The sequence below is a fragment of the Streptomyces sp. NPDC101393 genome, assembly GCF_044767385.1.
Classification (GTDB): domain Bacteria; phylum Actinomycetota; class Actinomycetes; order Streptomycetales; family Streptomycetaceae; genus Streptomyces.
In genome coordinates this window covers 1,092,405-1,148,470 of sequence record NZ_JBIWNU010000001.1, presented here as the reverse complement: position 1 = coordinate 1,148,470, position 56,066 = coordinate 1,092,405, and the positions used below count along the sequence as shown (strand labels likewise).

Sequence of the window (56,066 nt, the reverse complement as noted above, 5' to 3'; positions counted from 1 at the left end):
GCGGACGGGGAGGGGAGCGGGGGCGAGCGTCACTCCCGTCGCGACGGCTGCCGGGACGGAGAGCTGCGGGAGGCCCCGGGCTGCCAGGGGCGGCCCGGCACGACCAGCGGCGAGCCCGTCACCGGATCCGGGACGACCACCGCCTCCAGGCCGAACACCTCGCGGACGAGGTCTGCGGTGACGACCTCGTCCGGGCGCCCCTGGGCGACGATCCGGCCGGCCTCCATCGCCACCAGGTGGTCGGCGTAGCGGGCGGCCTGATTGAGGTCGTGGAGCACGGCGACGACGGTGCGGCCCCGGTCGTGGTTCAACTCCCGTACCAGATCGAGGACTTCGACCTGATGGGCGATGTCCAGATACGTCGTCGGCTCGTCCAGGAGCAGCAGCTCCGTCTCCTGGGCCAGCGCCATCGCGATCCACACCCGCTGCCGCTGGCCGCCGGAGAGTTCGTCGACCGCCCGCTCCGCCAACTGCTCGACATCGGTGCGCCGCATCGCCTCGGTGACCGCGCGCTCGTCGTCCGGCGACCACTGCTGCCACCAGCGCTGATGCGGCTGCCGGCCACGGGCGACCAGGTCGCCGACAGTGATCGCCTCGGGGGCGACGGGCGTCTGCGGCAGCAGGCCCACAGACCGGGCGATCTTCCTGGTGGGGATGCGTGCCAGGTCCGCGCCGTCGAGGAGCACGGCACCGCGGCGTGGTCTCAGCAGCCGGCCCAGGGCGCGCAGCAGCGTCGACTTGCCGCAGGCGTTGGGGCCCACGACGACGGTGACCGCGCCGTGCGGCACGTCCAGGTCGAGGCCCTCGACGACCGCACGGTCCTCGTAGGCGAGCGTCAGATCGCGCGCCGTGAGCCGGCTCGTGACGCCGTCACCGGCCTGTGTGATCACGCCCGCCTCGCCGCTTACGTGGCGCTCCACGCTCTCCCCCGTATCGGTCACGCCTGTCCTCCTGCGGCACGGCCACGGCCTGGCCGGCCCCTGACGATGAGCCAGATCAGATACGGGGCGCCGATGGCGGCGGTCAGCACGCCCACCGGCAGCTCGGTCGGCGCGAGGATCGTGCGCGCCAGCAGGTCACCCAGCACGACCAGGCACGCGCCCAGCAACGCCGAGCACAGCAGCGGGATCTGCGCCGTACGCGTCAGCCGGCGGGCGATCTGCGGGGCGAGCAGCGCCACGAAGTCCACCGGGCCCGCGGCGCCGGTCGCCATCGACGCCAGGATCACGCCGACCGCGACCAGCCCGAGGCGGGTGCGGCCCAGCCGGACGCCGAGCGCGGTGGCGGTGTCGTCGTCCAGCGAGACGGTCCGCTGGGCCCGCGCCGCCCACAGCACGAACGGCGCCAGCACCAGCAGCGCCCGGCCCAGCACCACTGCCTCCGCCCAGCCGCGCCCGTTGAGCGAGCCGGTCATCCACACCTGCGCCTGCTGGGCGACCAGTTGGTCTCCCTCGGTCAGGAAGAGATGGGTGACGGACCGCAGGGCGATGGCGAAGCCGATGCCGATGAGGACGAAGCGGGTGGCGTGCAGACCGCCGCGCCAGGCGAAGAGGTGGACGAGACCGGCGGCGAGCATCCCGCCGGCCACCGACAGATACGGCAGGACGGCGTACGAGGTCACGCCGAAGGCCATCGAGCCGACGGTGAGGGCGCCCGCCCCCTGCGTGACGCCGATGATGTCCGGGCTGGCCAGCGGATTGCGGGCGACGGTCTGGATCAGCGCGCCGGACACCCCGAACGCGGCGCCGACGAGCAGTCCGACGGTCATCCGCGGCAGCCGCAGCGTCCCGACGACCAGCTCGTCGGACGCCGAGGACGGCCTGCCGAGGACCACCCGGACGACCTCGGACGGCGCGACGAAGCTCTCGCCGACACAGAGGTGGGCCACGCAGACGGCGGCCAGCGCGACGGCCAGTACGGCGGCGGTGCCGGCCGCACGGCGGTGCAGCAGGAACGAGCCGCGGCCGGCCCGGACCAGCGCGTAACCGGCGGGGCGGACCCCCGGGCGGGCGAGCGTGCCGGGGGAGGTCATGCCGCCACCGCCTTCCGGCGCACCAGGGTGACCAGGAACGGGACGCCGATCAGCGCGGTCAGCACGCCCGCCGGCACCTCCGACGGCGGGAAGAGGATCCGCCCGAGAGTGTCCGAGACCAGCACGGTGACGGGCCCGAGCAGCGCCGCCATCGGCAGCACCCAGCGGTGGTCGCCGCCCACGATCGCGCGGGCGAGGTGCGGGACGGCGAGGCCGACGAACGCGATCGGCCCGGCAGCGGCGACGCCCGCGCCGGTCAGCACCGTCGCGCCGAGTCCGCCCACGATCCGTACCGTCGCGACCTTCTGGCCCAGCCCCTTGGCGACGTCCTCGCCGAGGGCCAGCGCGTCCAGACCGCGGGCGACGGACAGCACGAGCACCGTGCCGGCCAGCAGGAACGGCCAGATCTGCGCGGCGACCGCACTGTCCCGGCCGGTGAGCGAGCCGACCTGCCAGAACCGGAACTCGTCCAGTGCCGCCGCCTTGGTGGTGAGCACCGCCATCGTCACCGACACCAGCAGCGCGTTGATGGCGGCTCCGGCGAGCGCGAGCTTGACGGGGGTGGCGCCGCCGCGGCCGCTCGACGCGATGGCATGGACGACGACGGAGGCGATCCCGGCTCCGGCGAACGCGCACCACACATAGCCGGTCAGGGTGTGGATCCCGGCGTACGCGATGACGAGGACCACGGCGACCGAGGCGCCCTGGCTGATACCGAGGATGCCGGGGTCGGCGATCGGATTGCGGGTGATGCCCTGCATGACCGTGCCGGCCATCGCGAGCGCGGCGCCGACCATCAGGCCGATCAGGGTGCGCGGCAGCCGCAGGAACCGCACGACCTGGGCGGCGTCGCTGCTGCCGCCGTGGAACAGCGCGTCCAGCACCTGAGCGGGCGCTAACTGGCGGCTGCCGACGGCGAGCGAGAAGACCACCGCGAGCAGCAGCGCGAGCACCGCCACCGCCATCAGGCCGAGTCGCCGGCCCCGCCGCGCGGGCGTCATGAGGCGCGGCGGCAGGGTATGCCGGGGTGCGCGGCGACGGCTGAGGGGCGTCCGGACGGGGCGACTGGCATCGGGTCCATTTCGCGGGATACCTGGCGGATACCTGGAGGGAGGAGCGGGCAGCGATGCAGTTCAGTAAGGCGGGGCTAAGTGTATGTCCCGGCCACGGGTCTCCGAGGGCACAATGGCCCCCATGGCTGCGTACCCCCTGACGGTCGGCTTCGACCTCGACATGACCCTGATCGACTCCCGGCCCGGCATCAAGGCGGCCTACCAGGCGCTGACCGCCCGGACCGGCACCTATGTCGACGCCGACGCCGCCGTGACCCGGCTCGGGCCGCCGCTGGAGCAGGAGATCCGCCGGTGGTTCCCCGAGGAGCGGGTCGCCGAGATCAGCGAGGTCTACCGCGAGCTGTATCCCGAGCACGCCATCGCCGGGACCCTGGCGATGCCCGGTGCCCGGGAGGCCATCGCCGCGGTGCACGCCGCCGGCGGCCGGGCCATCGTGGTCACCGCCAAGTACGAGCCGAACGCCAAGCTGCACCTCACGCACCTGGGCATCGAGGCGGACGCCGTCATCGGCTCACTGTGGGCGGAGGCCAAGGCCGACGCGCTGCGCGAACACGGGGCCCGGATCTACGTCGGGGACCACACCGGCGACGTCCGGGGGGCGCACACCGCGGGCGCGCTGTCCGTCGCCGTCGCCACCGGCCCGTGCGCGGCCGGGGAGCTTCGCGAGGCCGGCGCCGAGGTGCTGCTCGACGACCTGACGCACTTCCCGGCCTGGCTGGACGGTCATGTCGCTCAGGGCGCGGAAGCCGCCTCCGCCTGACGCCGCTGCGCCAGCGCGGAGCGGATCACACCGGCCGCGGCGACGAGGAAACCGGCGCCCATCAGCATGCACACCCAGTAGAAAACGGACGGCAGCGGCTCGGTCCCGAGGAACAGCGGCGTCACTGTGGCGAGAGTGGCCACTGCGCCAACCAGGAACAAGATCGCGCCGATTCGGACCAGGAGATCCCCTGCCAGGGGAGTTTCGTCAGACACCTGACCAGGGTAAGTCCGGGCCAGAAGCGCAAAGGATCCACCCAGGGACGTCTTGTCACCGGGCATCGGACCATTAGCCTTGGTGGTGGCGGGTCCTGTGGCCCGCTGCCGTGCTATCCAGACCGTTTTCCGCAGGTCCCGCAGTCGATCCAGCCAGCTTTCATCTTCACCCGCATCCCAGCCTGCATCCCAGGTTTCATCCCACGAGTACGAGGACGAGGACAGACGTGCCTACCGGCAAGGTCAAGTGGTTCAACAGCGAGAAGGGCTTCGGCTTTCTCTCCCGCGATGACGGCGGCGACGTCTTCGTGCACTCGTCGGTGCTGCCCGACGGCGTGGACGCACTCAAGCCGGGCCAGCGCGTCGACTTCGGCGTCGTCGCAGGCCAGCGCGGTGACCAAGCGCTCACGGTGACGCTCCTCGACCCCGCGCCCTCGGTGGCGGCGGCCCAGCGGCGCAAGCCCGACGAACTCGCGTCGATCGTGCAGGACCTCACCACGCTCCTGGAGAACGTCACCCAGCAGCTGGAGCGCGGTCGCTATCCGGACAAGGCCCACGGCTCGAAGATCGCCGGCATGCTCCGGGCGGTCGCCGACCAGCTGGACGTCTGAGCCGCGGCCGCCTCCACGAGGCGGCCGCCGACGCAACCGGTCTCCCACCGAATCGGGACCCACCCGCTATTCAGGGCATCTGCACAGCGTTCAGCGCATCGCGGCCGAGGGGCGGTACGAGCCCCTCGGCCGCGGCGCGCGTGAGCAGCCCGCGCACCGCCGCATAGCCGTGCTCGCCGAGGTCGGCGGTGAACTCGTTGACGTACAGCCCGATGTGCTGGTCGGCGACGGCCGGGTCCATCTCCTGGGAGTGCTCCAGGACGTACGGGCGGGACACCTCGGGCTCGTCCCAGGCCATCCTCACCGAGGTGCGGATGGCCGCGGTGAGCGCGCGCAGCGTCTCCTCGCCCAGCGAGCGCTTGGCGATGATCGCGCCCAGCGGGATCGGCAGGCCGGTGGTGGCCTCCCAGTGCTCGCCCATGTCGGCCAGGCAGGCCAGACCGTAATTCTGGTACGTGAAGCGGGCCTCGTGGATGACCAGTCCCGCGTCGACCTTGCCGTCGCGGACCGCCGGCATGATCTCGTGGAACGGCAGCACCACGATCTCGCCGACGCCGCCCGGCACCTCGGCCGCCGCCCACAGCCGGAACAGCAGATACGCGGTGGACCGCTCGCTGGGCACCGCCACGGTCTTCCCCGCCAGACCGGCGGCGGGGCCGCCCTCCCGGGTCAGCACCAGCGGGCCGCAGCCGCGCCCCAGCGCCCCGCCGCAGGGCAGCAGCGCGTACTCGTCGAGCACCCACGGCAGCACCGCGTACGACACCTTCAGCACATCGAACTCACCGCGCTCGGCCATGCCGTTGGTGATGTCGATGTCGGCGAAGGTGACCGCCATCTCCGGTGCGTCCGGGACCCGGCCGTGCGCCAGGGCCTCGAAGACGAAGGTGTCGTTCGGGCAGGGCGAGTACGCGATGTTCAGCGGCCGGTTCACCAGGTCCTCCTCGGACTCACTCATTCATGCCTCCAGGGCGCCGGGCAGCGCGCCGAAGGCCGCGGTCAGGGCGGCGAGCGCGTCGCCGATCCGCCAGGCGGCGCGGTCGCGGGGCCCGACGGCGTTGGAGACGGTACGGATTTCGAGGACCGGCACACCGTGCGCGGCGGCGGCCTCGGCGACCCCGAAACCCTCCATCGCCTCGGCCAGCACGCCCGGGTGACGGGCCGCCAGCTCGGAGGTGCGCGCGGCGCTGCCGGTGACCGTCGAGACGGTCAGCACGGTGCCGGCGGCGGCGCCGGACGCGGCCGCGACGGCGCGGACGAGGGTGGGGTCGGGGTGGTGCGCGACGGTCCCGAAGCCGAGTTCGGTCACCGGCAGGAAGCCGTCCGGGGTCTCGGCGCCCAGATCGGCGGCGACGATCGCGTCCGCGACGACGACGGACCCCAGGGGCGCGGCCGGGGCGAAACCGCCGCCGATACCGGCCGAGACGACCAGGTCGTACGGATCCGCCGCGAGCGCGGCGGCGGTCAGCGCGGTCGCGGTGCCGGCTGCCGCGGCGGCCGGGCCGACGCCCCCGGCGAGCACATCGAGCGCGGGGTGTGCGGCAGCGGCCGCCCGGTGCAGGACGTACCCGCCGGGCAGGGCCACGGTGTCGTGCGGCCCGCCGGCGGCGCACACGGCGTCGCGCTCGGCGGCCACCGCCGTGATGACCAGTACCCGCATCAGGGGGTCACCACGGCCCGCGGACGCTGCGCGGTCAGAGGACTCAGTCCTTCTGCTTCAGCGTGAAGTGGAAGATGGTGGCGGGGATCTGGCCACCGTCCTTCGGGAACTCCGCGACCTGGAGGGTGACCTGCTTGAGCGTCGAGGTCTGCCCGGTCTGCGGGTCCTGCTTCAGGAACAGCTGGCTGCTGTCGATGGTGCGGTAGGTCTGGTGGGTCTTCGACACGCCCTGGCCGCCCTCGCCGGCGAACGCCAGCCAGCCGCGCTCGGCGATGTCCGGCTCCACGCCGACCCGCACCTTCTCGCCGGGGCTCACGGTGATCGTCTTGCCGCCCTGGTTGGAGAGGCAGGACCTGAACTTGGCCTGATCGAGGGCCTCTCCGTCGCCGTCACAGCCCTTCGTCGCCTCGGACGTCACCGTCGTCGAACCGACGGTCACGGTCGCGAGCGCCGTCGGCTTCTCGCAGGCGGAGAGGGTGATGAGGCCCAGGGACACGGCACCGATGGCGGCAGCGGCACGGCGGCCCTTGCCCCAGGAGATCAACGCAGCGGTCATACGCGCAGGCTATCGGGCGCCCTCGCGCACGCCACGCGCGGGTACGGCGTGCCGGGCGTGGCGTGTGCCGGGTGCCGGGCGCGACGTCCCCGAAGGGCCGCCTCACGCCACCCGCGCGCCCGCGCCGCCGCCCCGCCGCGCCGCTCCCAGCAGTCCCTTCACGGCAAGGAGCATGCCGAACGCGACCAGCCCCGCGGCGACCGACATCCCCACCATGCCGATCAGCGGCAGTGAGATGCCGAGGGCGCCGCCCACCACCCACGACATCTGCAACGCCGTCTCGGACCGGGCGAACGCCGACGTACGGACCTCCTCGGGCACATCGCGCTGGATCATCGCGTCCAGCGACAGCTTGGACAGCGCCTGGCAGAGCCCCGCGGTGGCCGCGGCGATCGTGACGACCACGATCGCCAGCACGTCGTAGAAGACCGCGGCGAGCACCGTCGCGCACAGGGCGACCGCCAGCATCGTGGCGATCAGCCGCTCCGGCCCGCGCGCCTTCAGCCAGGCGCCGACCGCCGTACCCAGCGCGTTCCCGGTGCCCGCCGCCACCGCGACCAGACCCAGGGACGTCGCGGGCCCCAGCCCGCCCAAGGGGTGCTCGCGCAGCATGAAGGCCAGGAAGAACGTCAGAAAGCCGGAGAGCGAGCGCAGTGCGGCGTTGGCCTGCAGACCGTGCAGCACCGACGGGCCGACGGTGCGCAGCCCCGGCTTGCGCTTGGCGAGCACCGACCCGTCCGCCTCGTCCGCCGACGCCAGCCGGGCCCGCCGCTCGCCCTTCGACGAGTCGACCTTGTGCGGCAGCGAGAACGACAGGAACGTACCGGTCACAAACACCACGAAAGCGCCGTACAGCGGCCAGCTCGGCCCGATCTGGTGCAGCCCGGCACCGGCCGGCGCCGCCACCCCCGTCGCCAGCAGCCCGCCGAGCGTCACCCGCGAATTCGCCTTCACCAACGAGATCCGCGGTGGCAGCAGACGCGGCACCACGGCGCTTCTGACGACCCCGTACGCCTTCGACGAGACCAGTACGCCCAGCGCCGCCGGATACAGCTCCAGCCCGCCGTCCGCGACCGCGCCCGACATCATCAGTGCCAGCAGCGCACGGGCCAGCATCGAGCCCGCCATCGCCGCCCGGCGCCCGTGCGGTACCCGGTCCAGCAGCGGCCCGATCACCGGCGCGAGCAGCGCGAACGGCGCCATCGTGATCGCCAGATACAGGGCGACCCGGCCCCGCGCCTGATCCGTCGGCACCGAGAAGAACACCGTCGAGGCCAGTGCGATCGTGATCATCATGTCGCCGGCGGAATTCACCGCGTGCAGCTCGATCAGCTTGCCCAGGCCCGACTCGCCGGCGCCGTGCGCATGAGTGGCGCGCCGTACGCCGCGCGCGGCGCCCGTGAACGGGGTGTGCAGCGCACGGCCGAGTGCCCGGCCCGCCCGGCGAGCCCGGTTGCCCTGCTCCCCGTCTCTGGTCGATGCCCGCGACACCCGTGATGTCTTCGACACCCTCGGCCCCGACATCTTCGGCTTCGACACTTTCGGCTTCGACGACTTCGATGACCTCGCGGCAGCCACATCGCCATACTGCCCCAACTCGCCCAGGAGGCGGCACTTTCTCCCGCTTCCCGCGCGGGGCGCAACGGCCTCTGACGGCCGTCGGAGACTTTTGGCGCTCCCACCGAGGGGTCGTACACCTTTGAAGGGGTAGCGTGTGTAGCGCGCCACCGGCGGTCGTTTTTGGCCGCGCGCCTTACCGCGATCCCGCAGAATGGTTCGTAATAGGTGCGCTCGACCGAAACGACCGGGCGCGGACGTCGACGCGGTCCCCAGGTCCGCTCCGCCCGCCCCGGCCCCGCCGGTCGTCCGGACAGGACAGGACAGCTCCGGCTGGCGCACTCGTGAGACGGCGTGGAAGAGAGAATCGATTCTTGTGAGTGCTGCGATGCGAAGCCGTACCCCTGACCGCCTGTGCGCCGAGGCGGTCGACCTTGCCCGTGAGGCGGCGGAAGAAGCCGCCTTGCCGGGGATGGTCGGCGAGCACATCGATGCCGTTGCCGATGGCGACCGCGTCGTCACGCACCTTTTCGCCTGCAAGGAGCCCGGATACCGGGGCTGGCGCTGGGCCGTGACGGTCGCCAGGGCCTCCCGCGCCAAGCTCGTCACCCTCGACGAGTCCGTGCTGCTTCCCGGCCCCGACTCGCTCCTCGCCCCCGAATGGGTGCCCTGGAGCGAGCGGCTGCGCCCCGGCGACATGGGCCCCGGCGACCTGCTGCCCTCCGAGGCCGAAGACCTCCGCCTGGAGCCCGGCTATACGGGTGAGGACACCCCGCCGCCGAACTCCATCGTCGCGGACGGCGTCCCCGAAGGGGTCGCCGAGGTCGCCGACATCGAGGACGCCGACGTCGTCCCCGGCTCACCCGCCGTCCAGCCGGTGCCCGTACGCGGCAATATCGCCGCGGTCGCCGAAGAGCTGGGCATGCGCCGCGCCCGCGTCCTGTCCCGCTACGGCCTGCACATCGCCGCCGACCGTTGGGAAGAGGCCTACGGGGCCAAGACCCCGATGGCCCAGGCAGCCCCCGCCACCTGCATGACCTGCGGCTTCCTCACCCCGCTCACCGGCTCGCTGCGCCAGGCGTTCGGCGTCTGCGCCAACGAGTTCGCCCCGGCGGACGGCCGCGTCGTCTCGCTGGCCTACGGCTGCGGCGCGCACTCCGAAGCGGCCGTCATGCCGAAGCCGCCCCGTCCGGCCGAGCCGGTCGTCGACGAGACGATCGTCGACGCGCTGTCGCTCCGGCCGGAGCGGAACGGGGGGTCCGTGGAGGACGCGGGGCCGCCGGAGGAGCTGGGCCACAGCTGAGCGCTGGGGGCTCTGCCCCACGTTGTCGGCTCTCCCGCCGTGGTGCTTGCTGTTTCCGCCTTCGGCGGGGGTGGGTTCCGGCGGCGGCGGCCGACGTTTGTGCCCGGTGGTGGGTGCGGTGGGTCTCCTCCGGGACGGGTGGGTTCCGGCGGCGGGGGCCGATCACTGCGCCCGTCTCTGGGTACGGCGGGTCTCCTCCGGGACTGCGTCCCTGCGGAGCCCCGCCTCCCGCCCGGAGCGGGACGTCCTCCGCCCGGTGGGGGAAGAGGTGAAGGAAAGAAGCAAGAGCCGGCCGACGGTACTGGGTCACCCCCACCCCCACCCCCACCTCTCCCCACCCCCACCAGGGGCAGGCGTACGGCTTACGGGAGGAGGCGGGCCGCAGGGACGCAGTCGCGGAGGCCCGGCACCGCACCCACCCAGACACCCAGGACGCCCGGCCCACAACCCACCCCGCTCCCGCCGCAGGCGGGCACGGAACAACCCCGGCCCCGCACGGCGGTGCAGACGGCAACGTGGGGCGATAACGTCACCGCACGCGGACGCAGGCCCGAAGAGGAGATCCACAGTGACCGGTACGTCGTTGGTGCGAGGCGCAGCCGAGGACCCGTTCGGGACGGCTCGGCTGCGCCGAGGGGTGCTGGACGCGTGGGCCGCGTCGCCGGCCCGGTTCCGGGAGGACGCCAATGCCGAGGAGGACCTCGCGCTCGGCGGCTATCGGGACCGGCTCGCCGTGGAGCTGGCGCAGAACGCCTCGGACGCGGCGGCCCGCGCCGGCGTCCCCGGCCGCCTGCGCCTGACCCTGCATCCGGCGAACGACACCGCGCCCGCCGTGCTCGTCGCCTCCAACACCGGCTCGCCGCTGGACGCCACCGGCGTGGAGTCGCTGTCGACACTGCGCGCCTCCGCGAAGCGGGAGAGCGGCGCGGCGGCCGGCGACACGGGTGCGGTCGGCCGGTTCGGTGTGGGCTTCGCCGCCGTGCTGTCCGTCAGTGACGAACCCGCGCTGGTGGGTCGTACGGGCGGCGTCCGCTGGTCGCTCGCGGAGGCGCGCGAGCTGGCGCGGGACGTGGCCGCGCACAGTCCGGGGCTGGGCGGCGAGCTGCGCCGCCGCGACGGACACGTACCGCTGCTGCGGCTGCCGCTGCCCGCCGAGGGCGGGGCACCCGAGGGATACGACACAGCGGTGGTGCTGCCGCTGCGCGACGGCGCGGCACAGGATCTGGCGGAGCGGCTGCTGGCCGGGATCGATGCGGCGCTGCTGCTGACACTGCCGGGTCTCGCCGAGGTCGTCATCGAGACGCCGGACGGCGTACGGGAGTTGAGGCGCCGTCAGGACGCGGATCATGTCCTGATCGAGGACAGCGTGCGGGGGGACACCCGCTGGCGGGTGGCGAGTGACGGCGGGCCGCTGGAGCCCGCGCTGCTCGCCGACCGGCCGGTCGAGGAGCGGCTGCGGCCGGTGTGGTCGGTGACCTGGGCGGTGCCGGTGGACGCCGAGGGCGCGCCGGTACGGCCGGGCACGGCGCCGGTGGTGCACGCGCCGACGCCGACGGACGAGCCGTTGGGTCTGCCCGCGCTGCTGATCGCGTCCTTCCCGCTGGAGCCGACGCGCCGCCATGTCGCGCCCGGTCCGCTGGCGGACTTTCTGGTGGCGCGGGCGGCGGAGGTCTACGCCGCGCTGCTGGGCGACTGGCAGCCGGTCTCGGTCGGCACGCTCGACCTGGTGCCGGGCCCGCTGGGCAAGGGCGGTCTGGACGGCGAGCTGCGCCGGCTGGTGCTGGAGCTGCTGCCGCGGGTGCGTTTCCTGCCGAGCGCGGGCAGGCCCGAGGGTGACGAGCCCGAGCCCGAGCCGGCGGAGCGCGAATGGGACGAGGAGGCGGGGGCCGCCGCGGACCGCTTCGTGCTGCGGCCGGTGGACGCGGAGCTGGTGGAGGGCGCGGGCGCGGCGACGGTCGGGGTGCTGGCCGAGCTGTTCCCGAGCCTGCTGCCGGCCGGTCTGGAGCGGCGGCCGGAGCTGCGGGCGCTGGGCGTGGCGCGGGTGCCGCTGGGCGAGATGGTCGACCGGCTGGCGGGCGTCGAGCGGACACCCGGCTGGTGGTGGCGGCTCTACGACGCGTTGGCCGGCACCGACCCGGACCGGCTCAGCGGACTCCCGGTGCCGCTGGCGGGGCCGTCCGGGCAGGGGCCCGGCGGCACGGCCGGGACGGTACGGACGACGATCGGCCCGCGCCAGGTGCTGCTGCCGCTGCCCGGCAGCGGCAGTGACGGCGACGGTGAGGCCGCGGCCCGGAACCGTACGCTCGCCCGGCTGGGCCTGAAGGTGGCTCACCCGGAGGCGGCGCACCCGCTGCTGGAGAAGCTGGGCGCCACCCCCGCCTCACCGCGCGCCGTACTGACAACTCCCCAGGTCCGTGCGGCCGTTGCGAACTCGATGGACGCCGACGAGGACGCCTACGACGTCTTCGCCGACGACCTGGAAGGCGATGTACCCGGCGCCCCGCTCGACGCCGAGACGCTGGCGGAGACCGTTCTCGGGCTCGTCCGCGAGGCGAATCTCGCACCGGGTGACGAGCCGTGGCTGGGCGCTCTCGCGCTGCCCGACGACGAGGGTGAGCTGGCCCCGGCGGGTGAACTGGTCTTCCCGGGCAGCCCCTTCGAACGGGTCATCCGTGAGGGCGAACTGGCCGCCTGTGACGGTGAATTGGCAGAACGCTGGGGCGAGCAGCCGCTGACGGCCGTCGGCGTGCTGGCGGCCTTCGCGCTCGTCCGCGCCACCGACGTGGTCCTCGATCCCGACGAACTGGAGCCGCGCGACAGCGACTTCGCCGAACCGGACGACGCCGGACTGCTGGACGCGGTCGACGTCTGGTGCGAGGACATCCTCGACGCGCTGCCCGAGACCCCCGTACCGCCCGTGGTGACCGAACTGGTCGCCGTCCGCGACCTGGACCTCGTCGATGACGACTGCTGGCCGCAGGCGCTCGCCATGCTCGCCCGGCCGCCGCTGCGCGATGCGCTGACCGCGCCGGTGCGCGTACTGCTGCCGGACGGCACCACCGAGTCCGTGCGGCCCTACGCCGCGTGGTGGCTGCGCGGACACCCGGTGCTGGACGGCCGGCGCCCCGCCGGGCTGCGGTCGGCGGGCGGCGACCCGCTGCTGGCCGGTCTGTACGAGTCGGCGGACGCCGGTGAGGTCGACGCGCAGGTGCTGCGCGCCCTCGGGGTCCGTACGTCGGCCGCCGCGCTTCTGGAGGAACCGGGCGGCGCGGCGGAACTGCTGGCCCGCCTGGCCGACGGGGAGCTCCCGGTCGATGCCGCACAACTCCACGCCCTCTACGGGCTGTTGGCGGACCTCGACCCGGACCAGGTCACCCTGCCCGACGAACTGCGGGCCGTCGTCGACGGCGAGGTCCGGGTCGTCGACGCGGCGGACGCCGTCGTCGCCGACGCGCCCGACCTGATGCCGCTGGCGACCGGCCTGGCCCTGGTGCCCGTACGGCCGGCACGGGCCGCCGACCTCGCCGAGCTGCTTCAGGTGCGGCGGCTGAGCGAGGCGGTCGACGCGGAGGTGCGCTCCGAGGGCGTACGGCACGAAGTGCCGGAGGCGGTAAGGGTGTTGCTCGGCGCGGGCACACCCGACGCGTACACCGAGCACGAGGAACTCATCGTCGGTGACGGTTCCGATGCGACCGAACTGGACTGGCGCTGGGCCCCGGACGCCACTTTGCACGCCGCGACCCTGGAGGGCGTCGCCGCGGGCCTGGCCTGGGCCGCCGGCCAGTGGCCGCGCCGTTTCGAGGTCGCGGCGCTCCTGGAAGATCCCGACCGGGGGGACGAACTGGCACGGGCGCGGTGGTTCGACTGACGCCGGTCAGGCGGGGCGTCCGCGGTCCTTGACGGCCGCGACGCCCCCTTGGGCGAGAAGCCGGGCCGAGCAGCCGGACCTGCCCGTCGGGCCGAGCAGCCGGGCCGAGCCGTCAGGGGGCGAACCGGGCTTCCTCGCGAGGGGGTCGGCCTGCGCGCCGCCGGGCGGGAGGTGGCTCGCGGCCGACCGGGGCCCGGCGGCCGCGAGACGTGATGCGCGATGCGGTCAGGTCAGCGGGAGCTGAACTTCCTGAGAAGCGTCATGATCACGAAGAGCAGGCCGAGGCCGACGGCCACGTTGACGAACCAGTTCCCGCCGCTGCCGCTGCCCCCGAAGGAGCTGCTGTGGTGGGAGTAGTGGTGATGTGAGCGCGCCAGGATCTCGTAGGCGGCGTCCCCCGAGGTGAATGTCATGGACATGGAGCCTAGGTCGGGCGGGGCCGTCGGCGCCAGTTGGCCCGGATCAGCGGGAGCGGAGCCGCTTGAAGGCGACCCAGGCGATCGCGATGACGATGCCGAGCGGGATCATCCAGTAGGCACCCGCGAACGAGGTGCCGGAGTTCCCGGTGTGGTGGCTGTAGCGGTGGTGCGAACGTGCCAGCAGCTCGAACGCCGGGGAGATGTGGGCCTGCGCGAGAAGAGTCATGGGCATGGACTCTAGGGCTGTCGTCCGGCCCGTGTCAGCGAGCGGGGGCGACCCGCACGAGACCCGGGGCCCGGACGAGGGAGCCTAGGACGGGAAGCGGTGGCCCACCCACCTCCAGGCGAATTCCAGCAGCAGGGCCGCCACCGCGGCTATCGCCACGGCCGTCCAGGGCATGGTCGTACCGACCAGCTTCAGGTCGAAGAAGCGCTGGAGCCAGGGGGTGACCAGCACGATCAGGAAGCCCAGGCCCATGGTCAGGACGAGCGCGATCCGCCACCAGGTGTACGGGCGGGCGATGATCGCCAGCACCCACATCGCGGCGAGGAAGAGCGTCAGGGTGGCCGCGCTGGTCTCGGCGGGCAGGGCGTGCGGGCCGGTGTAGTAGGCGCGGGCCAGCAGGTAGGTCACGAAGGCGGCCGTGCCGGTGATGAGACCGGAGGGGACGGCGTAGCGCATCACCCGGCGGACGAAGTGCGGGCGGGCGCGCTCCTTGTTGGGGGCGAGGGCCAGGAAGAACGCGGGGACGCCGATGGTGAGGGTGGAGAGCAGGGTGAGGTGCCGGGGGAGGTAGGGGTAGGGGATCTGCCAGCAGGCGACGAGGATCGCCAGCAGGACGGAGTAGACGGTCTTGGTGAGGAAGAGGGTGGCGACGCGGGTGATGTTGCCGATCACCCGGCGGCCCTCGGCGACGACCGACGGCAGCGTCGCGAAGCTGTTGTTGAGCAGGACGATCTGGGCCACGGCGCGGGTCGCCTCGGAGCCGGCGCCCATGGCGACGCCGATGTCGGCGTCCTTGAGGGCGAGCACGTCGTTGACGCCGTCGCCGGTCATCGCGACGTTGTGGCCGCGGGCCTGGAGGGCGGCGACCATGTCCCGCTTCTGTTGCGGGGTGACCCGGCCGAAGACCGTGCCCTCGTCGAGCGCGGTGGCCATCGCGTCCGCATCGCCGGGCAGGCGGCGGGCGTCCACCGGGTCGTCCGCGCCCGGCAGGCCGAGCTTGCCGGCCACCGCGCCGACCGACACGGCGTTGTCGCCGGAGATCACCTTGGCCGCGACGTCCTGCTCCTCGAAGTAGCGCAGGGTCTGGGTGGCGTCCGGGCGCAGCCGCTGCTCCAGGACGACCAGGGCGGTGGGGCGGACGTCCGAGGTGAGGTCGGGGTCGTCGAGTTCCCTCGCGGAGCCGGCCAGCAGCAGCACCCGCAGGCCCTGGGCGTTGAGGTCGTCGGTCTCGGCGAGGACCGGGTCGCGGGGCGGCAGCAGGACGTCCGGGGCGCCGAGCAGCCAGGTCGAGCCCTCCTGGTCCGGGCCGTTGAAGGAGGCTCCGCTGTACTTGCGGGCGGAGGAGAAGGGGAGCGACCGGGTGCAACGCCAGGCCGCGTCGGCGGGGTAGGTGTCGATGATCGCCTGGAGGGAGGCATTGGGGCGCGGATCGGACGCGCCGAGGGCGCCCAGCACCTGCTGGACGTATGCGGGGTCGGCGCCGCCCAGCGGCCGCAGGGCGTTGACGTCCATGCCGCCTTCGGTGAGGGTGCCGGTCTTGTCCAGGCAGACCACGTCGACGCGGGCCAGGCCCTCGATGGCGGGTAGTTCCTGGACCAGGCACTGCTTGCGGCCGAGGCGGATGACGCCGATCGCGAAGGCGACGGAGGTGAGCAGCACCAGGCCCTCGGGGATCATCGGCACGATGCCGGCGACCATCCTGCGGACGGCCTCGTCGCCCGGCAGGCCGAGGGTGAGCAGATGGCTGAGGATCAGGCCGATCGCGGTCGGGATCATCATCCAGGTGACGTACTTGAGGATCTGGCTGATGCCCGTGCGCAGCTCGGAGTGGACGAGGGTGAACCGGCTGGCCTCCTCGGCGAGCTGGGCGGCGTAGGCCTCGCGGCCGACCTTGGTGGCGGCGAAGGCGCCGCCGCCGGCCACCACGAAGCTGCCGGACATCATCCGCTCGCCGGGCTTCTTGAGGACCGGGTCGGCCTCGCCGGTGAGCAGGGACTCATCGACCTCCAGGCCGTCGGTCTCCAGCACCTCGCCGTCGACGATCACTTTGTCGCCCGGTCCCAGCTCGATGACGTCGCCGAGCACGACCTCCGAGGTGGGGATCTCGGCGGCCGTCCCGTCGCGCCGCACGGTCGGCCGGGCCTCGCCGATCACCGCGAGATTGTCCAGGGTCCGCTTGGCGCGGAGCTCCTGGACGATGCCGATGCCGGTGTTGGCGACGATGACGAAGCCGAACAGGCCGTCCTGGAGGGGGCCGACGATCAGGATGATCACGAAGAGGACGCCGATGATGGCGTTGAACCGGGTGAAGACGTTGGAGCGGACGATCTCGGCGGCCGAGCGCGAGGAGCGGACGGGGACGTCGTTGACCTCGCCTCTGGCGACGCGCTCGGCGACCTCGGCGGCGGTCAGGCCGCGGGGGGAGGTCGCGGGATGGCTCCGGGCGGCGGGTGGTCCGCCGTCCGGCCCCGGTTCCTCGACTTCGGTCCTCGCCCGCTCGGTCATGCCCTCGACGTTACGGGCGGAATGCCCGCTTCACCTGCTGGATTCCCCCGGATTTGTGTCGGGGTTTGTATCAGGGTGCGGGTCGGGGTCCGATCAGGGTCGCGACGGGGGTGAGGGCAACGGCCGGTCGGTCAGGCCGGGTTCCCGGGCGCGCCCTCTGACGGGCCGCCCGCTGCCGGTGAGCCGTCCTCCGCCGAGGGGCCGTCCGCCGCCGCGCGCTTGATCGCCGCGTCGCGCTTGCGGACGTACCAGATGCCGAGCAGGCCGAGGCCGCCGCCGGCCAGGCAGGTCCACACCCACCACGTCAGATCGCGGTCGGCGTACCAGCTGTAGAAGGGGACCTGGCCGATGAAGAGCGCGAACCAGAGGATGGTGCCGCCGACGATCGTGCCGACGACGGGACCTTCGAGGGGCGCCGGGGCGTCGCGCAGTTCGGACTTCTTCCACATGGCGCTCAGCTTACGGGGAGCCCGGGGGAGGGGATGCGGGGGCTGCGGGCAGGGGTCGCGCGGGTGGCTTGCGGCGGGCGGAGCCCCTCCGTTGCGGCCCCGCGGCAGGGTCTACGCGCGGAGATAGCGATCAACGGATTGTTTATTCATACTGAACCTTTCTGGATCTGACCGGATCGGATCGTTGCTTCATCCAAGCTGATCCGGTTATCCATGTTCCACGTTCGTGTTCCGGGCCCTCGGGCCCCCGCGCCTCCCAGGCCCGTACGACTGAGGTCCCGCATGTCCTCCTCGACCACCCCTTCGGTCGATCCGCTCAAGAGCCCAGGTGACCAGCCCCCGAAGAACGGCTTCGACCGTTTCTTCAAGATCTCCGAGCGCGGGTCGACGGTCGGCCGCGAACTGCGCGGCGGTCTGGCGACGTTCTTCGCGATGGCCTACATCATCGTGCTGAACCCGATCATCCTCGGCGCCGGCACCGACAAGTTCGGCCACCAGCTCGACAACGCCCAGCTGGTCACCGCCACCGCGCTGATGGCCGGTCTGAGCACCGTCCTGATGGGCGTCATCGGCAACGTCCCGATCGCCATCGCCGCCGGCCTCGGCATCAATGCCGTCGTCTCCCTCCAGCTCGCCCCCAAGATGAGCTGGCCGGACGCGATGGGCATGGTCGTGCTCGCCGGTCTGGTGCTGATGATCCTGGTCGCCTCGGGTCTGCGGCAGCGGGTGATGGACGCGATCCCGAACGGGCTGCGGCGGGCCATCGCGATCGGCATCGGCATGTTCATCTCGCTGATCGGCCTGGTCGACGCGGGCTTCGTGACCCGTAATCCGGACGCGGCGCACACCACCGTGCCGATGAGCCTGGGTCAGGGCGGTCAGCTCCAGGGCTGGCCGGTGCTGGTCTTCGTCATCGGCCTGGTGCTGATGTTCATGCTGATCGTGCGCCGGACCAAGGGCGCGATCCTGATCGGCATGGTCGTCATGGCCGTCGTCGCGATCATCCTCAACGCGATCGCCACCATCCCGGACGCCGCCTGGGGCCTCGCCGTCCCGAACGTCCCGGACCAGATCGTGGGCGCCCCGGACTTCGGCCTGATCGGCCAGATCAGCCTCTTCGGAGGGTTCAAGGAAGTCGGCGTCCTGACCGGCTGCCTGTTCGTCTTCACGGTCCTGCTCTCCGGGTTCTTCGACGCGATGGGCACCATCATCGGCGTCGGCGAGGAGGCCGGGCTGACCGACAAGAACGGCAACCTGCCGGGCATGGGCCGGATCCTGATGGTGGACGGCATCGCGGTCGCGGCCGGCGGCGTCGGCTCCGCCTCCGCCAACACCTGCTTCGTGGAGTCCACGGCGGGCGTCGGCGAGGGGGCGCGTACCGGGCTGGCGAACATCGTGACCGGCGGTCTCTTCCTGCTCGCGCTGGTCTTCACGCCGCTGGCGACCGTCGTGCCCTCGCAGGCGGCGACGCCCGCGCTGCTCGTCGTCGGCTTCCTGATCATGGCCGCGAACGTCAAGGACATCGACTGGGCCGACCCCACCGTCGGCATTCCGGCCTTCCTGACGATGATCTCGATGCCGTTCACCTACAGCATCACCAACGGCATCGGCATCGGCGTGCTCGCCTTCATCCTGCTGCGCACGGCGACCGGCCGCTTCAAGCAGATCCCGTGGCTGCTGGACGTCGTCGGGCTCTGCTTCCTCGTCTACTTCCTGCTCAACCCGATCGAGCAGCTGCTCGGGACGAAGTAGCCCGGGTCACCCCCAGACCCCCAGCCGTTCGGTCTCGTCGACCGACGTCTTGAAGCGTTCATCGAAGTCATCGCGGATGAGCGTCCGGACCACATAGTCCTGGACGCTCATTCCGCGTTTTTCGGCGTGCTGCCGAATGCGCTCCAGCAGCTCCCCGTCGACGCGCAGGCTGAGCACTCTCGATCCCATACGGACACGGTCCCCGTACGACCCGGTCAGGCGCGTCACTTTTCGCTGCGTCCTCACTCGTATGGGTGATCCGAGGAGGGTCCCTTCCCATGGCTTTCCTTAGAAAAGGTAATGAGTTATGCTAACGAACATGCCGGAACTGTCCCGCGGCGACAACGCTGCCGCCGTGAACGCTCTGCGATCCGCCGTGATGCGCCTGTCCCGCCGACTCAAGCACCAGCGGGTCGACGAGTCGCTGAGCCCCACCGAGATGTCGGTGCTCGGCACCCTCGCCCGGTGCGGCCACGCCACCCCGGGCGAGCTGGCCCGCAAGGAGCACGTGCAGCCGCCGTCGATGACGCGCATCGTGGCCATGTTGGAAGCAAAGGGACTGGTCCGGCTGGAGCCGCACCCCGACGACCGCCGCCAGAAGGTCGTCACGCAGACGGAACAGGCCGAAGCGATGCTCGAAGAGAGCCGTCGCAAGCGCAACGCCTGGCTCGCCGAGCTGGCCTCCGGGCTGGACGAGGACGAGTGGGCCAAGGTCCGGGCCGCCGCGCCCGTGCTGGAGAAACTCGCACAGCTGTAAAAACCCCCAGGCCAAGGAGGCGAACCCACTTTGAGTACGGGATCCGGAGCAGACTCCGCCCCCGCACCGAACTCCCGAGAAGACACGGTCTCCGACGACGCGACCGCGACCACCACGGGCTCCGCCCCGGGTGTCGCCGCCGGCCCCGCCGCCACACCGCGCCAGGGCATGTTCAGTTCGCTGAGAATCCGTAACTACCGACTCTTCGCCACCGGCCAGATGGTGTCCAACACGGGCACCTGGATGCAGCGCATCGCCCAGGACTGGCTGGTGCTCAGCCTGACCGGTGGCTCCTCCGCCGCCGTCGGCGTCACCACCGCGCTGCAATTCCTGCCGATGCTGCTCTTCGGGCTCTACGGCGGTGTCATCGCCGACCGGTTCCCCAAGCGCACGCTGCTGCTCATCACCCAGTCCGCCATGGGGCTCACCGGCCTGGCCCTCGCCGTGCTCACCCTCAGCGGCCATGTGCAGGTCTGGCACGTCTACTTGGTGGCCTTCGCCCTCGGCCTGGTCACCGTCCTCGACAACCCGTCCCGGCAGGCGTTCGTCTCCGAGATGGTCGGCCAGGACGATCTGCGCAACGCCGTCAGCCTCAACTCCGCCAACTTCCAGTCCGCGCGCCTGATCGGCCCCGCCGTCGCCGGTGTGCTGATCACCGCCTTCGGCAGCGGCTGGGCGTTCCTGCTCAACGGCCTCTCGTTCATCGCGCCCCTCGCCGGACTGCTGATGATGCGCACCTCCGAGCTGCACAAGGTCGACCGGGTCCCGCGCAGCAAGGGCCAGTTGCGGGAGGGCCTGCGGTACGTCTCGGGGCGCCCCGACCTGATCTGGACGATCGTGCTGGTCGGATTCATCGGCACCTTCGGCTTCAACTTCCCCATCTGGCTGACCGCGTTCGTCTACAAGGTCTTCCACGAGGGCGCCGGCACCTACGCCTTCTTCAACGGCCTCATGGCGGCCGGCTCGCTGATCGGCGCGCTGCTCGCCGCACGCCGGGCGACCTCCCGGCTGCGGCTGCTGGTCGGTGCGGCGATGCTGTTCGGCGCGCTGGAGATCACGGCCGCGCTGGCTCCGTCGTTCTGGATCTTCGCGGTGCTGCTCGTCCCGATCGGCGTGGTCGGCCTCACGGTCAATGTCACCGCGAACTCCAGCGTGCAGCTGGCCACCGATCCGCTGATGCGCGGCCGGGTCATGAGCCTGTTCATGATGGTCTTCATGGGCGGTACGCCGCTCGGCGCCCCGCTCGTCGGCTGGATCACCGACGCCTGGGGAGCCCGGATCGGCTTCCTGGCGGGCGGTGTGATCTCGGCGGCGGCCGCGGTGATCATCGGGCTGATCCTCGCCCGCGCCGGCGGTCTGCGGCTGAAGATAGATCTGCGCCGCGGACACCGCCACGTGGCGTTCGTCCCGCGGGTCGGCGCGACGGCGGAGGGCGGGAAGCATCTGGCGGCCGCGGCCTGAGACGGCCCCCTGCGTCGGTGCGCCGCACGCGCCCCGGTGTCCCCGCGAAGGGCGCCGGGGCGCTGCCGTTCCCGGCCGCCGGGTGAGACTGTGCCCATGAGACTCTTCGCCGCGGTCCTGCCGCCCGCCCCCGCTGCCGATGAACTGGCCGATGAGGTAGTGCAGTTGAAGGACATCCCGGGCGCGGACCGGCTGCGCTGGACCGGCCGCGAAGGATGGCACTTCACGCTCGCCTTCTACGGCGAGGTGCCCGACGCGGTCCTTCCCGACCTGCACGAGCGGCTGGCGCGGGCGGCGCACCGGCGCTCCCCGTACGAGCTGCGGATCGTGCGCGGCGGGCGGTTCGCGGACCGGGTGGTGTGGGCGGGTGCCGAGGGCGGTCTGGCGGACATGCGCAAGCTGGCGGACTCGGCGGCGGCCGCGGGCCGCCGGGCCGGGGTGCCGATGGACGAGCATCGCGCGTACACCCCGCACCTCACCCTGGCCCGGAACCGCACCGGCGACCTGGACATCGCCCCGTTCGTCGCCGCGCTGGACGGTTTCGCGGGCACGCCCTGGACGGTCGGCGAGCTGGCGTTGGTCCGCAGCCACCCGCCGGTGGTGGGCGTCGCGGGCAAGCAGCCGCGGTACGAGACGGTGGCGGCCTGGCCCCTGGGACACGGGGCGGCCGGCGGTCACTGAACGGCCCGCCACCCGGTCGCTGAAACGTTCGGATACGGCCCGGTACCCTCAAGGGGTGGACCCCAAAACCCGTAACCGGATCATGTCCGGTCTTCTCGCCGTGCTGCTCATCGTCGTGGTCGTGGCGGCCGCCCTGCGCTGACCGTGTGCGGGGCCCGGCGTCCGGCGCCCGACCGGGTACGGACGGGCGCCGGAGGGCTCACCAGGCGAATGCCTCCGGCGCGGGCCCCGGCCCCGGAAAGATCTCGTCCAGAGAGGCCAGCAGCTCCGTCGGCAGCTCCACCTCGACGGCGCGCAGCGCGGAGGCGAGCTGATCGGTGGTGCGCGGGCCGACGATCGGCCCGGTCACCCCGCGCCGGGTGAGCAGCCAGGCCAGCGCCGCCTCGCCCGGCTCCAGACCGTGCTTGTCGAGCAGGTCCTCGTACGCCTGGATCTGCGCACGGGTCGTCGGATCGGCCAGCGCGTCGGCGGCCCGCCCGGAGGCCGAACGCCCGCCGCCGCCCTCCCGCTCCTTGCGGAGGGCGCCGCCGAGCAGCCCGCCCTGCAGCGGCGACCAGGGGATGACGCCCAGGCCGTAGCCCTCGGCGGCCGGGATGACCTCCATCTCGGCGCGCCGCTCGGCGAGGTTGTAGAGGCACTGCTCGCTGACCAGGCCCAGCGAACCGCGGCGCGCGGCCGTCTCGTTGGCGCGGGCGATGTGCCAGCCGGCGTGGTTGGAGGAACCGGCGTAGAGGATCTTGCCCTGCTGGACGAGGACGTCCACGGCCTGCCAGATCTCGTCCCAGGGGGTGTCCCGGTCGACGTGGTGGAACTGGTAGAGATCGATGTGGTCGGTGCGCAGCCGCTTCAGGCTGGCGTCGACCGCGCGGCGGATGTTGAGCGCCGAGAGCTTGTCGTGGTTGGGCCAGGGCGGCCCGCCGTCAGTGGCCATGTTGGCGTAGACCTTGGTGGCCAGCACGGTCTTGTCGCGCCGGTCGCCGCCCTTGGCGAACCACGAGCCGAGGATCTCTTCCGTGCGGCCCTTGTTCTCGTCCCATCCGTAGACGTTCGCGGTGTCGAAGAAGTTGACGCCCGCGCCGAGTGCGGCGTCCATGATGCTGTGGCTGTCGGCCTCGCTCGTCTGGGGCCCGAAGTTCATTGTCCCGAGGACGAGTCGGCTGACCTTGAGTCCGGTGCGTCCGAGCTGCGTGTACTTCATGCCACTCAGCCAACGCCTTGGAGTGCGCTCGAATCAAGGCCGGGCGCGGTGCGTCGCCCGCGGGTGCCTCTGCTGCCACGGTCGCGCCGCCCGGTCCGGGCCGGCGCACCCGAAGGGCCGTCAGCGCGGGAGGGGCGGTGGCCGGGGCGCCGTTTTCAGTGGGCGGCGGCCGGGACCCCGTAGGCCGCCTCGTCCGCGCTCGCCTCCGGCCCGCGTGTCCCGTCGGGTGCCGCGTACCGGCCGCCCACGCCCCACGCCTGATGCATCGCCTCGGCGAACGCGCCCGCGAGAAGGTGCTCCCCGGCCGGTGAGGGGTGCGTCCCGTCGTATGTCGCGTCGTCGATCCGCCATCCGGCCGGCTCGGAGGCCAGCAGCAACGGGGAGGCGGGCGTGGAGAGGTCCGCGACGGTCTTGGCCAGGAGTGCGTTGAAGCGCTCGCACTCCGCGCCGAACGCGGCGTCCGCCGCGGCCCGCACGTTGGGTATGACGGGCATCAGCACGGCCCGTATGCGCGGGTCGGCCTCCCGGGCGCCGGCCACGAAGCGCCGGACGTTCTCCGCGGTCTGCCCGGCGTTCGTGTAGAAGCCGAGGTCGATCAGGCCGAGCGAGACCAGCAGGGTGTCGGCGCGGTGGCGGCGTACGGCGTCACCGATCAGCGGCACCATGTGCAGCCAGCCCTCGCCCCAGCCGGCCAGATGCCGGCGGGCCGGCGCGGGGAAGTCCGGATCGCCGTAGTCGTGCGAGGTGGGGGCGTCCGCGAGGGTGTCATGGAGCGCGTCGCGCGGTCCGACGATGCGGCAGGGGGCACCCGAAGTCGCGTTCAGGTGCTGCCACATGCGGTAGCGCCACGTGTAGTCGCCGGTGTGTCCAATGGTCATCGAGTCACCGACGAACATGATCCTCATCCGGCCATGATGGCCGACAACCCCTACCGCCCGGTACGTGACGCTGGACACCCCGGCACGCCGGGCGCGCGGGGATGGCAGTCTGTGCCCATGCGTTCGCTTCTGTACGCGGCCGGTGCCGCGGGGATCCTGCTGTGTGCGGTGGCCACTCCGGCCGTGGCCGACGAGCCCGACAGCTTCACCATCGGCGATTCCCGGATCACCGAGTCCAGCGGTCTGGCCGCCAGCCGGGCGCACCCGGGCATCTACTGGACCCACAACGACAGTGACGACGGCCCCTACCTCTACGCCGTCGACGGCAGGACGGGTCGCACCGTCGCCCGGATCACACTGCGCGGCATCGGTGCGCCGCGCGATGTCGAGGCGATCTCGATCGGCCCGGACGGCGACATCTACGTCGGTGACATCGGCGACAACCTCGGCGGCACGTGGGACCACGTATGGATCTACCGCTTCCCCGAACCGAAGCAGCTGCGCGACGCCACCGTCACCGCCACCCAGTTCGACGTGAAGTACGCCGAGGGCGCGCGGGACGCGGAGGCGCTGATGGTGCATCCCAAGACCGGCCGGGTCTACATCGCCAGCAAGAAGCAGGACGGCGGCGGCGCGCTCTTCGCGGGCCCGCGGCGGCTCAGTACGTCCGGCACCAATGTCTTCCGCAAGGTCGGGCCGATCGATGTGTGGGTCACGGACGGCGCGTTCTCCCCGGACGGCACCCGGCTGGTGATGCGCAGCTACTTCGGGGCCCGGATGTACCGCTGGCAGCACGACAAGCCGAAGGACGACATCGGCAGCGTGGGCGTACCGATCCAGCAGCAGGGCGAATCGGTCACCTTCACTCCCGACGGCCGGACGCTGATGTACGGCTCGGAGGGCGACCACAGCGAGGTCAAGCCGGTGGGTCTGAGCGGCGACCAGCTGCCGGAGTCGGCGAAGGAGGGCGGGGACCAGGACTCCGGCGCCAACGGCGATACGGGCAAGGGGAGTCCGGACCTGGACCCGGCGTTCGTCAAGGGCGCGCTGGTCTTCATCGCGGGGACGGTCCTGGTCGTCGCGCTCCGCAGGCTGTTCCGCCGCCGGTAGCCGCCCGGACGGACCCTGGGAGCGTGCCTGCCCTAGGGGGTGCCGTCCGCCTCCGTGTCCGCGGCGGGGCCCGCTCCCTCGATGAGCCGCAGTTCGTAGTGCAGCGTCCGGTCCCGCTTCAGGCGGTGCGCCAGCGGCACGAACAGCCCGTGGATCAGCGGGTACTTACGGGTCAGCGACCGCTCGGCCCGGCGGTACTCGCGGGTCTGCGGATCGAGCAGCCGGGCCCGCGCCTTGACGGTGGTCCCGGTCGGCTTGCCGCGCCACGTCGAGGGGCAGATCTCCACCTCCGGGAAGTTCCGCATCCGCTTCGCCTTCCAGGCGGTGCCGTACGTCCGGATGTAGGCGTGATCGCCGTCGACCGCGATGTTGATCGGTGTGCCGACGCCGGTGCCGTCCCGTTTGTACGTCGTGAGCAGGATCGCCCCCTGGCGTACGAAGGGGGCGAGGCCGGGGATCGGGGGAATCGTCATGCCTTCCATACAGGCATATACCGCCCGGTTCGTCACCCGGTGGCGCGTCCGTTCGGGCGTGCGGGCGCGGCGGCGCGGACCTGGTGGCACGGACCCCGTGGCGGGGGAGCGAGCGGCAGCGGGAGACGGCACAGGCCCCGGCGGTCGCCCGCCGGGGCCTGTGTGGTGCCGATGCCGGGAGCGCCGGCGCGGCCTGCCTCAGAGCTTCTCGATGACGTGGTCGATGCAGGCCGTCAGGGCCTCGACGTCCGCCGGGTCGATCGCCGGGAACATCGCGACGCGCAGCTGGTTGCGGCCGAGCTTGCGGTAGGGCTCGGTGTCGACGATGCCGTTGGCGCGCAGTGCCTTGGCGACGGCGGTCGCGTCGATCTCGTCGTCGAAGTCGATCGTGCCGATGACCTGCGAGCGCTTCGCGGGGTCGGTGACGAAGGGGGTGGCGTACTTGGAGTCCTCGGCCCAGCCGTACAGGGTGCGGGCGGAGGTGGCGGTGCGGCGGACCGCCCAGTCCAGGCCGCCCTGGCCGTTGAGCCACTCCAGCTGCTCGTTGAGCAGGAAGAGGGTGGAGAGGGCCGGGGTGTTGTACGTCTGGTTCTTGAGGGAGTTGTCGATCGCGGTGGGCAGCGAGAAGAACTCCGGGATGTGCCGGCCGGACTCGTGGATGCTCTTGGCGCGCTCCAGGGCGGCCGGGGAGAAGGCCGCCAGCCACAGGCCGCCGTCGGAGGCGAAGGACTTCTGCGGGGCGAAGTAGTAGACGTCGGTCTCGGCGATGTCCACCGGCAGGCCGCCGGCGCCGGAGGTGGCGTCGACCAGCACCAGGGAGCCGGGGTCGGCGCCCTCGACGCGCCGGATCGGGGCCGCGACGCCCGTCGAGGTCTCGTTGTGGGTGAAGGCGTAGACGTCCACGCCCTTCTCCGCCTTCGGATCCGGGTGGGTGCCCGGGTCGGAGGAGATGACCGTGGGCTCCTTGAGCCAGGGCGCGAGCTTCGCGGCCTTGGCGAACTTCGAGGAGAACTCACCGAAGGACAGGTGCTGGGACTTGCGCTCGATCAGGCCGTGGGTCGCGATGTCCCAGAAGGCGGTGGAGCCGCCGTTGCCGAGGACGACCTCGTAGCCCTCGGGGAGCTGGAACAGGTCGCGCACGCCGTCGCGCACCTTGCCGACCAGGTTCTTGACCGGCGCCTGGCGGTGGGACGTGCCGAGAAGGGAGGTACCGGTGGCGGCGAGGGCGCCGAGCGCCTCCGTACGCACCTTGGAGGGGCCCGCGCCGAAGCGTCCGTCGGCGGGCTTGATGTCAGCGGGAATCTGGATATCAGCCACGGGGGAAGCCTAATCCGTCGCGGCCGGGCCTCCGGCAGTGCGTCCACCGGATGAGATGGCGCCCGCACCGTCCATGAGACGCCCCCGGCGGCCGCCTCCGCCGCCCGAAGTCAGCCGGACGGGCCCCGGCCGGTGCCGTCGGCGGCATAGAGGGCGCTGACGTCCGCCGCGGCGTCGGCCAGCACCCGGCGGGCCTCCGGAGGGTCGAGCACCTCCACAAAGTCGCCGAACTGGAGCAGCTGGCGGACGGCGCGGAGGACCGGATACGCCAGCTCGACGGTGGTCCAGCCGGCGGCGGGCGGCTCGTCGGCCGTCACCGGCGGGCCGGTCAGCGCCGGGCCGAGGATGCGCAGGGCCAGGTCCAGCCGGTCCTGGTGGATCCGGGCACGCACCCGCACCCCGTCGGGGCGCCGCTCCACATCGCGCCGCAGCAGCTGCCACACCTCGGCCGGCTCCACGCCCGCGCGCCGCCGCACCGGGACGTCGGTGACGGCCGCCGCCGCGATCCGGTCGGCGCGGAAGAGCTGCGGCTTGCCGCGCCGGTCCGCGATGAGGTACCAGATGCCGGCCTTCATCACGAGCCCGTAGGGATCGACGGTGTACGTCCGCAGCCGGGTCTCGCCGCTGTGGCGGTAGCGGATCCGCAGCCGGAGATCGGCGAAGACCGCGGTGTGCAGGGTGCCGAGGTCCGCCACCGGGGCGTCGTCGGACGGGGGGCGGGCCATCCAGCGGTCGGGGTCGACGAGGATGCGGCGGCCCGCCTGCTCCGCGGCCGGCCGGTGCGGGGCGGGCAGCGCCGCCATCACCTTGCGCAGTGCGGAGCCCAGCGCGTCGTCGAGTCCCAGGGCGGTGTGCGCGCCCTGCGCGGCCAGGATGAACAGGGCGCGGGCCTCGTCGGTGGTCATCCCCGTCACGTCCGTACGGAAGCCGGGCAGCAGCGCGATGCCGCCGTGCCGGCCGCGTTCGGCGTAGACCGGGACGCCGGCGGCCGACAGTGACTCGATGTCGCGGTAGACGGTGCGGCGCGAGACCTCCAGCCGCTCTGCCAGTTCACCGGCGGGGACCCGGCCGCGGGTCTGGAGCAGCAGCAGGATGGCGAGGAGACGGTCGGACTTCACAGCCGAAAGCTATCCGCGACGGCCGTTTTATACATGACGGCAGCTGTCAACTTATCGGGGCAGAGTGCGCGGCATGGAGATCAACGAGCACCACCGCCACACCGGCCGAGCCGCCGGCCCCGAGCTCGCCGCCGGTGCGCTCGCCGCCCTCACCCGCCGCGTCGGAGGCCCCGTCCTCGTCCCCGGTGACGAGGGCTACGACGGGGAGCGCTCCGGCTTCCAGGTGGCGTACCGGCACCGGCCGGCCGTCATCGTCGGGGCCCGGAGCGCCGCCGATGTGGCCGCCGCCGTCGGCTTCGCGGGCGCGCAGGGCCTGCCGGTCGCGGTCCAGGCGACCGGGCACGGGCTGTCCGCGGCCACCGACGGCGGGTTGCTGATCAGCACCCGGCGGATGGCCGGGGTGCGGGTGGACGCGGCGGCGGGCCTCGCGAGGGCCGAGGCGGGCGCCGTCTGGGGCCAGGTCGTCGAGGCGGCGGCGCCGCACGGCCTCGCCCCGCTCAACGGCTCCTCGCCGGGCGTCGGCGTCATTTCGTACACCCTCGGCGGCGGCGTGGGCATCCTGGCCCGGACCTTCGGCTTCGCCGCCGACCTGGTCCGTTCCGTCGACCTCGTCACCGCCGACGGCCGGCAGCGGCACGTCACCGCCGCGCGCGACCCCGGGCTGTTCGGCGCGCTGCTCGGCGGCGGGCACGGTCTCGGTGTGGTGACCGCGATGGAGTTCGGCCTGGTGCCGGTGGCGCGGCTGTACGGAGGGCAGCTGGTGTTCGGCGAGGACCGGATCGACGAGGCGCTCGCGGCGTATCTGCGCTGGACCGAAACCGTCCCCGACACCCTGACGTCGTCCCTCGCGCTGATCGCCTACCCCGACATCCCGCAGCTGCCGGAGTCGCTGCGCGGCCGCCATCTCGCGCAGATCCGGATCGCGTACACGGGCGGCGCCGAGGAGGGCGAGCGGCTGGTGGCGCCGCTGCGGGCGGTCGGCCCCCGGGTCGGCGACGACCTGCGCGAGATGCCGTACGCCGAGTCGCCCACCATCCACCAGGACCCGAGCGACCCGCACGCCTATAACGGCGACAACGCCCTGCTCAGCGGCCTGGACGCGGACGCGCTGCGGCAGGTGGCCGCGCTGGCCGGCCCGGCGGCGCCGGTGATGTGCGTGGTCCAGCTCAACCACCTGGGCGGTGCGCTCGCCGCCCCGTCCGCCACCGGCTCGGTCGGCCACCGCGACGCCCGCTTCGCGCTGCGGCTGCTCTCGCCCCTGCAGGGCGCGGACCTGGAGACCGCACGCGAGGTGCACGCCAAGGCGCTCGCGGCCGTCGCGCCGTGGTGGCTGGGCCGCAGCGTGAACTTCCTGTTCGGCGCGCACGGGGAACGGGCGGACGCGGCGGAGGTGGCGCGCAGTGTGCACGGCGGCGCGCTGCGCCGGAGGCTGGACCGGGTCAAGGCCGCGCACGACCCCGAGAACCTGTTCCGGTTCCATCCGCTCGCGGGCGGGTCGTCCGACTAGCACACCGACCGGGAAGGCTCGCCCCTCCACCGCGTCGGATGCACTGCGCCCATCCAACCCCGCTCCCGCTCCACAAACGCGACGACCGCCCCGGCGAGCCTTCCCGAGCCGGAGCGAAGGCCGTGGCCGGCACGGTCCGCACGGACGGCGCGATGGTGGCCGCTCCGCCCCCGGTGGGTGATGACGTCACCCGAAAGCCTCCGCGGGAAGCTGTGGGCCGCCGTCGCCCTCGTCGTCGGGGTGGGGCAGGCGCGCGCCCTGGCTCTCGGCGACCCGGTGCACGTCGGCGAGCGACTCGGTCAACTGGACTGCCAGTAAGTGGAGTTCACCGGAGGTCCAGGTGCGCTCACCCAGAACGCGCCACGCTTCCTCGATGAGTTCGGCGGCCAGACAGAGCTGCGCCTCCTCCATGGTGTCGGCGATGCGGGATACGTAGCCGGTGCCGTCACCCACAAGCAGGCACGGTTTGCCGTCCGGGCTCGTCCACGGCAGGAGTCGCGCGGTCTCTGTTGTGTCAGCCATGTCGTCTGCCTCCGAGGGTCTTCTCCGGTGACCGGAGGTAGTCATTCGGTCACGGCGACAACGCAACGGGCAATAGAATCGAGGTGATTGAACCGGCAGTGTTCAACCTCGTGACCTGCCGCGATGTCGCCGTACGCTCACATGACGAGAGGTCAAAGCGTTGGACGAGACGACCCCACCCGAGCACTTGAATCCGCTCCAGCGCTTCGGCCGTGACGTGAGACAGGTGCGTCTGGCCCGCAAGCTGACTCAGAAGCATCTGGGCAGGGCCACGGGCTACACCAATGGCTACGTCAGCAAGGTCGAGTCCGGGACGCTGCTGCCCAGGCCCAGCCCGAAATTCGCGAAGGGCTGCGACACCGTGTTTGGGACAGGCGAGTTATTTGCGGGGTTGTTGCGGAGGATCGAGGAGGGGGACCACCCGAGTTGGTTCTTTCCGTACCTCAACCTGGAGCGGAAGGCCTCGCGGATACTGGACTACTCGGCGAGTCTCGTGATGGGCATCCTCCAGACGGAGGCCTACGCGCAGGCGGTGTTCCGAGCATCGCACCCCCGTGAAGACGCGGCCCTGATCGAAGGCAGGGTTGCCGCCCGCTTGCGCCGTCGTGAGCTCTTCGAGCTGGATGATCCCCCGCTCCTGTGGGTCATCCTTCATGAGGCGTGTCTGCGAACGGTCGTAGGCGACGCTGAAATCATGGCAGGACAGCTTGGCTACCTGCTCACGGCCGCTGCCTCACCGCATATCGACCTCCAAGTGCTGCCGTTCTCCGCAGGAGCCCCGGGGGCGCATACGAGGCCGTTCACCTTGCTGACCTTCGAGAAGTCTCCGACTGTGCTTTATGCCGATGGTCCGCAAGGCGGCAAGGTGTATGACTCGTCCGCGACAACTGCGTTGCACCTCGACAGCTACGATCGGCTGAGGGCGCACGCGTTGTCTCCCGGTGAATCGCTGGCCCTCATCAAGTCCCTGATGAAGGAGTACAGATCATGAGCGCTGACTGCGATCTCGCCAGATATGAGTGGGTCAAGTCGTCCTACAGCGATGGCGACGGCGGCCAATGCGTCGAGTTCTCCCGCTCCCTGACCCGCCCCCACGGCCTCGTCCCCGTCCGTGACAGCAAGGACCCGAGCGGCCCGGCGCTGGTCTTCCCCGCCGGTGGGTGGGCCTCCTTCGTTTCGGCCGTCAAGGGCGGGCAGTTCTCCGCTTGATCTCCGTCTGACCCGCGCCGCCACCAGCCACAACGCGTCCGGCCCCCGTGATCCCTGTGATCGGGGGCCGTCGTCGTGGGAGACCACGTGCGACATCTGTGGACATCCATCAGTCGTGCCGGGGGCCATGACTGCGTCTGAGTGGGCAGGCTGGGGGCATGGCTGATCGCACGGAGATGGAGAAGCGGGACCTGGAGAAGGAGTTGACGGCCGCGGTGCGGGGGGAGGTCTCGTTCACCGCGGCCGACCGGGCACTGATGACGATGGACGCGTCCAATTACCGGCGGGTACCCAGAGCCGTGGTCGCGCCGCACGACGCGGACGATGTCGCGGCGGCGCTGCGGGTGTGCCGCGAGCACGGCGTGCCGGTGGTGCCGCGCGGCGCCGGGACGAGCATCGCGGGGCAGGCCACCGGCGTGGGCGTGGTGCTGGACTTCACCCGGCACATGCGGCGCATCGTGTCACTGGACCCCGAGGCCCGTACCGCCGTCGTCCAGCCCGGCGTGGTGCTGGACGAGCTGCGGGCGGCGGCCGGCACCCATGGCCTGACCTTCGGCCCCGACCCGTCCACCCACAGCCGCTGCACCCTCGGCGGCATGATCGGCAACAACTCCTGCGGCTCGCACTCCGTGGCCTGGGGCACCACCGCCGACAGCGTGCACGAACTGGAGCTGCTGACGTACGGCGGCGAGCCGGTGCGGGCCGGGCGCGGCACGGACGCCGGCGGGGCGCCCACCGGACTGCCGCCGCGGCTGCGGGACGGCGTCAAGGCCCTGGTGGACGGAGAGTTGGCGCTGCTGCGCACCGGCTACCCCGACCTGCCGCGGCGGATCTCCGGCTATGCGCTGGACACGCTGCTGCCCGAGCGCGGCACGGACCTGGCGCGGGCGCTCACCGGCAGCGAGGGCACCCTCGGGGTGCTGACCGAGGCGACCGTACGTCTCGTGCGGACACCCGCGGCGCGGGCGCTCGCGGTGCTCGGCTACCCCGACGAGAGCGCGGCGGCCGAGGCCGCGCACACCCTGCTGCCGCACGGCCCGATGACCGTCGAGGGGATGGCCGCCGACCTGGTGGGCAGCGCGGCCGGGCTGCCCAAGGGCGGCGCCTGGCTGTTCGTGGAGATGGGCGGCACGAGCCGGAGCGAGGCCGCGGCGAAGGCCGAGGCGCTGTGCCGGGCCGCGGCGGCCGACGGTTCCACCGACCACACCGTCGTCACCGACCCGGCCGGGCAGCGCGCCCTGTGGCGGGTGCGGGAGGACGCCTCCGGTACGGCGACGCGGATGCCGGACGGCAGCGAGGCCTGGCCCGGCTGGGAGGACTGCGCGGTGCCGCCCGCCCGCCTCGGCCCGTATCTGCGCGACTTCCGCGCGCTGCTCGGCGAACACGGGCTGCGCGGCACGCCCTACGGCCACTTCGGCGACGGCTGCATCCACGTCCGGATCGACTTCGACCTGCTGACCCCGGCAGGCATCCGGCGGTTCCGTGAATTCTCCTACGACCTCGGTGAGTTGGTCGTGGCACACGGCGGCTCGCTCTCCGGTGAGCACGGCGACGGGCAGGCCCGCGCCGAACTCCTGCCGAAGATGTACGGACCCGAACTCGTCGGCCTCTTCGGCAAGTTCAAGGACCTCTGGGACCCGGCCGCCGGTCTGAACCCCGGCATGCTGGTACGGCCCGCACGGCTCGACGAGAACCTGCGCTTCGACGTCCTGCCCCGGCAGCCCGTCCCGGTGGAATTCGTCTACCCGCACGACAACGGCGACTTCTCCGCGGCCGTACGGCGCTGCGTGGGCGTCGCCAAATGCCGCAACCCCGCGACCGGTTCGGCCTCGCCGGACGTCATGTGCCCCTCCTTCCGCGCCACCGGCGAGGAGCAGCACTCGACCCGCGGGCGCGCCCGGCTGCTGCACGAGATGCTCGCCGGTGACGTGATCACCGACGGCTGGCGCTCCGAAGAGGTGCGCGACGCCCTCGACCTGTGCCTGTCCTGCAAGGGCTGCCGCAGCGACTGCCCGGTCGGCGTCGACATGGCCACCTACAAAGCGGAATTCCTGCACCACCACTACAAGGGCCGGCTGCGCCCCGCCTCCCACTACGCCATGGGCCGGCTCCCGCAGTGGCTGCGCGCGGCCGCCCCGGCCGCGCCCCTGCTCAACGCTCTCGCGCGCACTCCCCTCGGCGCGCTCGGCAAGCGGCTCGGCGGCATCGCGCCGGAGCGGGAGATCCCGCACCTGGCGACGGAGCCGTTCACCCGGTGGTTCGCCAAGCGGGTGCGGGACCGTACGGCCGGGAAGGCGCAGGTCTTCCCCAACGGCAGGGTCGTCACCCTCTGGCCCGACACCTTCACCACCTACCTCTCCCCGTCCGTCGGACAGGCCGCGGTGCGGGTGCTGGAGGCCGCCGGGCAGCAGGTCGCGATGCCCGGACCCGGCGTGTGCTGCGGGCTGACGTGGGTGTCCACCGGGCAGCTCGACGGCGCACGCAAGGTGATGCGCCGTACCCTGGACCGGATGGAGAAGTCGCTCGGTCTGCCGCTCGTCGTCCTGGAGCCGAGCTGCGCCGCCACCCTCCGCACCGACCTCCCGGAACTGCTGCCCGACGACCCGAGGGCCGCTCAACTCGCCGCGTCCGTCCGGACGTTCGCAGAAGTCCTGGAGGAGCGGGCGCCGGACTGGCAGCCACCGCGCGTCGACCGCCCGGTCGTCGGCCAGACGCACTGCCACCAGCACGCCGTCCTCGGTGACGCGGCGGACCGGCGACTGCGCGAACGGGCGGGTATGACAGGGGAGTTGAGCGGAGGCTGCTGCGGCCTGGCCGGGAACTTCGGCTTCGAGGACGGCCACTACGACGTGTCCGTGGCCTGCGCCGAGGAGCAGCTGCTGCCGTCCGTACGGAGTTCACCCGCCGATGCCGAGGTCCTCGCCGACGGCTTCTCCTGCCGCACCCAGCTCGCCCAGCTCGGCGACCGTCCGGGCAGGCATCTGGCCGAGGTGCTGGCGGAGGCGCTCGGGGAGGAGCCGGCCGGCGGGCAGTGAGGCGTCGGCCTCCGGGCAACGACGAGGCGCCGGCCCCCACCGGGAGCCGGCGCCTCACCTGTGCCTCAACTACGGGCGAGGAGAACCGAGTTGTAAGGCGTGTAGTTGTAGTCGGCGTACGTGCCGGCGCGCTGGGCCCCCTGGCAGCCGGTGCCGTTGGAGCCGGTGCAGTTGCGGGCGATGGCGCCACCGGTCTGGTTGTTGAAGAACCGCTTGGTGCCGTACTGGCCGCTGATGTTGTGGGCGCCGTAGGTGGTCCACTTGTAGATGGGCCGGTCGCCGTTCCAGCTGCCGTTCGGGTAGAGGCAGACGTACCCGGAAGGGCATCCGTGGGACGCGGCGGCGGTGTGCGCCTGTGCCTGCGCGGGAGCGGCGCCCGCGCCGATCGACAGCAGTGCGCCGCCGAGGAGTGCGGCGGTGGTCGCCGCCGCCTTCTTGGCGGTGAATCGAAGATTGCGCATAAAGCATTTCCCCCTGTTGTTGACGCCCACTCCGCATTCTTTCGGTCCCGGGTGGGCCGTTTTCCAGGTCTACTTTCATGAGTGCGGAATTGTCTGTCAACGGGACGCGGGAACTCCGTTTGTGCGGGGGCGCTCCCACTATTCACGGAATAGATAACTCCGCAGGTCAGAGGGCCTGTTCTGAGAATTCGCGCCGGAAAGGAATCCGACTCGACCTTTGGCCATGGTTCAAGTGGTATGAGAATCTAAAACGAGTGCGTGAGGCCCTTCGCGCCCGGTCCTGCCTCCTTGCCGAAGGAGGTCGGGTGGGTGTGCGGAATGCGGGTGAGCGGCGCGAATTTCCTCGTCGGGCTCCCCGTGTTCGATTCACCTGATGACCTCGTGCGCCAAGGCGATCAGGTCCGGGATGCGCGGGTGGCCGGGGCCGTCGCGCCAGGCGAGCACCACGGGGACGGCCGGGGCGTCGGTCAGCGGGATGTACGCCATCGCCGGGTGCGGGTGCATACCGGCGGTCGCGGAGGTGGTGACGCCCACCGCCCGGCCGCCGGTGATCGCGGCCAGCCAGTCGTCGGTGTTGCCGATCGTGATCGTGGTGACCGGCCGGTCCGTGTGCGGCCAGAGGTCGAGCGTGGTGGTGCCGGAGACGGTGTTCAGCGCGATGGTGCGGTCCGAGAGTTCGGCGAGGGTGAGCGTTTCGCGCCCGGCGAGCGGGTCGTCGGCCGGCAGGCCCGCCACCCGCGGTTCGGTGGTGAGCTGCTCGGTGAGCAGACCCGGGGCGCGTACCTCGCCGCGCAGCAGGGCCGCGTCGACATCGCCACGGGCCAGGCCGGCCGTACGGTCGTCGACCCGCAGGAGTTCGAGGGGCGTCTCGGGGTGTTCCTCGTGCCAGCGGCGGAGCAGGTCCGTGGTGAAGCGGCCGGCCGCCGACCAGGCGTGGCCCAGTCGCAGCGGCCAGGTGCCGCGGTGGCCGTGGGCGAGCGCCCGGTCGAAGGCGGTCACCGCGATGGTGGCCTGATCGCGGAAGGTGAGCCCGTCGGGGGTGAGGGCCAGGTGATGGGTGGAGCGGTCGACGAGCCGGACGCCCAGCTCCTGCTCCAGCTGGCGCAGGGTGCGGGAGACGGCCGGCTGGGTCAGATGCAGGCGCTCGGCGGCGCGGGTGACGCTGAGGGTGTCGGCGATGGCGAGAAAGCAGCGGAAATGACGCAGCTCGATGCTCATGCGTGCGGAGCATAACAACAGGGGAAACGGCATTTCACGGACCGGAAGGCCGGGTCTTAGCGTGGGGATGTGAACCCTTCGCCTGCCAACTCCGATGGCCCGATTTCGGCCAGTTCCGCACCCGCCGCCCCGACGGCCGGCGCCACCGCCGCGTCCCCCGCGGACCCGTCCGCCGACGCGGGGATACCCCAGCCCGTACCGGCCTCGCCCGAGGTGATGACGGCCGAGGCCGAGGCCGCGCGGGGAGGCGGGTCGGCCGGGGCGCGCGGGCGGCTCGGGTCGGTCGCGCTGGTGATCGGCGGCATCGTCTCACTGCAGTTCGGCTCGTCGGTGGCGGTGCTGCTCTTCCCGCGGGCCGGTGCGCTGGGCGTGGTCACGCTGCGGCTGGTCGCCGCCTCGCTGGTGCTGCTGCTCGTCTGCCGTCCCAAGCTGCGCGGCCACTCCCGCGGTGACTGGGCCACGGTGCTCGCCTTCGGCGTCGCCCTGGCCGGTATGAACTCCCTCTTCTACCAGGCCATCGACCGCATCCCCCTGGGCGCCGCGGTCACCCTGGAGTTCCTCGGGCCGCTGATCCTTTCGGTGGCGACGTCGCGGCGGGTGCTGAGCCTGGTGTGGGCGGCGCTGGCGCTCGGTGGCGTGGTGCTGCTGGGGCGCGAGGGCTTCGACGGACTGAACGTCGCCGGTGCGGGCTTCGCGCTGGCGGCCGGTGCGCTGTGGGCCGCGTACATCCTGCTCTCCGCGCGTACGGGCCAGCGGTTCCCGCAGGCGGACGGGCTCGCGCTGGCGATGACCGTCGCCGCGCTGCTGAGCCTGCCGCTCGGCATCGCCAGTGCCGGCGGCGCCCTGCTGAATCCGGTCACCCTGGGGCTCGGCGCCGCCGTCGCCCTGATGTCCTCGGTGCTGCCCTACACCCTGGAACTCCTCGCCCTGCGCAAGCTCCCGGCCTCCGGCTTCGCCGTCATGATGAGCCTGGAGCCGGCCGCGGCGGCCACCGCCGGATTCCTCGTCCTGCACCAGGCCCTGGGCTGGGCCGAGATCCTGGCCATCGGCCTGGTCGTCGTCGCCAGCGTGGGCGCGGTGCGCAGCGCGGGGTCGGGGTCGCACGGCTGAGGTGTGTGCCCGGGACGGGTGGGCCCGGGGCAGATGGATGAGGGGCGGCGTGCGCGGGGCGCCGCCCCTTTCTGATGCCGCTCCCCCGGGCGGCCCCGGGGGAGAAGATCATGCAGGCGTGCTTGATTGTTTCTGTCGGCGCTGCCAGGCTCGGGGCGCACCCGCACCACACCGCACCCGTACGGTCACCGCCCCGCGCGGTGGCCGTCGACGCATGCCAACGTGCCCTGCCCCAGCGGCAGTCGGTCCGATGAGGGGAGTGTCGCGTGTCCGATCCCGGCGCCGTACTGGCGGATCTCAGGGACGAGAGCGAGGAGCTGGACGCCCTGGTCGGTGGGCTCCCGGACGAGCGGTGGGCCGATCCGACGCCCGCCGACGGATGGACCGTCGCCCACCAGATCGCGCATCTGGCCTGGACCGACCGGCAGGCGCTGCTCTCGGCCACCGACCCGGACGGCTTCGTGCGCGCGGCGCAGGACGCCCTCGCCTCGCCGTTGACCTTTGTCGACGAGGGGGCCGAGGCCGGCGCCCAGGCGGCGCCCGCCGAACTCCTGGCGGGCTGGCGGGCGGGCCGCCAGGCGCTGTTCCTGGTGCTCGCCGCCCGGCCGGCCGGGGAGAAGCTGCCGTGGTTCGGTCCGCCGATGAGTGTCGCGTCGATGGCGACCGGGCGGCTGATGGAGACCTGGGCGCACGGGCAGGACGTCGCCGATGCGCTGGGGGTGACGCGGGAGCCCACCGCCCGGCTGCGGCACATCGCCCGGATCGGCGTGCGGGCCCGTGACTTCTCCTACGCGGCACATCACCTCACTTCCCCGGAAGCCGAGTTCCGGGTGGAACTGCGCGCTCCGGACGGCACGGAATGGGTGTACGGGCCGGCGGACGCGCCCCAGCGGGTCACCGGCGAAGCGCGGGAATTCTGTCTGCTGGTGACGCAGCGGGCGCACCGCGACGATCTGCCGTCCGTGCGCGCCGAAGGGGCCGAGGCGGAGCGCTGGCTGGGGATCGCGCAGGCGTTCGCCGGCCCGCCGGGGAAGGGGCGGGAGCCGGGCGGCGCGGGTGCCGGGCGGGTCGCCGGCGGCGGCGCGTGAGTGCCGCGCGGCCGGACGTGCTGCGCATCGGCAACGCCTCCGGCTTCTACGGCGACCGCTTCGACGCGCTGCGCGAGATGCTCACCGGCGGCCCGCTGGACGTGCTGACCGGCGACTATCTCGCCGAGCTGACCATGCTGATCCTGGGCCGGGACCGGCTGAAGGACCCCGGGCGCGGCTATGCCAGGACCTTTCTGCGCCAACTGGAGGAGGGCCTGGGGGAGGCCGCGGAGCGCGGGGTGCGGATCGTCACCAACGCGGGCGGACTCAACCCGGCCGGACTCGCCGACGCCATCAGGGAGTTGGCCGACAAGGTCGGGGTCCCGGTGCGGGTGGCGCACGTGACCGGTGACGATCTGCTGGCGCGCGGCGGGTGGGGCGACGGAGTGCTGACCGCCAACGCCTACCTGGGCGGCGGCGGGATCGCTGCGTGCCTACGGGCCGGCGCGGAGGTGGTGGTGACCGGACGGGTCACCGACGCGGCGCTGGTCAGCGGGGTCGCGGCGGCCCACTTCGGCTGGCGGCCGGACGATCTGGACCGGCTCGCCGGCGCGGTCGTCGCCGGGCATGTCCTGGAGTGCGGCACCCAGGCCACCGGCGGCAACTACAGCTTCTTCGGGGCGCACGACACCCTGCGCCCCGGCTTCCCGCTCGCCGAGATCGCCGCCGACGGCAGCTCGGTGATCACCAAACACCCGGGCACCGGCGGCGCGGTCACGGTCGGCACGGTCACCGCCCAGCTGCTGTACGAGACGTCCGGCGCGCGGTACGCCGGACCGGAGGTGACGGCACGGCTCGACAGTGTGCGCCTGGCGGAGGAGGGGCCGGACCGGGTCCGTATCGCGCCGGTGCGCGGCGAGGCGCCGCCGCCGACGCTCAAGACCGGGCTGACCCGGCTGGGCGGCTGGCGCAACGAGGTCACGTTCGTGCTCACCGGCCTGGACGTGGACCTCAAGGCCGAGCTGGTCAGGGACCAGATGGAGGCCGCCTTCGAGGCCGCCGGGTGCCGCCCGGCCGAGGTGCGGTGGACGCTGGCTCGCACCGACCGGGACGACGCCGACGTCCAGGAGGAGGCGAGCGCGCTGCTGCGGCTGGTGGTGCGGGACGCCGACCAGGACGTGGTGGGGCGGACGGTCAGCGGCGCCGCGGTCGAGCTGGCGCTGGCCAGCTACCCCGGCTTCCATGTCACCGCGCCGCCGGGGAAGGGCGCCCCGTACGGCGTCTTCGAGGCGGTGGCGGTGGACGCGGCCGAGGTGCCGCATCGGGCCGTACTGCCGGATGGCACCCTGGTGGACATCCAACCAGCCGTAGAGACCCGGGAGTTGGAGCGCCTCGCCGACCCCGCGCTCCCCGAGCCGCTCGATGTCACGCTGCCCACCCGCAGCGCTCCGCTCGGCCTGGTCGTGGGCGCCCGCAGCGGCGACAAGGGCGGCGCGGCGAACGTCGGGGTGTGGGCCCGTACGGACGAGGCCTGGCGCTGGCTGGCCCATGCGCTGACCGTCGACCGGTTCCGTGAACTGCTGCCGGAAGTGGCGGAGTTGGACGTCGACCGCCATCTCCTGCCGCATCTGCGGGCGCTGAACTTCGTCGTCGACGGACTGCTGGGCGAGGGTGTCGCGGCGCAGGCCCGGTTCGATCCGCAGGCCAAGGCCGTGGGGGAGTGGCTGCGTTCGCGCCATATGGACATACCGGAGGTCTTGTTGTGACCACGCTCAACACCGGGCTCGATCCGTCGGGCGCCGAATACGCGGAGCGCCGTACGGCGATGCTCGCGAAGCTGGCGGAGATCGACGCCGAACACGGCAGGGCGGTCGCGGGCGGTGGTGAGAAGTACCTCGCCCGGCACCGGGGGCGCGGCAAGCTGCCGGCCCGCGAGCGGATCGAACTGCTGCTGGACCCCGACACCCCCTTCCTGGAGCTGTCGCCGCTGGCCGCCTGGGGCAGCGACTACACCGTGGGCGCCTCGCTGGTCACCGGCATCGGCGTCATCGAGGGCGTGGAATGCCTGGTCACCGCCAACGATCCGACGGTGCGCGGCGGGGCGAGCAATCCCTGGACGCTGAAGAAGGCGCTGCGCGCCAACGAGATCGCCTGCGCCAACCGGCTGCCCGTCGTCTCGCTCGTTGAGTCGGGCGGTGCGGATCTGCCCAGCCAGAAGGAGATCTTCATTCCGGGCGGGGCGCTGTTCAAGGACCTCACCCGGCTGTCCGCGGCCGGTATCCCGACCGTCGCCGTGGTCTTCGGCAACTCCACCGCGGGCGGTGCGTACGTCCCCGGCATGTCCGACCACGTGATCATGGTCAAGGAGCGGGCCAAGGTCTTCCTCGGCGGGCCGCCGCTGGTGAAGATGGCCACCGGCGAAGAGAGCGACGACGAATCGCTGGGCGGCGCCGAGATGCACGCCCGTACGTCAGGTCTCGCCGACTACTTCGCGCTCGACGAACCGGACGCGCTGCGCCAGGCCCGCCGGGTCGTCGCCCGCCTCAACTGGCGTAAGGCGCACGCCGATCCTCAGCTCGCCGAGCCGCCCAAGTACGACGAGGACGAGCTGCTGGGCATCGTCCCCGGTGACCTCAAGGCGCCGTTCGATCCGCGCGAGGTCATCGCCCGGATCGTCGACGGCTCGGACTTCGACGAGTTCAAGCCGCTCTACGGCCCCAGCCTGGCGACCGGCTGGGCGGAGCTGCACGGCTATCCGGTCGGCATCCTCGCCAACGCGCAGGGCGTGCTCTTCAGCGCCGAGTCCCAAAAGGCCGCCCAGTTCATCCAGTTGGCGAACCAGCGGGACATCCCGCTGCTGTTCCTGCACAACACCACCGGCTACATGGTCGGCAAGGAGTACGAGCAGGGCGGCATCATCAAGCACGGCGCGATGATGATCAACGCGGTCTCGAATTCGAAGGTGCCGCATCTGAGCGTCCTGATGGGCGCCTCGTACGGCGCCGGGCACTACGGCATGTGCGGGCGCGCCTACGACCCGCGGTTCCTGTTCTCCTGGCCCAGCGCCAAGTCCGCCGTCATGGGCCCGCAGCAGCTCGCCGGTGTGCTGTCCATCGTGGCCCGCGCCTCGGCCGCGGCGAAGGGACAGCCCTACGACGACGAGGCGGACGCCGGGCTGCGCGCCATGGTCGAGCAGCAGATCGAGTCCGAGTCGCTGCCGATGTTCCTCTCCGGCCGGCTCTACGACGACGGCGTCATCGACCCCCGCGACACCCGCACCGTGCTCGGCCTGTGCCTGTCCGCCGTGCACACCGCCCCGGTCGAGGGCGCCCGCGGCGGCTTCGGCGTCTTCCGGATGTGAGGCAGGAATGATCCCCTCGGTACCCCCCGTCGTGCTCTCCTCGGTGCTGGTCGCCAACCGCGGCGAAATCGCCCGCCGGGTCTTTCGCACCTGCCGTGAGCTGGGCATGTCCACCGTCGCCGTGCACTCCGACGCCGACGCGGACGCACCGCACGCCCGCGAGGCGGACGCCGCCGTCCGGCTCCCGGGCGACGCCCCCGCCGACACCTATCTGCGGGGCGACCTGATCGTGAAGGCCGCCCTCGACGCCGGTGCGGACGCCGTCCACCCCGGCTACGGCTTCCTCTCCGAGAACGCCGGCTTCGCGGCCGCGGTCGCCGACGCCGGGCTGGTCTGGATCGGCCCGCCGCCCGCCGCCATCGAGGCGATGGCGTCCAAGACCCGGGCCAAAGAACTGATGGCGGACGCCGGCGTGCCGCTGCTGGCACCCGTCGACCCGGCGGCGGCCACCGAGGCCGATCTGCCGCTGCTGGTCAAGGCGGCGGCCGGCGGCGGCGGCCGCGGTATGCGGAGAGTGGATCAACTCGCTGACCTTGAGGCTGAGTTGACGGCCGCACGGGCCGAGGCCGCGGCGGCGTTCGGGGACGGTGAGGTCTTCGTCGAGCCGTATGTCGTCGACGGGCGGCACGTCGAGGTGCAGATCCTCGCCGACGCGCACGGCACCGTCTGGGCGCTGGGCACCCGCGACTGCTCCCTCCAGCGCCGTCACCAGAAGGTCATCGAGGAGGCCCCGGCCCCCGCCCTGCCCGACGCGCTGCGCGCCACCCTGCACGACGCCGCGGTCCAGGCGGCCCGCGCCATCGGCTACCGGGGTGCGGGCACCGTCGAATTCCTGGTCTCCGCCGACGGCCGGGCCTACTTCCTGGAGATGAACACCCGCCTCCAGGTGGAACACCCGGTCACCGAAGCCGTCCACCAACTCGACCTGGTCGCCCTCCAGTTGCGGATCGCCGAGGGCGAGGAGCTGGATCCCGCGGGGCCGCCGGAGCCGAGCGGGCACGCCGTCGAGGCGCGGCTGTACGCCGAGGACCCGGCGGCCGGCTGGCAGCCGCAGACCGGCACCCTGCACCTGCTGGACGTCCCCGGCGGCGTCCGGCTCGACTCCGGGGTCACCGACGGCGACACCATCGGCATGCACTACGACCCGATGCTCGCCAAGGTCATCGCCTGGGCCCCGACCCGCGCCGAGGCCGTCCGCCGGCTCGCCCATGCCCTGGAGCGGGCCCGTATCCACGGCCCGGTGACCAACCGCGACCTGCTGGTCCGCTCCCTGCGGCACCCGGAATTCGCCACCCCCGCCCGCCTCGACACCGGCTTCTACGGCCGCAACCTCACCGAACTCACCACCCGGGATGCCACCCGGGCGGCCCACGAGGGCCTCTCGGCGCTGGCCGCCGCGCTCACCGCCGCGCACGGCCGCTCCCGCTTCGGCGGCTACCGCAACGTCGTCTCCCAGCCGCAGGTCAGGGCGTACGAGGCCGCGGGAGCCCGTACGGGCGGCGAGGGCGAGGGGGGCGGCGTCCATGAGATCCGCTACCGGCTGGACCGGGACGGGCTGCGGGCCGAGGACTTCCCCGGCGTCCGGCTGCTCGCCCTCGCCCCGGACCGCGCTGTTCTCGAAGTGGCCGGACTGCGACGGGAGTTCACCGTCGCCCGCTACCGCGACCGGGTGTACGTCGACTCTCCGCTCGGCGCCCACGCCTTCACCGCGCTGCCCCGCTTCCCCGACCCCGCCGACCGTACGGAACCGGGCTCGCTGCTCGCGCCCATGCCCGGCACGGTCGTCCGCATCGCGCCGGGGCTCACCGAGGGCGACCGGGTCGAGGCCGGCCAGCCGCTGCTGTGGCTGGAGGCCATGAAGATGGAACACCGGATCACCGCACCGGCGGCCGGCACCCTCACCTCGCTGCCGGTCCGTACGGGCAAGCAGGTCGAGGTGGGCACCCTGCTCGCCGTCGTTACGGACTGACCGCCGACGTCCCGCTCTCCCCTGCACCTCATCCACCGCACACAAGGAGCCGTCATGAGCAGTGCCATGAGCAACCCTGTGATCGAGAACGAGGAACACCGCGCCCTGCGGGACGCCGTCGCCGCACTCGGCAAGCGCTACGGCCGCGCGTACTTCGCCCAGGTCGTCGCCGAGGGCAAGCACACCGACAAGCTGTGGGCGGAGGCGGCCGAGCTCGGCTACCTCGGGGTGAACCTCCCCGAGGAATACGGCGGCGGAGGCGGCGGCATAGCCGAACTCTCCATCGTTCTGGAGGAGTTGGGGGCGGCCGGGTGCCCGCTGCTGATGCTGGTCGTCTCCCCGGCGATCTGCGGCACGGTCATCGCCCGCTTCGGCACCGAGGAGCAGAAGCGCACCTGGCTGCCGGGGCTCGCCGACGGCAGCCGCAAGATGGCCTTCGGCATCACCGAACCGGACGCCGGATCCAACTCGCACCGCATCACGACCACCGCCCGCCGCGACGGCGACGACTGGGTGCTCAACGGCCGCAAGGTCTTCATCTCCGGCGTGGACATCGCCGACGCGACCCTGATCGTCGGACGCACCGAGGACTCCCGGACCGGCCGCCTCAAGCCCTGCCTGTTCATCGTGGAGCGCGACACCCCCGGCTTCGGCCGCACGCCGATCTCCATGGAACTGGCCGCCCCGGAAAAGCAGTTCGAGCTGACCCTGGATGACGTACGGCTGCCCGCCGGGGCCCTCGTCGGCGACGAGGACGCCGGACTGCTGCAACTCTTCGCGGGCCTGAACCCCGAGCGGATCATGACCGCCGCCTTCGCGCTCGGCATGGGCCGCTACGCGATGGACCGGGCCGTCGACTACGCCCGCACCCGCCAGGTCTGGAAGGACCCGATCGGCGCCCACCAGGCGGTCGCGCACCCCCTCGCACAGGCCCATATCGAGCTGGAACTCGCCCGGTTGATGATGCAGAAAGCGGCACATCTCTACGACGCCGGCGACGACATGGGCGCGGGCGAGGCCGCCAACATGGCGAAATACGCGGCGGCCGAGGCGGCGGTGCACGCCGTCGACCAGGCCGTGCACACCCTCGGCGGTAACGGCCTGACCCAGGAGTACGGCCTCGCGTCGATGATCACCGCGGCCCGGGTCGCCCGGATCGCACCGGTCAGCCGCGAGATGATCCTGAACTTCGTCTCCCACCAGTCGCTGGGGCTGCCCAAGTCCTACTGAGAGGCCCTGGGGGCCGCGCCGCGCGGAACGGACGGCATCGCGTACGTTGCCGGTCAGGTCGCCCGCAGAGGAAGAGGCGCGGTACGCGTGCGTTCCCGGACAGCGTGCCGCGCGCCACGACCGGCAGGAACATGCGGCGCACCGCGCGCCGGCGAAAGGAGCTCGACGGCCTGATGACCGACGCGACGAACGACAACGGGCACCGGGACGAGGCCGGGGACGGCGGGAGGGAGCCGTTGGTGCGCATCGCGCACGACCACGGCATCACCACCCTCACCCTGGACTCCCCGCACAACCGCAACGCGCTCTCCACCCGGCTGGTCGCCGAACTGCACACCGCGCTGGCGCAGGCGGCCGCCTCGGCCACCACCCGGGCGGTCCTCCTGAGCCACACCGGCACCACCTTCTGCGCGGGCGCCGACCTCTCCGAGGCCACCGCCACCGACGACCCCACGGCCGGCCCCCTCGGCCTCGCCCGGCTGCTGCGCACGATCGTGGAGCTGCCCAAACCGGTCGTCGCCCGCGTCACCGGCCACGTACGGGCCGGGGGACTGGGGCTGCTCGGCGCCTGCGACATCTCCGCGGCCGGACCGGACGCCACGTTCGCCCTCACCGAGGCCCGCCTCGGCCTCGCCCCCGCCGTCATCTCGCTGCCGCTGCTGCCGCGGCTCGACCCCCGCGCGGCCGGCCGCTACTACCTGACCGGCGAGAAGTTCGACGCGGCCGAGGCGGCCCGGATCGGGCTGGTGACGATGGCCGCCGAGGACGTCGACGCCGGGCTCGCCCCCGTCCTCGACGGACTGCGCAGGGGCTCCCCGCAGGGCCTGGCCGAGTCCAAGGCCCTGGTCACCGCCGAGGTGCTGCGTACCTTCGACCGGGACACCGGCGCACTCGCCGAGCAGTCCGCGCGGCTCTTCGGTTCGGCCGAGGCCCGCGAGGGCATGACGGCCTTCCTGGAACGGCGGGCCCCGGTATGGGCGCGCTGACCCCGGCCCACGGCCCCAAGAAGCCGCAGCAGGAACGCAGCCGCGCCACCCGCCTCAAGCTGCTGGAGGCCGCCATCTCCTGCCTGGCCGAACGCGGCTGGAGCGGCAGCACCGTCTCGGTGGTGGCCGAACGGGCCGGTGTCTCCCGGGGCGCCGCCCAGCATCACTTCCGTACGCGCGAGGACCTCTTCACCGCCGCCGTCGAGCATGTCGCCGAGAAGCGGCAGGGCGCGGTGCAGGCGGTGGCGCACAACCTGCCGCCGGCCGGGTCCATCGCCCGGACCGTGATCATCGTCGAGGAGCTCGTCGGCCTCTACACGGGCCCGTTGTTCCGCGCCGCGCTCCACCTGTGGGTCGCCGCCTCCGACGAGGCCCAGCTGCGCGAGCGCGTCACGGCCCTGGAGGCCCGGGTCGGCCGCGAGGCACACCGCACCGCGGTCGCGCTGCTGGAGGCCGACGAGAAGGTGCCCGGCGTCCGCGAGACCGTCCAGGGCCTGCTGGACATGGCCCGCGGCCTGGGCCTGGCCAACCTGCTGACGGACGACGGGGCACGCCGCGACCGGGTCGTCGCACAGTGGGCGAAGATCATCGACGATGTGCTGAACCCGGTCGGGTAGCGGCCCCTCCGCATCCGCCGGCCCGTGCCGGCACCGCCCCGCACGGCGCGGTACGCCGCGGCGGCAAGCTCACAAGCCCCTTGGCGGAGCATCGGCTCGCCGCCGGACGCGTACGGGACCGCGGGAGGGAAGGCCGCTCAGCGCGCGATGTCGTCGAAACCGGAGATCTCCCGCGGGCCGCGGGACGCCGGGCCGACATAGCGCGCGGACGGGCGCACCAGCCGGCCCGTCCGCTTCTGCTCCAGGATGTGCGCGCTCCAGCCGGCCGTCCGGGCGCAGGTGAACATCGACGTGAACATGTGCGACGGCACCTCGGCGAAGTCCAGGACGATCGCCGCCCAGAACTCGACGTTGGTGGCCAGCACCCGGTCGGGCCGGCGGCTGTGCAGCTCGTCCAGCGCGGCCTTCTCCAGCGCCTCGGCGACCTCGAAGCGCGGGGCGCCCAGCTCCTTGGCGGTACGCCGCAGCACCCGCGCCCGCGGGTCCTCGGCGCGGTAGACGCGGTGCCCGAAGCCCATCAGCCGCTCGCCCTTGTCCAGCGCCTGCCGGACGTAGGCCGCGGCGTCACCGGTCCGCTCGATCTCCTCGATCATGCCGAGGACGCGGGACGGTGCGCCGCCGTGCAGCGGTCCGGACATCGCGCCGACCGCACCGGACAGCGCGGCCGCGACATCGGCGCCGGTGGACGCGATGACCCGGGCGGTGAAGGTGGAGGCGTTCATGCCGTGCTCGGCGGCCGAGGTCCAGTAGGCGTCCACCGCCGCCACGTGCTTGGGGTCCGGCTCACCGCGCCAGCGCTTCATGAAGCGCTCGACGACCGTGTCGGCCTTGTCGATCTCCCGCTGCGGCACCATCGGCAGGCCCTGCCCGCGCGCCGACTGCGCGACGTACGACAGCGCCATGACAGCGGCGCGGGCGAGGTTGTCGCGGGCCGTCTTCTCGTCGATGTCCAGCAGCGGCTTCAGGCCCCATACGGGCGCCAGCATGGCGAGCGCCGACTGGACGTCGACCCGGATGTCACCCGAATGCACCGGGATCGGGAACGGCTCGGCGGGCGGCAGACCGGGATTGAACGCCCCGTCGACCAGCAGGCCCCAGACGTTCCCGAAGGACACGTGCCCGACGAGGTCTTCGATGTCGACCCCGCGATAGCGGAGCGCGCCGCCTTCCTTATCCGGTTCGGCGATCTCCGTCTCGAACGCGACGACTCCCTCGAGTCCGGGTACGAAGTCGGACATCAGGCGGCTCCTCAAGATGGGGGCGGCATGCGGCTGGTGACCGGATGCCGTGCGGTCGTGTCTGGTGGGGTGCCGGTGCGGTTACGCGGCTGCGCCGGGCAGCTCGCGGTCCGTACCGGTCACTCCGGTGATGCCCCGCCGGGGCATGGGTCACGCGACAGTTCCGCGCGCGGTGGGTCGGGCCGCGGGCGGGCACCGTGCGAAGCGTCGTACGTCATGCGGTGCGTCGTGCGTGGTACTTCGTGCGTCAGGCCGGACACGATAGCTTCCGATGTCCGGAGGCCACAGTGGGCCGGGCCTTGATTTTGGCGGGTTCGTCACCTGCGGGGAAGCGTGAGAACCGCAACACTGATCGATTCGCTGACGCGAGGGTTACGGCGGGTCGACGAGGGGCAGACTTTCACCCCTCCCGCCGGTCCGCGGCAGAACCGATGCTGCAAGATGAGCCCGTGCCCTCCGCCGACGCGCCCTTCGCCGAAACCCCCGACCCCTCGTCCATGCGTGCGCACTACCGCGCCGAGGGGCTCGCCGAGCCCGACCTCGCCGTCAGTCCCTACGACCAATTCGCGCGCTGGTTCAAGGAAGCGGCCGCCGCCGGCCTGCACGAGCCGAACGCGATGGTCGTCTCGACCGCGGACGCCGCCGGCCGGCCGAGTTCAAGGACCGTGCTGCTCAAGGCATTCGATGCCCGCGGCTTCGTGTTCTTCACCAACTACACCAGCCGCAAAGGCCGCGAACTGGCGGCGAACCCCTATGTCTCGCTGCTGTTCCCCTGGCACCCGCTGGCCCGCCAGGTCATCGTGAGCGGTATCGCCGAACGCATCGGCAGGGACGAGACCGCCGCCTACTTCCGCACCCGCCCGCACGGCTCCCAACTGGGCGCCTGGGCCAGCGACCAGTCCTCGACGGTCGCCTCGCGCGCGGAACTGGAGCGGGCCTACGACGAATTGGCGGCCCGCTACCCGGAGGGCGAGCAGGTGCCCGCGCCGCCGCACTGGGGCGGCTACCGGGTCCCCGCCGAGGCGGTGGAGTTCTGGCAGGGCCGGCACAACCGGCTGCACGACCGGCTGCGGTACGTGCGCGAGACGGACGGCGCGCGCGCCGCGGGCGGCCCGGCGGCCACCTGGCGCGTCGAGCGACTGGCGCCCTGAGCGCCGTGCGGGCGGTACCGGCGTACGGCCGGTGCCGGCCGCATACGCCCGTGCCGACTGCGTACGGCCACTGCCGACCGCGTACGGAAACGCAGACGACCCGCGGGCTGCTTCCTCCGCGCTCGGTGGCGCGAAGGGCCGGTCGGACGAACCGGCAGCCCGCGGGTCGGGTGACTGCTTGGGATTGGCCGGCTGCGCATCTGCAGTATGCGCTGGTCCGGCGCTGCACTTCGGTGGAGCGACGGGCCGCTAGCCCGCAGCCACCTCACGCGTCCGGTGCGAAATCATTGGCCGAACCACCTCCCTTCTCGTGTGCTCCACACCTTAGGAAGCGGTCCGGACCCTCACAACCGATTTTTCCGGGAGCAACGATTTCCGCGAATCGGATGTGTGCTGGGTCACGTTCCAGTTGAATGATCCGAGGTGCAGCACGTGCGACCGCGTTCGTAAGGGGTGCCAGTGACTGCTTCTTCTTCAGCTTCGTCCGCCTCATCGGCTTCGGCTGCCTCATCGGCGTCCGCGGCCTCGTCGTCGGACCGCCGCGCCGGGGTGCCGGGTCCGGCCCAGCCGGCCCGCGGTCCGGACGGCGACCGCGACCGCCCGCCGGACAACGACGACTCCGGCCTGCTGGCCGCGCTCCTGGACGGGATGGACGCCGCCCTGGTCGCCTTCGCGGCCGACGGCGCGGTCACCCACTGGAACCACGAAGCGAGCCGCATCCTGGGCTGGACCGCCGCCGAGGCCGTCGGCCGTACGGGCCTGGCCGGATGGGCCGTCCGCAAGGAGGACGCCGACGAGGTCGACGCGGCCCTGTCCGCCGCGATGCGCTCCCCGGGCCGCCAGGTGCACGAATTCGCCCTGCTCACCAAGGACGGCCACCGCGTCCTCGTCCGCACCCAGTCCTCCGCCGTGCGCGGCCCGGACGGCAGGGTCGCCGGGGTGTACTGCGCCTTCAGCGAGGTGCACGCACAGATCGACCTGGAACGCTCCATCGCGCTCAGCGAGGCACTCTTCGAGGACGCGTCCTGGGGCGTGGTGCTGGTCGACGCCGACCTCCGGCCCGCCGTCGTCAACGCCCATGCCGCCCGCACCTTCGGAGCGGGGCGTACGGCCCTGCTGGGGCGCCCGCTGGGCGACCTCCTGGCGCAGGGCGCGGAGGAGCTGGAGAGCGCGCTGCAGCACGTCCTGGCCGAGGGCGCGCCGCCTGTCGCCGCCGAGCTGTGGGTGACGCTGCGCGCCGAGGGGGCCGAACTCCCGCGCCGGTGCTGGCGCAGCGGCTTCGTCCGGCTGGCCTCGCCGCTGGCCGAGGAGCCGGTGCCGCTGGGCGTGGCCTGGCTCTTCCAGGACGTGACGGAGGCCAAACGCGCCGAACAGGACAGCTCCCTGCTGCGCTTTCGGGCCCGTCAGCTGCACCGTGCGGGCCGCGCCGCCGCCGAGTGCCCCAGACCGTCCGACGCCGCCGCCGTCCACCTCGACTTCGCGTTGGCGGGCTTCGCCGACCACGGCCTGGTCGACCTGGCCGCGGCGCCCCCGCCCGTGCCGTACGGCGCGGTGGACGAGGCGGTGGACGACGCGGCGGGGGAAGGCGGGGACACCGGCGGCGCCGGCCGGGCGGTGCGGCGCCCGAGCGCGCCGCGTCTGGTGCGGGCGCTGGCCTCACCGGCGGGTTCGCCCGGCCCCTCCGAGGCGTCGCCGGCGACCGGCATCCCGGTCGCCTACGCCCCGGGCCACCCGGCGGCGCAGGCCTACGAGCGGCGCGGATCGGTGCGTACGAGTGCGGGGCCCGCCTCGGCCGACGGCTGGGCGGCGGCCCGCAAATGGCCGGACGGCACGGTCCACGGCCTGTGTGTGGTGCTGCGCAGCCGCGGCCGCACGCTCGGCGTCGCGACGTTCCTGCGGACGCCCTCGCGCCGCCCCTTCGACCGCGCGGACGCCGATTACGCCGAGGAGGTCGCGGCGCGGATCGCGGCGGCCCTGGACCTCGCGGACAGCACGGCGCACCGTTGACCGCCCGGGGCCCCGGGCCCCGGGCCGCCGCCCCGTCAGTGCCGGTAGAAGATCCGGTCCGCGTACTCGCTCATGACCCGGCCGTTCCATTCGTGTCCGCCGTCGACGTTCCCCGAGCGCAGCAGTGGCGGGTCGATGCCCCGCTCCACCAGCGCGCCGGCCGCCGTCGCCACCACGGCCTGCATGATCGCGCTGGTGACGACCGTGGAGGCGGGGGCGAACGGCGCGTCGATGCCCGGCAGCGTCAGCTCCGCGTCACCGACCGGGATCCGGCTGTCCAGAACGAGGTCGCAGTGGTCCTTGAGGTAGGTCCCCGAGGAATGCCGGGACTTGGTCGCGTCCCCGTAGGCCACCGACGTCACGCCGATGACCCGGATGCCGAGCGCTCGTGCGTTCATCGCCATCTCCACGGGCAGCGAGTTGCGCCCGGAGAGCGAGATGATCACCAGCACATCGCCGGCCTGCAGCGGGCTGGTGTCCAGGACCGCCCCGGCGAGCCCGTCGACCCGCTCCAGCGCGCTCCCGAGCGTCGCCGGCCGTACGTCGACGCCCACGACACCGGGGACGGACAGCAGGTTCATGATCGCCAGGCCGCCCGCGCGGTAGACCGTGTCCTGGGCGGGGAGCGAGGAATGCCCGGCGCCGAAGGAGAAGACCCGGCCGCCCTCGGCGACGGTGGCGGCGATCAGTTCCCCGGCCGCGGTGATCCGGTCGCCCTCCTCGTCGCGCACCTGCCGCAGCAGGTCGATGGCGGCGTCGAAGAAACGTCCGGCCGGCCGGACGTCCCCGCCCCCGCCGTCGCTCCGGTCACTGTCAGCCATTGCCTCGGTCCCCTCTCGTCGAAGCGTCGCACCGTCTGCCGTCGCACCGTCCGCGGCCGCGCCCTCTGCCGTCACGGGGCGCTCGGGCTGCCGCCGCCCCGCCAGGAGTGCGCGCCCAGGAATGCGGGCGCGCCGGACGGTGTTGCATGCTGCGAACCCTGCGGACTCAGCGCATGCGGCGGGAAGGCCGCCGATCTCGCCGGTCCCGCGTTCCCGTGATCACGACGATGCCGTGGTCCCGCGATCCCGCCGGTTTTCACCGGGCGGACAGTCGTGGCGCGGATCACGTTGCGGTCTGGACCAGTGCCCTGTCAATACGGGCGCGAGGTCCGGTGCGCGGACGAGGCGGCACCGTTGTCGGTGGGATGCGTCAGAATTGAGTCCAGGGCCACCGCACGACACATCGAGGGGCACGCATGTCCGGACTGATCGACACCACGGAGATGTATCTCCGCACCATCCTCGAACTCGAAGAGGAAGGTGTGGTCCCCATGCGCGCCCGGATCGCGGAGCGGCTCGAACAGAGCGGCCCGACGGTCAGCCAGACGGTGGCGCGCATGGAGCGAGACGGCCTGCTGACGGTCGCGGGTGACCGGCATCTGGAGCTGACGGAAGAGGGCCGGCGGCTCGCGACGCGGGTGATGCGCAAGCACCGCCTCGCCGAGTGTCTGCTCGTCGACGTCATCGGGCTGGAATGGGAGCAGGTGCACGCCGAGGCGTGCCGCTGGGAGCATGTGATGAGCGAGGCGGTCGAGCGCCGCGTCGTGGAGCTGCTGCGTCATCCGACCGAGTCGCCGTACGGCAACCCCATCCCGGGGCTGGAGGAGCTCGGCGAGAAGTCCGAGGTCGACCCGTTCCTGGACGCCGGGATGGTCAGCCTGATGGATCTGGACGCCGGATCCGACGGCAAGACGGTCGTGGTGCGCCGTATTGGCGAGCCGATCCAGGCGGACGCCCAGCTGATGTACACCCTGCGGCGGGCCGGTGTGCAGCCGGGCGCCGTGGTGAGCGTGACGGAGTCACCGGCCGGTGTGCTGGTCGGCAGCAGCGGTGAGGCGGCCGAACTGGACGCCGAGATCGCGTCGCACGTCTTCGTCGCCAAGCGCTGAGCCGGAACCCCCGCTCACGCTGACAGTCGGGCACGCCGCGTCCGCCCGCTCCGGCTGATCTCTTCACCTCCCTTCCTCGCCATTTCCCTCCCCTGAGCCCGCTGAGCTGCGCCGAAGCGCCGTTCAGTGGGCTCGTTGGCGCTGTGCCCGCTGAATGAACCTGTGCGAACCCGTGCGATTGCGCCGATGGCGTGCGACGCTGACGCTCACGCATGGACATATGGCGGCGCGAGGCGTGTCGCGCCGGGAACCCGGAGCCGGGTCGGGGCTGGCGGCTGCGCACGCACGAGGCAGGGGGACGTGCCCGTCTCGGCTCTCCGGGTGGGGAGGGGGCTCGGATGCGTGTGCTGAGTCCGTCGGACCATGGGGCTCGGAGCGTTTCTTGCATCATTTACACGGCTCGCCGCACGGGCACTGCCGCGGTCGAAGCCTGCGCCGGTGTTCGTGCCGGGGCTCGGAACGAGTGCGCCGGCCGGCGTCTGGGAGCTGCCTGCGACGGGTGCCGGGCAGGTGGCACGTTCAGGGCCCCGGCGCTGCGAGCAGCCGGGGCCCCGCCTCCCCACGTCCCCCACAAGACCCGGAGCCCCGAGCTCCCAGGGTCTTTCCCTACGGGCCCCCTTCCCGGTGGGGCCCGCCTCCCGGCAGATGTCTCCCCGTGGCACGCGCGGCCAATCCTGGAGTGCCGTCACTCGAACGAGGGGTGTTCCGTGCGGAAGCGGCGCGTTCGAATAGGGGTTCGATAGTGTGGAGCTGCTCACCGGACGATTGGGGGTGCCAGGGCACATGGTGCGGCGTATCGATGTGACAGGGGCCGGCGGCGTGCGGCTCGCCGCTTGGGAATTCACCGACCCGCCCAAGACCGGCGGTGGACGGGAGGAGGACGGGCGCGGGCCGGGCGTGCTGCTGCTCCACGGCCTGATGGGGCGCGCGTCCCATTGGGCGGACACCGCACGCTGGCTGAGCGAGCGTCATCGCGCGTTCGGGCTGGATCAGCGGGGGCACGGCCGCAGCGACAAGCCGTCCGGCGGACCGTTCGACCGCGCGGCCTATGTCGATGACGCGATCGCGGCCATCGAGCAGCTCGGGCTGGCCCCGGTCGCCCTGATCGGGCATGCCATGGGCGCGCTGACGGCGTGGCAGCTGGCGGCGCGTCGGCCGGATCTGGTCAGCGCCCTGGTCATCTGCGATATGCGCGCCTCGGCGCTCGGGGCGGCCTCGCAGCAGGAGTGGGCCGCATGGTTCCGGTCCTGGCCGGTCCCGTTCGCGAACCTCGCGGACGTCCGCAAGTGGTTCGGTGAGGACGATCCGCAGCTGGAGCGGCCCCGGCCGGCCCGCGGCGAGTTCTTCGCCGAGGTGATGGCCGAGCGGGCGGACGGCTGGCGGCCGGTCTTCTCCCGCCGTCAGATGCTGACCGCCCGGGAGACCTGGGTGCATGACGCGCATTGGGAGGAGCTGGCCCAGGTGCAGTGCCCCACCCTGGTGGTCCGGGGCTGGGACGCGGAGCTGGGCCGGGCCGAGGCTCAGGAAATGGTCCGGGTGCTGCCGCGCGGCGCCTATGCCGAAGTCCCCGAAGCAGGGCATCTGTTGCCCTGGGAGTTTCCGGAGGAGTGGCGCCGGGTGGTCGAGCCGTTCCTGCAGTCGGTGGCGAGGGCGTGAGCGCGTCGGTGTGAGCGCGTCGGCGTGACCCGGAGGCGGGAGGGGCGGTGAAGTACGCGGCTTCTGCGGCTGGTTGGGGGTTGCTGAGGCGCCCCGGGCGATTCGGTCGTCTCCGGCGGGTCGGGGCGCCTCGGGGCGGATCCGGACCGACCAGGGGCCGATCTTGCGTTGATCCGGGGCTGGCACTGCGCTGACCGGGGCTCAAGTGGGCCGGCCTGCGGTGCGTTCCGGCGTGCGGGGCGGGCGCTGCGGCGGAGACTGCGGGCGGGCGGGGCGTTCCCGAGGGGCCCCGGGTGCGTCCGTGGTGGCGGGAGGGGCAGAGCTACGATGCACTGCCCCGGCGCGGCGGACCCGCTCAGCCAGTTGTGTGTAGTGCGGCGCTTCGCCGCGCGACCGATTCACAGGGAAGGCCCGCGATGGACCCCTTGCTTCCGGATGACCCGCAATCACTCGGGTCGTATCGCCTGTTGGGCCGGATCGGCGCCGGCGGGATGGGGCGGGTCTATCTGGCGCGCTCGACGGGCGGGCGCACGGTTGCGGTCAAGGTGGTCCGGCCCGACCTGGCCCAGGATGCCGCGTTCCGCGAGCGGTTCCGGCAGGAGGTCGAGATAGCGCGGGCGGTCTCCGGCCGCCACACGGCGCCGGTCGTCGACGCAGACACGGATGCCGCGCTGCCCTGGCTGGCCACCGCCTTCGTCCTCGGCCCGTCCCTGACCGAAGTGGTCGGCGAACACGGTGCGTTGCCCGAACACAGTGTGCGGGCCCTTGGCGCGGGGCTGGCCGCCGCGCTCATCGACATCCACTCCGTCGGGCTGGTGCACCGTGACCTGAAGCCGTCCAATGTGCTGCTGGCCGCCGACGGCCCGCGAGTGATCGACTTCGGTATCGCACGGGCCGTCGACGGCGACCGGATGACCCAGACCGGCGTGGTCGTCGGCTCTCCCGGCTACATCCCCCCGGAGCAGGCGCTCGGCGAGCCGGTCGGCGCGGCGGGCGACGTCTTCGCGCTCGGCGCGGTTCTCGCCTACGCCGCCACCGGACACACCGCGTACGGCGACACCACCCCCGCCGCCGTGCTCTATCAGGTGGTGCACGGCGAGCCGGACCTCACCGGAGTGCCCGAGCACCTTCTCGGCCTCATCGCCGGCTGTCTCCGCCGTGACCCCGCACAGCGCCCCGCCCCCGCACAGGTGCTGGCGGAGCTGGCCCCGGACGGGACGGGCGCGATCCTGCGCAACTGGCTGCCGGGAGCGGTGGCTTCCACCATCGCCACACACGCCGCGCGCATCCTGGACCTGGAAACCCCGGAACAGGGGACGCCGGTGCCGGATGGCGGGGGCCCGCCCTCGGAGCAGGCGGCCCCGGCCGGTTTCGGTTCCGCACCGACATACGTCCTCTCCGGAACGCCCGCACCGACACCGACACCGCCATCAACAGCAACACCGTCATCGGCATCCACGCCCACGCCGCCTCCGCTGCCGCACGCGGCAGCGGCGACGGGCCACACCCCGAACTCGGCGTCTCCGCCTGGCCAGTTGACGGTTACGGACACCCCGACGCCGGCAGCGACCGCGGCAACGACGGCAGCGACAGCCGTGGCGGCGGCGCCCGTCACTCCCTCCCGTCGTCGTTTTCTCGGCCTGGTGGCGGGCGGCGCGGTCGGGGCGGTGGCCGTCGGCGGGGCCGGGGCCTGGGCGTTCGCGAACAACGGCGGGGGCGCGGACGGGAGCCAGGGCGGCGGCACGGGCGGCGCCGGGAAGGGGCCGGGCGACGGGCGTGACGCGGGCTTCAGCACCCCGCCCCCCGGCACCGCCCCGCAGGTGCTGTGGCACCGCACCGCGCAGACGGACACCCT

49 protein-coding genes (1 of these 49 only partly in view) are annotated in these 56,066 nt (G+C 72.7%); 26 read left to right on the top strand and 23 right to left on the bottom strand.

The features are described from left to right. Positions 1-29: 29 nt before the first annotated feature. From ACIRQ7_RS04900 to ACIRQ7_RS04890, 3 genes are read right to left on the bottom strand one after another with little or no spacing between them, the layout of a single operon-like run. Entirely contained in the window at positions 30-887 is an 858-nt protein-coding gene (locus ACIRQ7_RS04900) for an ABC transporter ATP-binding protein (protein ID WP_404260125.1), read from the bottom strand. Between the two features lie 50 nt (positions 888-937). Further along, on the bottom strand, positions 938-2,032 hold the full coding sequence (locus tag ACIRQ7_RS04895) for a FecCD family ABC transporter permease (protein ID WP_404259860.1): 1,095 nt from the start codon (positions 2,030-2,032) through the stop codon (positions 938-940). After that, positions 2,029-3,033, bottom strand: coding sequence for a FecCD family ABC transporter permease (locus tag ACIRQ7_RS04890; protein ID WP_404259858.1), 1,005 nt, complete (start codon positions 3,031-3,033; stop codon positions 2,029-2,031). Before ACIRQ7_RS04890 ends, ACIRQ7_RS04895 begins: the two co-directional genes overlap by 4 nt. 193 nt (positions 3,034-3,226) lie before the next feature. Between ACIRQ7_RS04890 and ACIRQ7_RS04885 the strand changes: the two genes are divergently transcribed. Then, entirely contained in the window at positions 3,227-3,865 is a 639-nt protein-coding gene (locus tag ACIRQ7_RS04885; RefSeq protein WP_404259857.1) for an HAD family hydrolase, read from the top strand. Here ACIRQ7_RS04885 and ACIRQ7_RS04880 read toward each other — a convergent pair. Next, positions 3,838-4,080 carry a hypothetical protein gene (locus ACIRQ7_RS04880; RefSeq protein ID WP_401461672.1) on the bottom strand — a complete coding sequence of 81 codons (243 nt, stop codon included), beginning with the start codon at positions 4,078-4,080 and terminating at the stop codon, positions 3,838-3,840. The two genes, ACIRQ7_RS04885 and ACIRQ7_RS04880, sit on opposite strands and share 28 nt — an antisense overlap. Before the next feature lie 227 nt (positions 4,081-4,307). Here ACIRQ7_RS04880 and ACIRQ7_RS04875 point away from each other — a divergent pair, with 227 nt between their 5' ends. Continuing rightward, entirely contained in the window at positions 4,308-4,691 is a 384-nt protein-coding gene (locus tag ACIRQ7_RS04875) for a cold-shock protein (RefSeq protein WP_401461674.1), read from the top strand. Between the two features lie 70 nt (positions 4,692-4,761). Here ACIRQ7_RS04875 and ACIRQ7_RS04870 read toward each other — a convergent pair whose 3' ends face one another. The 4 genes from ACIRQ7_RS04870 to ACIRQ7_RS04855 all read right to left on the bottom strand — a co-directional run bounded on the left by ACIRQ7_RS04870 (position 4,762) and on the right by ACIRQ7_RS04855 (position 8,428). Further along, entirely contained in the window at positions 4,762-5,646 is an 885-nt protein-coding gene (locus ACIRQ7_RS04870; RefSeq protein WP_404259855.1) for a 1,4-dihydroxy-6-naphthoate synthase, read from the bottom strand. Continuing rightward, positions 5,647-6,348, bottom strand: coding sequence for a futalosine hydrolase (locus tag ACIRQ7_RS04865; protein ID WP_404259853.1), 702 nt, complete (start codon positions 6,346-6,348; stop codon positions 5,647-5,649). It lies immediately after the preceding gene. 43 nt (positions 6,349-6,391) lie between these two features. Further along, positions 6,392-6,904, bottom strand: a complete 513-nt coding sequence (locus ACIRQ7_RS04860) for a hypothetical protein (protein ID WP_404259851.1) — start codon at positions 6,902-6,904, stop codon at positions 6,392-6,394. A gap of 102 nt (positions 6,905-7,006) precedes the next feature. Beyond that, positions 7,007-8,428 carry an MFS transporter gene (locus tag ACIRQ7_RS04855; protein WP_404260123.1) on the bottom strand — a complete coding sequence of 474 codons (1,422 nt, stop codon included), beginning with the start codon at positions 8,426-8,428 and terminating at the stop codon, positions 7,007-7,009. 421 nt (positions 8,429-8,849) lie between these two features. Between ACIRQ7_RS04855 and ACIRQ7_RS04850 the strand changes: the two genes are divergently transcribed. Continuing rightward, complete coding sequence (locus ACIRQ7_RS04850) at positions 8,850-9,764, top strand: DUF3027 domain-containing protein (protein WP_404259850.1); 915 nt, start codon at positions 8,850-8,852, stop codon at positions 9,762-9,764. A gap of 586 nt (positions 9,765-10,350) precedes the next feature. Then, positions 10,351-13,632, top strand: a complete 3,282-nt coding sequence (locus ACIRQ7_RS04845) for a sacsin N-terminal ATP-binding-like domain-containing protein (protein WP_404260122.1) — start codon at positions 10,351-10,353, stop codon at positions 13,630-13,632. Between the two features lie 230 nt (positions 13,633-13,862). On the opposite strand, the gene ACIRQ7_RS04840 is transcribed toward ACIRQ7_RS04845, so the two are convergent. The 4 genes from ACIRQ7_RS04840 to ACIRQ7_RS04825 all read right to left on the bottom strand — a co-directional run bounded on the left by ACIRQ7_RS04840 (position 13,863) and on the right by ACIRQ7_RS04825 (position 17,231). Beyond that, the gene (locus tag ACIRQ7_RS04840; protein WP_404259848.1) at positions 13,863-14,045 is read right to left on the bottom strand and encodes a hypothetical protein; all 183 of its coding nucleotides are present in this window, start codon (positions 14,043-14,045) and stop codon (positions 13,863-13,865) included. 49 nt (positions 14,046-14,094) lie between these two features. Continuing rightward, complete coding sequence (locus ACIRQ7_RS04835) at positions 14,095-14,277, bottom strand: hypothetical protein (protein WP_401461685.1); 183 nt, start codon at positions 14,275-14,277, stop codon at positions 14,095-14,097. An 84-nt stretch (positions 14,278-14,361) separates the two neighbouring features. Next, a complete protein-coding gene (locus ACIRQ7_RS04830) occupies positions 14,362-16,782 on the bottom strand; it encodes an HAD-IC family P-type ATPase (protein ID WP_404259846.1) in 2,421 nt (806 codons plus the stop codon). Between the two features lie 131 nt (positions 16,783-16,913). Then, positions 16,914-17,231 carry a DUF2530 domain-containing protein gene (locus ACIRQ7_RS04825; RefSeq protein WP_401461689.1) on the bottom strand — a complete coding sequence of 106 codons (318 nt, stop codon included), beginning with the start codon at positions 17,229-17,231 and terminating at the stop codon, positions 16,914-16,916. Positions 17,232-17,513: 282 nt separating this feature from the next. On the opposite strand from ACIRQ7_RS04825, the gene ACIRQ7_RS04820 reads away from it, so the two are divergent. After that, positions 17,514-18,983, top strand: coding sequence for an NCS2 family permease (locus ACIRQ7_RS04820; RefSeq protein ID WP_404259844.1), 1,470 nt, complete (start codon positions 17,514-17,516; stop codon positions 18,981-18,983). 6 nt (positions 18,984-18,989) lie between these two features. Here ACIRQ7_RS04820 and ACIRQ7_RS04815 read toward each other — a convergent pair whose 3' ends face one another. Next, complete coding sequence (locus ACIRQ7_RS04815) at positions 18,990-19,172, bottom strand: hypothetical protein (protein ID WP_401461693.1); 183 nt, start codon at positions 19,170-19,172, stop codon at positions 18,990-18,992. 130 nt (positions 19,173-19,302) lie between these two features. Between ACIRQ7_RS04815 and ACIRQ7_RS04810 the strand changes: the two genes are divergently transcribed. From ACIRQ7_RS04810 to thpR, 3 genes are all read left to right on the top strand, one after another. Continuing rightward, positions 19,303-19,740, top strand: a complete 438-nt coding sequence (locus tag ACIRQ7_RS04810; RefSeq protein ID WP_401461694.1) for a MarR family winged helix-turn-helix transcriptional regulator — start codon at positions 19,303-19,305, stop codon at positions 19,738-19,740. 30 nt (positions 19,741-19,770) lie between these two features. After that, complete coding sequence (locus ACIRQ7_RS04805) at positions 19,771-21,201, top strand: MFS transporter (RefSeq protein ID WP_404259843.1); 1,431 nt, start codon at positions 19,771-19,773, stop codon at positions 21,199-21,201. Positions 21,202-21,297: 96 nt separating this feature from the next. Then, on the top strand, positions 21,298-21,882 hold the full coding sequence (gene thpR, locus ACIRQ7_RS04800) for an RNA 2',3'-cyclic phosphodiesterase (protein WP_404259841.1): 585 nt from the start codon (positions 21,298-21,300) through the stop codon (positions 21,880-21,882). A 199-nt stretch (positions 21,883-22,081) separates the two neighbouring features. Here the strand turns inward: thpR and ACIRQ7_RS04795 are convergent, their stop codons facing one another. After that, the gene (locus tag ACIRQ7_RS04795; protein ID WP_404259840.1) at positions 22,082-23,080 is read right to left on the bottom strand and encodes an aldo/keto reductase; all 999 of its coding nucleotides are present in this window, start codon (positions 23,078-23,080) and stop codon (positions 22,082-22,084) included. A gap of 155 nt (positions 23,081-23,235) precedes the next feature. Further along, positions 23,236-23,985: a GDSL-type esterase/lipase family protein gene (locus ACIRQ7_RS04790; protein WP_404259838.1), complete on the bottom strand. Its 750-nt coding sequence runs from the start codon at positions 23,983-23,985 to the stop codon at positions 23,236-23,238. A gap of 90 nt (positions 23,986-24,075) precedes the next feature. Here ACIRQ7_RS04790 and ACIRQ7_RS04785 point away from each other — a divergent pair, with 90 nt between their 5' ends. Then, positions 24,076-25,068 (top strand): hypothetical protein, encoded by a 993-nt coding sequence (locus tag ACIRQ7_RS04785; protein WP_404259837.1) that lies wholly within the window; start codon positions 24,076-24,078, stop codon positions 25,066-25,068. Between the two features lie 32 nt (positions 25,069-25,100). Here ACIRQ7_RS04785 and ACIRQ7_RS04780 read toward each other — a convergent pair whose 3' ends face one another. The 3 genes from ACIRQ7_RS04780 to ACIRQ7_RS04770 all read right to left on the bottom strand — a co-directional run bounded on the left by ACIRQ7_RS04780 (position 25,101) and on the right by ACIRQ7_RS04770 (position 27,976). After that, entirely contained in the window at positions 25,101-25,541 is a 441-nt protein-coding gene (locus ACIRQ7_RS04780) for a PPOX class F420-dependent oxidoreductase (protein WP_404259836.1), read from the bottom strand. Between the two features lie 198 nt (positions 25,542-25,739). Continuing rightward, entirely contained in the window at positions 25,740-26,858 is a 1,119-nt protein-coding gene (gene serC / locus ACIRQ7_RS04775) for a phosphoserine transaminase (protein WP_404259834.1), read from the bottom strand. 110 nt (positions 26,859-26,968) lie between these two features. Further along, a complete protein-coding gene (locus tag ACIRQ7_RS04770) occupies positions 26,969-27,976 on the bottom strand; it encodes a helix-turn-helix transcriptional regulator (protein WP_404259832.1) in 1,008 nt (335 codons plus the stop codon). Positions 27,977-28,049: 73 nt separating this feature from the next. Here ACIRQ7_RS04770 and ACIRQ7_RS04765 point away from each other — a divergent pair, with 73 nt between their 5' ends. Then, entirely contained in the window at positions 28,050-29,483 is a 1,434-nt protein-coding gene (locus tag ACIRQ7_RS04765) for an FAD-binding oxidoreductase (RefSeq protein ID WP_404259830.1), read from the top strand. Positions 29,484-29,669: 186 nt separating this feature from the next. Here ACIRQ7_RS04765 and ACIRQ7_RS04760 read toward each other — a convergent pair whose 3' ends face one another. After that, positions 29,670-30,005: a hypothetical protein gene (locus tag ACIRQ7_RS04760; RefSeq protein WP_404259828.1), complete on the bottom strand. Its 336-nt coding sequence runs from the start codon at positions 30,003-30,005 to the stop codon at positions 29,670-29,672. Between the two features lie 160 nt (positions 30,006-30,165). Here ACIRQ7_RS04760 and ACIRQ7_RS04755 point away from each other — a divergent pair, with 160 nt between their 5' ends. The 3 genes from ACIRQ7_RS04755 (at position 30,166) to ACIRQ7_RS04745 (ending at position 34,249) form a co-directional block, all read left to right on the top strand. Further along, positions 30,166-30,996, top strand: coding sequence for a helix-turn-helix domain-containing protein (locus ACIRQ7_RS04755; RefSeq protein ID WP_404259827.1), 831 nt, complete (start codon positions 30,166-30,168; stop codon positions 30,994-30,996). Beyond that, positions 30,993-31,214: a DUF397 domain-containing protein gene (locus tag ACIRQ7_RS04750; protein ID WP_401461723.1), complete on the top strand. Its 222-nt coding sequence runs from the start codon at positions 30,993-30,995 to the stop codon at positions 31,212-31,214. The genes ACIRQ7_RS04755 and ACIRQ7_RS04750 overlap by 4 nt, the downstream gene beginning before the upstream one ends. 158 nt (positions 31,215-31,372) lie before the next feature. After that, a complete protein-coding gene (locus ACIRQ7_RS04745; protein ID WP_404259825.1) occupies positions 31,373-34,249 on the top strand; it encodes an FAD-binding and (Fe-S)-binding domain-containing protein in 2,877 nt (958 codons plus the stop codon). A 65-nt stretch (positions 34,250-34,314) separates the two neighbouring features. Here ACIRQ7_RS04745 and ACIRQ7_RS04740 read toward each other — a convergent pair whose 3' ends face one another. Then, positions 34,315-34,710 (bottom strand): hypothetical protein, encoded by a 396-nt coding sequence (locus ACIRQ7_RS04740; RefSeq protein WP_401461729.1) that lies wholly within the window; start codon positions 34,708-34,710, stop codon positions 34,315-34,317. Between the two features lie 366 nt (positions 34,711-35,076). After that, on the bottom strand, positions 35,077-35,928 hold the full coding sequence (locus ACIRQ7_RS04735; protein WP_404259823.1) for a LysR family transcriptional regulator: 852 nt from the start codon (positions 35,926-35,928) through the stop codon (positions 35,077-35,079). 216 nt (positions 35,929-36,144) lie between these two features. Between ACIRQ7_RS04735 and ACIRQ7_RS04730 the strand changes: the two genes are divergently transcribed. The 8 genes from ACIRQ7_RS04730 to ACIRQ7_RS04695 all read left to right on the top strand — a co-directional run bounded on the left by ACIRQ7_RS04730 (position 36,145) and on the right by ACIRQ7_RS04695 (position 46,229). After that, the gene (locus tag ACIRQ7_RS04730) at positions 36,145-37,038 is read left to right on the top strand and encodes an EamA family transporter (protein ID WP_404260120.1); all 894 of its coding nucleotides are present in this window, start codon (positions 36,145-36,147) and stop codon (positions 37,036-37,038) included. A gap of 266 nt (positions 37,039-37,304) precedes the next feature. Then, entirely contained in the window at positions 37,305-38,126 is an 822-nt protein-coding gene (locus ACIRQ7_RS04725; protein WP_404259822.1) for a TIGR03084 family metal-binding protein, read from the top strand. Then, positions 38,123-39,832 (top strand): acyclic terpene utilization AtuA family protein, encoded by a 1,710-nt coding sequence (locus tag ACIRQ7_RS04720; protein ID WP_404259820.1) that lies wholly within the window; start codon positions 38,123-38,125, stop codon positions 39,830-39,832. Before ACIRQ7_RS04725 ends, ACIRQ7_RS04720 begins: the two co-directional genes overlap by 4 nt. Further along, the gene (locus ACIRQ7_RS04715; RefSeq protein ID WP_404259819.1) at positions 39,829-41,427 is read left to right on the top strand and encodes an acyl-CoA carboxylase subunit beta; all 1,599 of its coding nucleotides are present in this window, start codon (positions 39,829-39,831) and stop codon (positions 41,425-41,427) included. Before ACIRQ7_RS04720 ends, ACIRQ7_RS04715 begins: the two co-directional genes overlap by 4 nt. A gap of 7 nt (positions 41,428-41,434) precedes the next feature. Beyond that, entirely contained in the window at positions 41,435-43,396 is a 1,962-nt protein-coding gene (locus tag ACIRQ7_RS04710; protein ID WP_404259818.1) for an acetyl/propionyl/methylcrotonyl-CoA carboxylase subunit alpha, read from the top strand. Positions 43,397-43,462: 66 nt separating this feature from the next. Then, positions 43,463-44,626 carry an acyl-CoA dehydrogenase family protein gene (locus tag ACIRQ7_RS04705; protein WP_404260118.1) on the top strand — a complete coding sequence of 388 codons (1,164 nt, stop codon included), beginning with the start codon at positions 43,463-43,465 and terminating at the stop codon, positions 44,624-44,626. 173 nt (positions 44,627-44,799) lie between these two features. Further along, on the top strand, positions 44,800-45,612 hold the full coding sequence (locus tag ACIRQ7_RS04700; RefSeq protein ID WP_404259816.1) for an enoyl-CoA hydratase family protein: 813 nt from the start codon (positions 44,800-44,802) through the stop codon (positions 45,610-45,612). Beyond that, positions 45,600-46,229: a TetR/AcrR family transcriptional regulator gene (locus ACIRQ7_RS04695; protein ID WP_404259815.1), complete on the top strand. Its 630-nt coding sequence runs from the start codon at positions 45,600-45,602 to the stop codon at positions 46,227-46,229. The genes ACIRQ7_RS04700 and ACIRQ7_RS04695 overlap by 13 nt, the downstream gene beginning before the upstream one ends. A 137-nt stretch (positions 46,230-46,366) precedes the next feature. On the opposite strand, the gene ACIRQ7_RS04690 is transcribed toward ACIRQ7_RS04695, so the two are convergent. Then, positions 46,367-47,467: a citrate synthase 2 gene (locus tag ACIRQ7_RS04690; RefSeq protein ID WP_401461750.1), complete on the bottom strand. Its 1,101-nt coding sequence runs from the start codon at positions 47,465-47,467 to the stop codon at positions 46,367-46,369. Between the two features lie 431 nt (positions 47,468-47,898). Here ACIRQ7_RS04690 and pdxH point away from each other — a divergent pair, with 431 nt between their 5' ends. After that, positions 47,899-48,618, top strand: a complete 720-nt coding sequence (gene pdxH, locus ACIRQ7_RS04685) for a pyridoxamine 5'-phosphate oxidase (RefSeq protein WP_404259813.1) — start codon at positions 47,899-47,901, stop codon at positions 48,616-48,618. Positions 48,619-49,266: 648 nt separating this feature from the next. Next, on the top strand, positions 49,267-50,625 hold the full coding sequence (locus ACIRQ7_RS04680) for a PAS domain-containing protein (protein WP_404260117.1): 1,359 nt from the start codon (positions 49,267-49,269) through the stop codon (positions 50,623-50,625). Positions 50,626-50,660: 35 nt separating this feature from the next. Here the strand turns inward: ACIRQ7_RS04680 and ACIRQ7_RS04675 are convergent, their stop codons facing one another. Further along, positions 50,661-51,446 carry an SIS domain-containing protein gene (locus ACIRQ7_RS04675; RefSeq protein ID WP_404259811.1) on the bottom strand — a complete coding sequence of 262 codons (786 nt, stop codon included), beginning with the start codon at positions 51,444-51,446 and terminating at the stop codon, positions 50,661-50,663. Between the two features lie 416 nt (positions 51,447-51,862). Here ACIRQ7_RS04675 and ACIRQ7_RS04670 point away from each other — a divergent pair, with 416 nt between their 5' ends. The 3 genes from ACIRQ7_RS04670 to ACIRQ7_RS04660 form a co-directional block, all read left to right on the top strand. Further along, the gene (locus ACIRQ7_RS04670; protein ID WP_401461759.1) at positions 51,863-52,555 is read left to right on the top strand and encodes a metal-dependent transcriptional regulator; all 693 of its coding nucleotides are present in this window, start codon (positions 51,863-51,865) and stop codon (positions 52,553-52,555) included. Positions 52,556-53,338: 783 nt separating this feature from the next. Next, the gene (locus ACIRQ7_RS04665; RefSeq protein ID WP_404259809.1) at positions 53,339-54,211 is read left to right on the top strand and encodes an alpha/beta fold hydrolase; all 873 of its coding nucleotides are present in this window, start codon (positions 53,339-53,341) and stop codon (positions 54,209-54,211) included. A 416-nt stretch (positions 54,212-54,627) separates the two neighbouring features. Beyond that, a protein-coding gene (locus tag ACIRQ7_RS04660) for a PQQ-binding-like beta-propeller repeat protein (protein ID WP_404259808.1) crosses the window boundary here: on the top strand, positions 54,628-56,066 show its 5' portion. 982 nt of this gene lie beyond the right edge of the window; only the first 1,439 of its 2,421 coding nucleotides appear in the window; its start codon is at positions 54,628-54,630; its stop codon lies off the right edge, out of view.

What these genes read in the sequence shown, in the direction of transcription:
- ACIRQ7_RS04740 (WP_401461729.1), bottom strand. Translation starts at nt 34,710, where the DNA reads ATGCGCAATCTTCGATTCACCGCCAAGAAGGCGGCGGCGACCACCGCC.
- ACIRQ7_RS04690 (WP_401461750.1), bottom strand. Translation starts at nt 47,467, where the DNA reads ATGTCCGACTTCGTACCCGGACTCGAGGGAGTCGTCGCGTTCGAGACG.
- ACIRQ7_RS04830 (WP_404259846.1), bottom strand. Translation starts at nt 16,782, where the DNA reads ATGACCGAGCGGGCGAGGACCGAAGTCGAGGAACCGGGGCCGGACGGC.
- ACIRQ7_RS04765 (WP_404259830.1), top strand. Translation starts at nt 28,050, where the DNA reads ATGGAGATCAACGAGCACCACCGCCACACCGGCCGAGCCGCCGGCCCC.
- ACIRQ7_RS04810 (WP_401461694.1), top strand. Translation starts at nt 19,303, where the DNA reads ATGCCGGAACTGTCCCGCGGCGACAACGCTGCCGCCGTGAACGCTCTG.
- thpR (WP_404259841.1), top strand. Translation starts at nt 21,298, where the DNA reads ATGAGACTCTTCGCCGCGGTCCTGCCGCCCGCCCCCGCTGCCGATGAA.
- ACIRQ7_RS04670 (WP_401461759.1), top strand. Translation starts at nt 51,863, where the DNA reads ATGTCCGGACTGATCGACACCACGGAGATGTATCTCCGCACCATCCTC.
- ACIRQ7_RS04695 (WP_404259815.1), top strand. Translation starts at nt 45,600, where the DNA reads ATGGGCGCGCTGACCCCGGCCCACGGCCCCAAGAAGCCGCAGCAGGAA.
- ACIRQ7_RS04750 (WP_401461723.1), top strand. Translation starts at nt 30,993, where the DNA reads ATGAGCGCTGACTGCGATCTCGCCAGATATGAGTGGGTCAAGTCGTCC.
- ACIRQ7_RS04680 (WP_404260117.1), top strand. Translation starts at nt 49,267, where the DNA reads ATGGACGCCGCCCTGGTCGCCTTCGCGGCCGACGGCGCGGTCACCCAC.
- ACIRQ7_RS04675 (WP_404259811.1), bottom strand. Translation starts at nt 51,446, where the DNA reads ATGGCTGACAGTGACCGGAGCGACGGCGGGGGCGGGGACGTCCGGCCG.
- ACIRQ7_RS04735 (WP_404259823.1), bottom strand. Translation starts at nt 35,928, where the DNA reads ATGAGCATCGAGCTGCGTCATTTCCGCTGCTTTCTCGCCATCGCCGAC.
- ACIRQ7_RS04710 (WP_404259818.1), top strand. Translation starts at nt 41,435, where the DNA reads ATGATCCCCTCGGTACCCCCCGTCGTGCTCTCCTCGGTGCTGGTCGCC.
- ACIRQ7_RS04840 (WP_404259848.1), bottom strand. Translation starts at nt 14,045, where the DNA reads ATGACATTCACCTCGGGGGACGCCGCCTACGAGATCCTGGCGCGCTCA.
- ACIRQ7_RS04760 (WP_404259828.1), bottom strand. Translation starts at nt 30,005, where the DNA reads ATGGCTGACACAACAGAGACCGCGCGACTCCTGCCGTGGACGAGCCCG.
- ACIRQ7_RS04820 (WP_404259844.1), top strand. Translation starts at nt 17,514, where the DNA reads ATGTCCTCCTCGACCACCCCTTCGGTCGATCCGCTCAAGAGCCCAGGT.
- ACIRQ7_RS04730 (WP_404260120.1), top strand. Translation starts at nt 36,145, where the DNA reads ATGACGGCCGAGGCCGAGGCCGCGCGGGGAGGCGGGTCGGCCGGGGCG.
- ACIRQ7_RS04890 (WP_404259858.1), bottom strand. Translation starts at nt 3,033, where the DNA reads ATGACGCCCGCGCGGCGGGGCCGGCGACTCGGCCTGATGGCGGTGGCG.
- ACIRQ7_RS04785 (WP_404259837.1), top strand. Translation starts at nt 24,076, where the DNA reads ATGCGTTCGCTTCTGTACGCGGCCGGTGCCGCGGGGATCCTGCTGTGT.
- pdxH (WP_404259813.1), top strand. Translation starts at nt 47,899, where the DNA reads ATGCTGCAAGATGAGCCCGTGCCCTCCGCCGACGCGCCCTTCGCCGAA.
- ACIRQ7_RS04835 (WP_401461685.1), bottom strand. Translation starts at nt 14,277, where the DNA reads ATGACTCTTCTCGCGCAGGCCCACATCTCCCCGGCGTTCGAGCTGCTG.
- ACIRQ7_RS04865 (WP_404259853.1), bottom strand. Translation starts at nt 6,348, where the DNA reads ATGCGGGTACTGGTCATCACGGCGGTGGCCGCCGAGCGCGACGCCGTG.
- ACIRQ7_RS04850 (WP_404259850.1), top strand. Translation starts at nt 8,850, where the DNA reads ATGCGAAGCCGTACCCCTGACCGCCTGTGCGCCGAGGCGGTCGACCTT.
- ACIRQ7_RS04790 (WP_404259838.1), bottom strand. Translation starts at nt 23,985, where the DNA reads ATGAGGATCATGTTCGTCGGTGACTCGATGACCATTGGACACACCGGC.
- ACIRQ7_RS04745 (WP_404259825.1), top strand. Translation starts at nt 31,373, where the DNA reads ATGGCTGATCGCACGGAGATGGAGAAGCGGGACCTGGAGAAGGAGTTG.
- ACIRQ7_RS04870 (WP_404259855.1), bottom strand. Translation starts at nt 5,646, where the DNA reads ATGAGTGAGTCCGAGGAGGACCTGGTGAACCGGCCGCTGAACATCGCG.
- ACIRQ7_RS04855 (WP_404260123.1), bottom strand. Translation starts at nt 8,428, where the DNA reads ATGTCGGGGCCGAGGGTGTCGAAGACATCACGGGTGTCGCGGGCATCG.
- ACIRQ7_RS04885 (WP_404259857.1), top strand. Translation starts at nt 3,227, where the DNA reads ATGGCTGCGTACCCCCTGACGGTCGGCTTCGACCTCGACATGACCCTG.
- ACIRQ7_RS04780 (WP_404259836.1), bottom strand. Translation starts at nt 25,541, where the DNA reads ATGACGATTCCCCCGATCCCCGGCCTCGCCCCCTTCGTACGCCAGGGG.
- ACIRQ7_RS04795 (WP_404259840.1), bottom strand. Translation starts at nt 23,080, where the DNA reads ATGAAGTACACGCAGCTCGGACGCACCGGACTCAAGGTCAGCCGACTC.
- ACIRQ7_RS04825 (WP_401461689.1), bottom strand. Translation starts at nt 17,231, where the DNA reads ATGTGGAAGAAGTCCGAACTGCGCGACGCCCCGGCGCCCCTCGAAGGT.
- ACIRQ7_RS04815 (WP_401461693.1), bottom strand. Translation starts at nt 19,172, where the DNA reads ATGGGATCGAGAGTGCTCAGCCTGCGCGTCGACGGGGAGCTGCTGGAG.
- ACIRQ7_RS04705 (WP_404260118.1), top strand. Translation starts at nt 43,463, where the DNA reads ATGAGCAACCCTGTGATCGAGAACGAGGAACACCGCGCCCTGCGGGAC.
- ACIRQ7_RS04860 (WP_404259851.1), bottom strand. Translation starts at nt 6,904, where the DNA reads ATGACCGCTGCGTTGATCTCCTGGGGCAAGGGCCGCCGTGCCGCTGCC.
- ACIRQ7_RS04665 (WP_404259809.1), top strand. Translation starts at nt 53,339, where the DNA reads ATGGTGCGGCGTATCGATGTGACAGGGGCCGGCGGCGTGCGGCTCGCC.
- ACIRQ7_RS04700 (WP_404259816.1), top strand. Translation starts at nt 44,800, where the DNA reads ATGACCGACGCGACGAACGACAACGGGCACCGGGACGAGGCCGGGGAC.
- ACIRQ7_RS04895 (WP_404259860.1), bottom strand. Translation starts at nt 2,032, where the DNA reads ATGACCTCCCCCGGCACGCTCGCCCGCCCGGGGGTCCGCCCCGCCGGT.